The organism is Streptomyces sp. NPDC048018 (assembly GCF_043202995.1).
Taxonomy (GTDB): Bacteria; Actinomycetota; Actinomycetes; order Streptomycetales; family Streptomycetaceae; genus Streptomyces.
The window spans coordinates 656,292-710,005 of sequence record NZ_JBIDBK010000004.1 but is presented as its reverse complement, the minus strand read 5'-3'; the positions used below and the strand labels follow the sequence as shown (position 1 = coordinate 710,005).

The window sequence follows — 53,714 nt, the reverse complement described above, 5'->3', positions numbered from 1 at the left end:
GGCCGGGAGGCCTCCCGGAGGCGAGCCCGTCGAACTCGGCGCCGAGCGGACGGTCGTACATGGCCTTCACGAAGTCGACGTCCGGATCGGTGAGCAGCGGCCCCACGATCCCGGTGACGAAGTCCGCCGAGAAGTCCCGCAGATCCGCGTCCACGAAGCAGATGACGTCCCCGCTCGTCACCATCAGTGACCGCCAGAGGACCTCGCCCTTGCCCGGCACGGCCGGTATGCGGGGCAGGATCTCGTCGCGCGCCACCACCCGCGCGCCGGCCGCCGCGGCCACCTCGGCCGTCCGGTCGGTCGAGCCGGAGTCGATCACCACCAGCTCGTCCACCAGTGGCACCGCCGGGGTCATCAGCTCGCGGCGGATGACCGAGACGATCGCGCCGACCGTCGCCTCCTCGTTCAGCGCGGGCAGGACGACGCTGACCTTCGTGCCCCGCTTGGCGGCGAGGATCCGCTCCAGCGGACGGTCGGCCACGGACCAGGACCGCCGGGCCAGCCAGCGCTCCACTTCTTCCAGCAACGTGATCTCCATCTCGCGGATCGGACGACCGTCTCCCCCTCGGAAGCCTTCGGTTACAGTCTTGAACAACGCGGATGCCCGATGCATGTCGGGGTGCCGACCGCGTCTCACAATCGAATACCGCTCATCCAGAGGGGCAGAGGGAAACGGCCCGTTGAAGCCCCGGCAACCCTCCAGTCGGTTACTCGCCCACCCGTCTCACGGTCACCACCCCAGGTGGAGCCCCTGACGGGCACAGCTTTTCAGCGCGAGGCTCCCGGCTAGGGAAGGTGCCAAATCCGTCTCATGGCGAAATGCGTCATGAGGAAGATGAGGAGAAAGGGCCTCGCCTCCATGGCTGTACAGACCGTCGCACCCGGAACCACCGTTGATCTCGGTCCCGCTTCCGGACTCTCCTGTCGTGAATGCGGTGAATCCTTCCCGCTCGGCCCGATCTTCGCCTGTGAGCTCTGCTTCGGCCCCCTCGAGGTCGCGTACGACCTGCCCACCGGCGACCCCGAGGCCCTGCGCAAGCAGATCGAGGCCGGCCCCGCCAACATCTGGCGCTACGCCCCGCTGCTGCCCGTTCCGGCCGACGTCGCCGAGAAGCCCAACCTGAACCCCGGCTGGACCAAGCTCGTCCAGGCCGACAACCTCGCCCGGGAGATCGGCGTCGAGCCCGGCCGGCTCTTCGTCAAGGACGACTCCGGTAACCCGACCCACTCCTTCAAGGACCGGGTCGTCGCCCAGGCCATCGAGGCCGCCCGGGCCTTCGGCTTCACCACCCTGTCGTGCTCCTCCACCGGCAACCTGGCCGGCGCCGTCGGCGCCGCCGCCGCCCGGGCCGGCTTCCGCTCCTGCGTGTTCATCCCGCACGACCTGGAGCAGGGCAAGGTCGTCATGGCCGCCGTCTACGGCGGCGACCTGGTCGCCATCGAGGGCAACTACGACGACGTCAACCGCTTCTGCTCGGAGCTCATCGGCGACCCGCTCGGCGAGGGCTGGGGCTTCGTGAACGTCAACCTCCGCCCGTACTACGGCGAGGGCTCGAAGACGCTCGCGTACGAGATCTGCGAGCAGCTCGGCTGGGTCATCCCGGACCAGCTCGTCATCCCGATCGCCTCCGGCTCGCAGCTCACGAAGATCGACAAGGGTCTGCAGGAGCTCATCAAGCTGGGCCTGGTCGAGGACAAGCCGTACAAGATCTTCGGCGCCCAGGCCGAGGGCTGCTCGCCGGTGTCCGCCGCCTTCAAGGCCGGTCACGACGTGGTCCGCCCGCAGAAGCCGGACACCATCGCCAAGTCGCTGGCGATCGGCAACCCGGCCGACGGCCCGTACGTGCTCGACATCGCCCGCCGCACCGGCGGAGCCGTGGAGGACGTCGACGACGAGCAGGTCGTGGACGCCATCAGGATCCTGGCCCGCACCGAGGGCATCTTCGCCGAGACCGCGGGCGGCGTGACCGTCGGGGTGACGAGGAAGCTCGTCGAGAACGGTCTGATCGACCCCACGCTGACGACGGTGGTCCTCAACACCGGCGACGGCCTCAAGACCCTGGACGCCGTGGCCGAGGGCTCGCAGGCGACCGCAACGATCCGCCCGAGCCTGGACGCGTTCCGCGACGCGGGCCTGGCCCACTGAAGCCGAGAGGTACGAAGACAGCCATGGCCGTGAACGTCCGCATCCCCACCATCCTCCGCACCTACACCGGTGGACGGTCCGAGGTGTCCGCCGAGGGCGGGACCCTCGCCGAGGTCATCGCCGACCTGGAGAAGAACCACACGGGCATCGCGGCCCGCGTCCTGGACGACCAGGGCAAGCTGCGCCGCTTCGTCAACGTGTACGTGAACGACGACGACGTGCGCTTCGAGCAGGGTCTGGAGACCGCGACGCCGGACGGCGCCGGCGTCTCCATCATTCCCGCCGTCGCCGGCGGCTGACCGCCCGGCACCGTGCGGGCGGCCGACCGGCCGTACTCACGGGTACCCGCAATATCTGAATTGCCCCTTCCGCCAGAAGAAGCGGAAGGGGCAATTCTGCATGGTTGAGCGCGGTAGAGTTGGGGAAGCCCCCTCCGCTGCTCATGCCAGGCGCATATGAGAATGCGTCTGCGCGCGACCAGAAGCAGCCAAAGTGCCCGTGCCTTGTGTACCTTCTGCGCGGTTTGCCGGGCCCGACTTGCCCCGGAACTCCGGGGATTCTCCCCAATTCCCCTTTCCGCCGTGCCCAGAATTCTCGTCCGATTGACCTGTTGCAGAGGGCAGTTGGGCAGATACATTCAGCCGCGGTCGACGCGTTCCGGCGCAGGGTCTGACCCGGGTCCGCGAAGTGCGGCCCCGCGCAAGGGCCAGTAATAGGGGAGTTAGGCATGGCTCAGGGCACCGTCAAGTGGTTCAACGCGGAGAAGGGCTACGGCTTCATCGCGGTCGACGGTGGTGCGGATGTTTTCGTCCACTACAGCGCGATTCAGATGGACGGGTACCGCACCCTCGAAGAGGGTCAGCGGGTCGAGTTCGAGATCTCGCAGGGCCAGAAGGGTCCGCAGGCGGACATGGTCAAGCTCGCCGTCTGAGCGCGGCGCGATCGGCCACCGACGCACTTCCGTCGAGGGGTCCACATCCCACTGGGATGTGGACCCCTCGCACGTGTGCGGACGCGCGCCCGCGTGCGCGCCCCGCGTGCGCCGGTCGACGGCCGTGAGGGCTCTCCCCGGGCGCCCGCGCCCGCCCGGTTTCCGGCCGCCACCCCCGTGCGAGCCTCCCCGAGGCGCTTGCACTCTCCTGGGTCGAGTGCTAATCATTGGCGTTAGCACTCTGAAGGTGAGAGTGCTACGAGGATCGGGCAGACGAGGTCGCCGGCCGAGTGGGGCAAGGAACCACGAGGAGGGCGGGCCGTCCGTCGCGGGCGTCGGCCAGGTCCAGGAGCGTTATCCACCCCATGTCCGGGAGGACCACTTCACATGGCCAAGATCATCGCGTTCGACGAGGAGGCCCGGCGCGGTCTCGAGCGCGGCATGAACCAGCTCGCTGACGCCGTCAAGGTCACCCTCGGCCCCAAGGGTCGCAACGTCGTCCTCGAGAAGAAGTGGGGCGCCCCCACGATCACCAACGATGGTGTCTCCATCGCCAAGGAGATCGAGCTCGAGGACCCGTACGAGAAGATCGGCGCCGAGCTGGTCAAGGAAGTCGCCAAGAAGACGGACGACGTCGCCGGCGACGGTACGACCACCGCCACCGTTCTCGCCCAGGCGCTGGTCCGTGAGGGCCTGCGCAACGTCGCCGCCGGCGCCAACCCGATGGCCCTCAAGCGCGGCATCGAGAAGGCCGTCGAGGCCGTCTCCGGTGCGCTGCTCGACCAGGCGAAGGAGGTCGAGACGAAGGAGCAGATCGCCTCCACCGCCTCCATCTCCGCCGCCGACACCCAGATCGGCGAGCTCATCGCCGAGGCCATGGACAAGGTCGGCAAGGAAGGCGTCATCACCGTCGAGGAGTCCCAGACCTTCGGTCTGGAGCTGGAGCTCACCGAGGGTATGCGCTTCGACAAGGGCTACATCTCGGCGTACTTCGCGACCGACATGGAGCGCATGGAGGCCGCGCTCGAGGACCCGTACATCCTCATCGTCAACTCCAAGGTCTCCTCGGTGAAGGACCTGCTCCCGCTCCTCGAGAAGGTCATGCAGTCGGGCAAGCCGCTGCTGATCATCGCCGAGGACGTCGAGGGCGAGGCCCTGTCGACCCTGGTCGTCAACAAGATCCGTGGCACCTTCAAGTCCGTCGCCGTCAAGGCCCCGGGCTTCGGCGACCGCCGCAAGGCGATGCTGAACGACATCGCCATCCTCACCGGCGGCACGGTCATCTCCGAGGAGGTCGGTCTCAAGCTCGAGAACGCCGGCCTGGACCTGCTGGGCCGCGCCCGCAAGGTCGTCATCACCAAGGACGAGACCACCATCGTCGACGGTGCCGGTGACAGCGAGCAGGTCGCCGGTCGCGTGAACCAGATCCGTGCCGAGATCGAGAACTCCGACTCGGACTACGACCGCGAGAAGCTCCAGGAGCGCCTGGCGAAGCTCGCCGGTGGCGTCGCCGTCATCAAGGCCGGTGCCGCGACCGAGGTCGAGCTCAAGGAGCGCAAGCACCGCATCGAGGACGCCGTCCGCAACGCGAAGGCGGCCGTCGAGGAGGGCATCGTCGCCGGTGGTGGCGTGGCCCTGCTGCAGGCCTCCGCGGTCTTCGAGAAGCTGGAGCTGGAGGGCGACGAGGCCACCGGTGCCAACGCCGTCAAGCTGGCCCTGGAGGCCCCGCTCAAGCAGATCGCCGTCAACGGTGGTCTCGAGGGTGGCGTCGTCGTGGAGAAGGTGCGCAACCTTCCCGTCGGCCACGGCCTGAACGCCGCGACCGGCGAGTACGTCGACATGATCGCCGAGGGCATCCTCGACCCGGCCAAGGTGACGCGCTCCGCGCTGCAGAACGCCGCCTCCATCGCGGCGCTGTTCCTCACCACCGAGGCCGTCATCGCCGACAAGCCGGAGAAGGCCGCCGCGCCGGCCGGCGGCGGCATGCCGGGCGGTGACATGGACTTCTGATCCTCGGAGAGGATCGGCGGTTCATCGCTGAACGCCGAAGGGCGGCACCCCGTGGGGGTGCCGCCCTTCAGTCATGTGTGCCGGACGCGTGCCGGAGGTCAGCGCACGTCGACGTAGTCGCCCCGGCCGGTGGAGTCGAAGTGCGAGGCGTCACCGACGTACACGACCGTGTACGTCCCGTCCACCGAGGTGCGCGCCTTCAGGCTCGCCCTGCCCGTGGCCGAGGTACGGCCCCACGCGACGGTCTTCCACGTCTGGGAGCCCCACGCGGCGAAGCGCAGCTGCACCTGCTGGTTGGCCAGCGGCTTCCAGCCCGCCTGGTCGTGCTGCACCGTGGCCGTCACCGTGATCTCGGCGCCCTTGCGGACGGGCTCCGGGGTGGCGTCCACCGACAGCACCCGGGTGGAGGTCCGGGCGACGTGGAAGGACCTGCTCGCGGACTCCGCGTACAGCGACGAGCCGAGGGTGTGCAGCCGGAACCAGCCGCCCCTGGTGGCCACGCCGACGGCGAACGAGCGCCGCACATCGGTGGTGACCGGGGTCGAGGCGACCTTCTTCCAGCCGGTCAGCCCGTCCGGGGACTGCTCCAGGAGCACCGTCTGGTCGGTCATGTAGCCCGCCCAGGTCTCGTACGGGGAGCGGAACTGGCCGTAGGCCGTGAGCCGCCCGTTGCTGTCGAGCCGGTAGGCGACCAGCTGGGTGCGGGTGTCCTTCGGCATGGCGAGCGCACCGCTCGCGTACAGCCCGTCCTGGAAGATGCCGGTGCCCCGGACGCTCCACCCGGTGTGGTCCGGGCCGGGAGCGGCGACGAGCCGCGCGGTGAACCGGCCGTCGGCGTCGGTGCGTACGGCCTGCGGGATCCCGCCGCCCAGCAGCGCCTCCAGCGGCTCGTCGGCGACCGGGGAGCCGTCCGCCGGGTCGGTGACCCGGCCGGTGACGGTGACGGTCTCGCCGTTCACCGCACGCGTCTTGTCGGCGGTGGCGGTGAGGGACATCCTCCTGGTCCGCACGTCGGCGTAGTCGTTGCTCCTGCCGACGCCGTGCACCTCGTCGCCGTTCTCGGCGAACTCGGCCCGGTACCAGGCGTAGCGCGTCGTCAGCGGCATCGGGGCGGCGGTGAAGGCGCCGGTGGCGTCGGTCACGGCGGACCCGATCGCGGTGTCGTCCCAGCCGAGCCGGAAGGACACCGAACGGCCGGGCAGCGGGACCCGGTCGAGGGAGCCGGGCTGGATGCCGACCAGGGTGCCCTGCGGGTGGATGTTCCGGTCGGCCCAGGTGGAGACGCCGACGTCGAAGCCGGTCAGCACCGGCTGCAGGGTGAAGTCGAGCGTGCCCGCGTTCGCGCGCGTGACGGTGTTGCCGAGCGAGTCGGTGGCCGTCACGTCGATCGCGTAGCGGCCGAGCGCCGGGATGGAGCCGCCGTCCTCGGTGAGCTTGAGCGCCTGCTCCTCCGGCAGGGCGAACGTGCCCGGGCTCGAAGGGTTCTCGACGAGCGAGGGCAGCTCGGCGAGGACGGTCTCGCCCTGCCTGACCCTGGCGGACACCGCGGTGACGGCGGCCTGCGGTGCGTCGGTCCACGCGGTCACCCGGAAGGTGCCGCGCTGGGTGTCGACGGTCACGGCCCGGCCGACGCCGACGACGGCCGGAGCCGGCTCGTCGGCGAGGGCGGGGGCGGCACCGGCGCCCAGGACGAGCGCCGTGACGAGGGAGACGGCGGAGAGCCGGAGGTCAGCGCGCATCGACATAGAAGTTCCTCGACTCGCTGGAGAAGTAGCCGGTCCTGGACTGCAGGCCGAGGCCCCAGGTGCCGTCTCCGTAGGTGGTGGTGGTGACGCTGAAGGCGCCGTTGGAGCCGGTGGCGATGTTCTTCGCGGCCCAGTACCAGCTCGGGTCGCCCTTGGGCTTGACGTACAGCGTCAGCCGCGCGCCCGGCAGGGCCTTCCAGACCCCGTTGACCTGCTGCTGCACGACGCCCTTGACGGTCATCCTGCCGTTGACGCTCGGCCGCGAGGGGCTGTAGGTCACGTTGACGATCCGGGTGGGGATGCGCGACAGGCGGATGTTCGCGGTGTTCTTGGCGACGAAGCGGTCGCTCTCCGGGTGGTAGATCCGGTAGAGGGCGTTGACGTAGCCCCAGGCACCGAGGTCGTACCAGCAACCGGTGTCGAGGTAGCCGGACTTCATGGTGCGCCAGGTGCGCCCGTTGTCCAGGGAGACCTGCAGGGCGATCCAGTCGGGCTTGGTGTCGCAGTACGTGGTGCCGGTGCCCAGACGCCCCCGCGCCTTCACCCAGCCGTACTCGTTCAGGGTGGTGGTGGCGCCGCTGTACGCGAACTGCTGCGGCACCGCGATGTCGGCGACGTCGTAGAGGTGGGTCGTCTCGCGGGCGAAGTAGACCGACGGCTTCGGCAGTGTGTAGAGGCGGGCCGTCGTGTACTGGACCCGGGCCGGGTAGGCGAAGGAGCCGTCCGCCGCCGTGTCGCCGCCCCCGAGCGGGGCGAGCGCCTTGGTGTACGGGTACGGCTCGGCGCCGGTGGTGACGACCGGGATGCCGGCGAAGCCCTGCCAGCCGGCCTCGGTCAGGCGCTCCACGCGGCCCTGGACGTTGACGTCCGTGCCGGCGGAGACACGGAACCTGCCCGGGTCCGAGGTGATCCGGTACTTCAGCTTCTCCACACCCACGGCGGGGATGCCGCGCGGTGCCACCGGGTCGGTGTCGGCGCCGGCGGGCACGACCTCGGCCTTGCCGCCGGTGATCTCGTCGTCCGCGGTGAAGGGCAGCGAGAAGGTGCCGTCCCCCGCGGTGGCGACCGTGGCGGTTTGGGTCCGGGTCCGGGAGAAGGCGTCGCTCAGGTTCAGCGTGATGCTGACCGGGGTGCCCTCGGCGGCCGGGGTGGTCGTGCCCGTGGCCGGGTTCCAGGTGGTGGCCCTGCCGGACAGGACGACGTCGCGGCTGTCGTAGCTGGTGGTCGTGCGGTCGAAGGAGGCGGCGGAGACCCCGGTGTGCAGCCGGTAGCCGAAGGTGCCGCCGGTCCAGCGCTGCACGGTGCCGCCGGGCAGCCGGTACTCGACGGCGAGCGGGTAGTCGCCGAAGGCGGTGCCCTCGGGGAGCCGGATCGGCGCTTCGGTGGTCCATGCGGCGTAGGCCGACAGGCCGAGCTCGTCCGTCGAGGCGAGGACGGCGGCGTCGGGGGCGGTGGAGGCGAGGACGCTCACCTTCACCCACAGGGCGTCGCCGGGCAGGCCGACGGTCAGCCGGCCGTCGTCCAGGGTGGTGGTCTGGCCGACGGTCGCCGCGTAGGCGGCCGGGGCCGTGACGACGGCGGGCAGGGCCACGCCTGCCGCCAGCGCGAAGACGGTGACCGCACGCACGAGGGCGTGCGGACGTGTGCGCGTACTGCGCATGAAAGGGACCCCCCACAGGTCAGAAAGGCGGTGCAGCAGAGGCGTGCGGGCCGCGTGGTACGCACGATAGCGCCTGTGGATTGAACGCGTTCACTGGATTGCGGCTTCGGCGGGCGCCCTGCGGGCGGCAGGCGGAGGGGTGATGCTGGGGAGAGAGCCCGGAACGCAATCCCCCGGACCGGAGTCCCGGAACGGAAGCGGGAGGCGGAGTACGTCATGATCACGCTGCTCACCACACCGGCGGACCGCGAGCTGGTCGTCACCCGCACCTTCGACGCCCCCGTGCGGCGCGTCTGGGAGGCCTGGACGCGCCCCGAGCACGTCCGCGCCTGGTACGGCCTCGCCTCCCTGACCATGTCCGTCTGCGACATCGATCTGCGCCCGGGCGGCGCGTGGCGCTGGGGCCAGCGCACCCCGGAGGGCCAGGAGATCGTCTTCTCCGGCACGTACGAGGAGATCGTCCCGGCCGAGCGCCTCGTCTACACCGAGGTCTTCGAGCAGATGCCGGGCGCCGACCCGGTCCGCGTGATCCTCTCCTTCGACGCCACCCCCGACGGCGGCACCGCCCTGACCAGCACGTCCTTCTGGCCGACGACGGAGATCCGCGACCAGGCGCTGGCGGCGGGGATGGAGACGGGGATACGCGAGCAGTACGACCGTCTGGCGTCCCACCTGCGCCTCATGGCCTGACGCGGGACCCGGTTCTCAGAGCGGTCCGTAGCGCAGGAGGGCCCGGGCGACGGGCTCGCCGGTACGGCGGGCGTACGCCGTGCGGGCCTTCACCTCGGCGAGGGTGCGCGGCCGGTAACCCGGCCCGCCGCAGCAGGACTTGTGGAAACCGGCAGGGCCGTCCCGAACCCGGAGACACGGCCTACGCTGGCGCCATGGAGCTCTCCGCGATCACCCTCGACTGCGCCGACCCCCTGGCGCTCGCCGACTTCTACCACCGCGCGACCGGTCTGCCGCTCCACCCCGAGAACCACGCGGAGTTCGCCGGCGTGCAACGCGGAGGCGGCCTCCTCATCGGCTTCCAGCGCGTGACCGGCTACGTCCCGCCGCGCTGGCCCGGCCAGGAGCGACCCCAGCAGCTCCACCTGGACTTCGACGTCGACGACCTGACGGAGGCGGAGGCCCGCCTCCTGGCCCTGGGCGCGGTCCGCCCGGCCCACCAGCCGGACCCGGAGCGCTTCGTCGTGCTCACGGACCCGGCCGGCCACCCGTTCTGCCTGGTACCGCGCCGGCCGCGGGCACGGACCGACTGAGCGGGGTCGGCCCCGGCCCGGGGTGCCCGGCGGCTCTCCGCCGGGCGCCGGGGGAGGGGGCCGGTGGACAGGTCAGCGGGTGAGGCCCCCGGGGCGGCGGAACAGGCCCGTCCAGAGGAAGGGTTCGCCGAAACGGGGGGAGTCGGCGGGCTCGTCGTGCATGCGGCGGAGGGAGCGTTCCTCGAAGGCGCCGAAGACGGTGCGCAGGGAGTCGGCCGTGTACGCGAGGCCGCCGTGGAGGGAGCCGTCGCGGTAGAAGGCCGCGTCGGGGAGTTCGGAGCCCATGCCGCCGGGGCCCGCGGCGAAGCAGGTGAGGGCGAAGTGGCCGCCGGGGGCCAGGTGGCGGTCGAGGAACGCGAGATACGTGACGCGGCGGTGCGGCGGCAGGTGGTGGAAGCAGCCGGAGTCGTAGACCAGGTCGTACGGGCGGCCGCCGGACTCCGCGTCGTCCCTGCCCAGGTCCATGGCGAAGGCGTCGCCCCGCAGGAAGCGGATGTTCGTCAGGCCCGCCTCCCGGGCCCGCTCCCGCGCCCACTCCAGGGCGCCGGGCGAGAGGTCCACCGCGTCCACGTCGAAGCCGCGCGCGGCCAGGTGCAGGGCGTTGCGGCCGGGGCCGCAGCCGAGGTCGAGGGCGCGTCCGCCGGTGGGGACCAGGCCCCGGTCGAGGTGGTCGACGAGGTTCTCGTCGGGCTTCGGGACGAAGAACGGGACGGGCCGTTCGCGGTCGTCGTAGAAGCCCTGCCACTTGGCGGCGTCCTCGGCGAACAGGCCGTCCAGGAGACGGAGTACGTCCTCGGCGGTGCGGGTCGTGCGGTCCACTACAGGTCCCCTCCCGGGTGGCTTCCGTGTGAGGTGAACGCTACGGCAGGAGAGGAAGAAAGCCCAGGTCAGAGCCGGTGTGTGCGGGTGCTGGACGGGGATGTGGCGGGCGTTCACGGGCGGGGTGGGCGCCCCCGCCCCGGGGGTACCGGGCGGGGGCCTGGAGGGGGCGTGGAGCGGCGTCTCAGGGGGTTTCCGGGCGGAGGGCGAGCAGGTTTTCGCGCGTGTTCCGGCGTGCCCACGGGGCGAGTTGGACCACGCCCCACGCCGCCTCGACGCCCAGGAACAGCCACACCACCGGGGCGGCGCCGTGCGCCAGCGCGTACGCCTGCCAGCCGGTGAACAGCACGCGCGCGAGGCCGTCGAGCAGGCCGTACGGGGGAAGCGGTCGCAGGACGCGCAGCAGCGACCAGACCAGCACCACGGAGCCCATCAGGTTGGCGTAGAGGACCGTCATCCGGTCCGCGGGGCCGCCCAGTGCCAGGGCGTCGTGCAGCAGCCGGTAGGTCCACGGGGTCGCGAAGGGGGCCGTGACGACGAGGTCGTACCAGGCGCTCGCGCGGACGACCCGCGCGTAGGAGGAGGAAGAAAGGAGCATGCCCGCGACGCTAGACAGGGGACCACGCTCCAAGGTCAAGTCCCTTGAGGAGACTCATGCTCATCGGCGAACTCGCCGCCGCCACCGGTCTGGCCCGCGACACCATCCGCTTCTACGAGAAGCGCGGTCTCGTCACCGGGGAGCGCCGCGCCAACGGCTACCGCGACTTCCCGCCCGAGTCCGTGCCCTGGCTCCAGTACGTCCGCACCGCGCAGGCCCTCGGCTTCTCCCTGGCCGAGATCGCCCGCCTCGGGGAGGAGCTGCGCGCGGCGCCCGACAGCGCGGCGCGGCTCTCCGCGCTGTTCGAGGACAAGATCCGGATCATCGACGCGCGCATGAGCGAACTGTCCGCGCTGCGCGCCGACCTGGTGGCCCGGGCGGACACCGGCTGCCCGCTGCGGGCGGCCCCGTGACGCCGGCGGCACGGAGGCGAGGTCGACCCTGAGGCAGGCCGGGGCCGCCGCGGTGCCCCGGGGCGAGCACCGGGTCGCCGAGGTTGACGGACGCGCGCGGGGTCCCGGCCGGGGCCAGGTCCGCCACGATCGCGGCGCTGACGGCACCGGCGGCCGGTGGCCGCCGTGGTGCCCGGTGGGCGCGTCGGGGGTGGCGGCGTGTGCGGCGTCGGGCGGGCGGAGTCTAGACAGCCGCCGCCCGGTGCACCCCGTCGAGGAGGGCCAGCTCCTCCTCGGTCAGTTTGAGCGCGCCCGCGGCGACGTTGTCCGCGAGGTGGCCGAGGTCGCCCGTTCCGGGGATGGCGAGCAGGTGGGGACCCTGGTGCAGGGTCCAGGCGATCCGGATCTGCGCCGGGGAGGCGTCGTGCGCGCGGGCCACGGCCAGCAGCTCCTCCGCCTCGGCCCCCGTCTTCGCGCCCCCCTCACGGCCGGCCGCGGCGATCGCGTAGAACGGGACGAAGGCGATGCCCAGCTCGCCGCAGCGGCGGACGAAGGCGTCGTACTCGGGGCGCACCCCGATCCCGTACATGTTCTGCACGCACACCACGGGGGCGATCTCCCGGGCCTCGTCGAGCTGTTCGGGCGTGACGTTGGAGACGCCGAGGTGGCGGATCAGCCCGGCCTCGCGCAGCTCGGCGAGGGCGCCGAAGCGTTCGGCGACCGAGTCGGTGCCGAGGATGCGGAGGTTGACGAGGTCGAGGTGGTCGCGGCCGAGCTGGCGCAGGTTCTCCTCGACCTGGGCGCGCAGATCCCGCGGGGTACGGGCGTGCGGGACCCACGCGCCGGAGGCGTCGCGGGCGGGGCCGACCTTGGTGGCGAGCACGAGGTCGTCGGGGTAGCGGCCGGACGGCGCGAGGGCGCTGTTGATGAGCTCGTTGGCGGAGCGCAGCGGCGAGAAGTAGAAGGCGGCGGTGTCGATGTGGTTCACGCCGAGCTCGACGGCCCTGCGCAGGACGGCGATCGCCTGCCCGCGGTCCCTCGGCACGGCGTCCTCGACGAGGGCGCCGCCGGTCTGCGGCAGCCGCATGGCGCCGAACCCGATGCGGTGCACGGGAAGGTCGCCGAGCGTCCAGGTCCCCCCGGCGGAGGCGGGAGAGGGCACCTGGGAGGCGGGGGCGGCGGTACGGGAGGGGAGGGCGGGGGAGCCGGGGGCGCGTGGGGTGCGCGGAGCGGGGGAGGCGGACGAGCCGGGTGCGTCGGAGGAGACGGTGGGGGTGATCGGTTCTGCGGTCATGGCGTGGATGATCTCCCGCCGGTCGCACCCGTGCCACCTGCTTTCACCGGCCGTACGCGGCGAGGGACCGCGATCCGCCGGCCTCGCACCTCTCACTCCCCACCCACCCTGCGCACCCCGCGCACCCCGCGCACCCCACCCACCCCCGGGGGCTACCCCCACCGCACGCGCGCGTGCCTGCCGGATGGGGGCCTGACGTACAGTCAACGAAGCTTCCCGTATGACGACTTCCGCAGGAATCGCGCTCGTTCTCGCCCTCGGCTCCGCCGCCCTCGCCCCCGCCGCGACCGGCGCGCGGGCCGTCCCGGCGGCCTCCGCCGCCCCCGCCCTGAGCTGGTCCGCGTGCGGCGACGCGACCCTCGGCCAGGAGTGCGCCACGCTCACCGTCCCGCTCGACCACGCCCACCCCGCCGGGCCTCAGGTCGGGCTGGCGGTGTCCCGGATCCGCAGCGCCGAGCCCGCGGCCCGGCGCGGTGTGCTGTTCGTGGTGCCCGGCGGGCCCGGCGGGTCCGGGGTCCAGCGGCTGACCTCGAAGGGGCCGGCGCTGGTGAAGGAGCTGGGCGGGGCGTACGACCTCGTCGCCCTCGACCCGCGCGGCGTGGGCGGCAGCATGAAGGCGGACTGCGGGCTCGCGCCGGAGGACCGGCACCTGGTGACCCTGCGCAGCTGGCCCGACGCCGACGGCTCGATCGACGCCGACGTCGTCCGGTCGCGCCGGATCGCCGAGGCCTGCGCCCGGCACGGCGGGGCCGAGCTGCGCAGCCTCACCACCGCGAACCAGGTCCGGGACATGGACCGGCTGCGCGCGGCGCTCGGCGAGGAGAAGCTGTCGGCGTGGGGTGTCTCGTACGGCACGTACGTCACCGCCCAGTACGCGCAGAAGTTCCCGCGACGCACGGACCGGGTCGTCCTCGACAGCAGCGCCGACCCGGACCCGAGGACGGTCGCCCAGGGCTGGCTGCGGGGCATGGCACGCGGCGCCGAGGACCGCTTCCCCGACTTCGCGGCCTGGGCGGCCCACCCGGACCGTGCGGCGCAGGGGCTGCGGCTCGCGGAAACGCCCGGGGAGGTCCGTCCGCTGGTCCTGGACCTGGCCGCCCGCCTGGACCGGGAGCCGAGGCCGACCACCACGCCGGGTGTGCCGCTGACCGGCACCCTGCTGCGCCAGGCCCTGCAGAGCGCGCTGTACTCCGACTCCGCCTTCGAGGGCTTCGCCCGGCTGGTCCGGCAGGCCCGCACCCCCGGTGAGACGCCCGTCCTCCCGCCGGCGCTGGCCGGTCCGATGCCCGGTTCCGACGCGGCCGTCATGGTCGGCGTGATCTGCAACGACGTGCGGTGGCGCGGCTCCGTGCGCTCCTACGAGCGGGCCGTCGCCGCCGACCGGGTCGCGCACCCGCTCACCGCCGGCATGCCGTTCAACATCACGCCCTGCACCTTCTGGAAGGGCGGCCCGGTCGAGAAGCCCGTCCGCCTCACGGCCGACGGCCCCTCCGACATCCTGATGATCCAGAGCCTGCGCGACCCCGCCACCCCGCACTCCGAGGGGCTGAAGATGCGGGCGGCCCTCGGCGCCCGGGCCCGGCTCGTCTCCGTCGACCACGGCGGCCACGGCATGTACCTGGGCAACGGCAACGCGTGCGGCGACCGGACGGTCACCCGCTTCCTGCTGACGGGGGAGCGTCCGGCCGCCGATGTGACCTGCTGAGGCCGCCGGGGGCGCGGTGAACGGCGCGGCCGAGGAGGCAGGGGCCGGGGCCGCCGCGGCCCGCGGCGCTAGACCTTCGCGGGCGTCGGCTCCGGGCCTGCCGGGTCCGGCGTCGGTGCGCCCGGGGCCGCCGGGGCCTGCGCCGCCTCCGCGTCCGTGTCCACGTCGAACTCCTCGATCAGCTCCTTGCCGAAGCCGAAGAGGTACGTGGCCCCGAAGCCCACCGCGTAGCCGACGAGCAGCCCGCCCGCGTAGATCGCGATCGTCGTGCCCAGGCCCTTGTCGCCGTCGAGGAGCGGGAAGAGGGCCCAGCCCGAGGGGCCGATGGCGGTGGAGCCGACCTTGTCGCCCAGCATGTTGAAGAGGCCGACGAAGCCGCCGCCGAAGGCGCCGCCGACACAGGCGGTGACGAAGGGGCGGCCGAGCGGGAGCGAGACGCCGTAGATCAGGGGCTCGCCGACGCCGAGGAGACCGGCCGGGAGGGCGGACCTGATGGTGCGCCGGAGGGAGCCGTTGCGGGGGAGCTTCAGGTAGACGGCCATGGCCGCGCCGACCTGGCCCGCGCCCGCCATCGCGAGGATCGGCAGCAGGACCGTGTAGCCCTGCTGCTCGATGAGGGTGGTGTGGATGGGGATCAGGGCCTGGTGGAGGCCGAGCATCACCAGCGGCAGGAAGAGGCCGCCGAGGACGAAGCCGGCGCCGGCGCCCGCGTGGGCGAGCAGCCAGTCGGCGAAGTCGCCGATGGCCTGCGAGATCTCGCCGGCCACGAACATCAGGCCGAAGACGGTGACCAGGCCGGAGACCAGCACCGTCAGGGTGGGGGTGACCAGGACGTCGAGGGCCTCCGGCACCCGGCGGCGGCACCACTTCTCCACGTACACCGCGAGGACTGCCGCGCCGAGCGCGCCGAGGACACCGCCCTGGCCGGGGGAGAGGGTCTGGCCGAAGACCTCGATCCTGGCGACGCCCGCGTAGACGATGACGGACGCGACGGCGCCCCCGAGGACGGGTGTTCCGCCGAACTCCTTCGCGGTGTTGTAGCCGACGAAGACCGCGATGAGGGCCATGAAGCCGCTCGCGACGGCGGTGAGGGCCGGGGTGACGCCGGGCAGCCAGCCGAGGTTGACGAGCAGGCCGTTGAGGCCGGCGATGATGCCGCAGCCGATGAGGGCGGGGATCAGCGGGACGAAGATGTTCGCGATCTTCCGCAGGAAGAGCTTGAACGGCGTCGCGTTCTTCGTCTTCCGCGCGGCCCTGAGGGCCGCGCCCCGGTCGGCGAGCTCCTCCGCCGTACGGCCCGGGGAGGGCGCGGGGGAAGGGGCCGGTGAGGGTCCGGGGGCGGGGGTCGGGGCGGGTGCCTCGGCCAGCAGGGCCTCGAACTCGGGGGCCACCCGGGCGACCGTGCCCGGACCGAGGACGATCTGGTAGGTGTCGTCCTCCACCACGCCCAGCACGGACGGCAGGGCCTTCAGGGCCTCGTCCCGGACGAGTGAGCGGTCCCGCAGACCCAGCCGGAGCCGGGTCATGCAGTGGGCCACGGAGCTGATGTTCCCGGCGCCGCCGACGAGGGGGAGGATCGCGGCGGCGACGGCGCGGTTCTTGTCGTCTGTGCTCATGGTGCGGTGGTGCCTTGCTGTGAGGGGGCCTCGGGGAGGTCCTACGCGGTGGGCCCGGTCGCGTGCAGCGCCGCACGCAGGTGGCCCCGGGAGTCGCTCAGGCGCTCTTCGGCGGTCTTGGCGTCGATGTCGGCGAGGAGCATCAGGATCGCGGTCTTCACCTCGCCGTCGGCGGCGGCGAGCGCGCTCTCGATCTGCTCGTCCGGGGCGCCGGTGGCGAGCGCCACGATGCGGCGCGAGCGGGCCTGGAGCTTCTCGTTGGAGGCGCGGACGTCGACCATGAGGTTTCCGTAGGTCTTGCCGAGCCGGATCATGGTGATCGTCGAGATCATGTTGAGGACGAGCTTCTGGGCGGTGCCCGCCTTCAACCGGGTGGATCCGGTGAGGAGTTCGGGACCGGGGACGACCTCGATGCCGTGCTCGGCGGCGGCGGCGAGGGCGCTGTCCGCGTTGCAGGACAGGCCGATGGTGAGCGCCCCGTGCGCGCGGGCGTGTTCGACGGCGCCGACGGCGTACGGGGTGCGGCCGGAGGCGGAGATGCCGACCACGGTGTCGTCGGCGGTGAGCCCGAGCGCGGTCAGGTCCGCGACGGCGAGCTCCTTGGAGTCCTCGGCGCCCTCGACGGCCTGGACCAGGGCGGAGGGGCCGCCCGCGATGAGGCCCACGACCTCGGAGGGGTCGGTGTTGAAGGTGGGCGGGCACTCGCTGGCGTCGAGGACGCCGAGCCGTCCGGCGGTGCCGGCGCCCAGGTAGACGAGGCGGCCGCCGCGGGCCATCCGCTCGGCCGTGGCGTCGATCGCCGCGGCGATGGCCGGGAGCTGCCTGGCCACGGCGGCGGGGACGGTCTGGTCCTCCTGGTTCATGAGAGCGGCGATCTCGGCGGTGGGCAGCCGGTCGATGTCGGCGAGCTCGGGGCGGAACGCCTCGGTGGTGAGCGTGGCGAGCTGGGCGCGCAGTGCGGAGTACGTGGTGGACACGGGGCGGCTCTCTCGTGGTTCAGCGGCTGCGGGGGGCGTGGCGGTGCGCCAGGGCTTCGTACGAGGCCGCGAGGGCAGGGGCCGCCGTCTCGTACGTACGCTGGGTGACGCAGGTGAACAGGCAGTCCACGACCAGGAGTTGGCTGGTGCGGGACGACATGGCCGCGGGGCGGAGTTCGCTCTCGCGGGCGGTGGACGTGGTCAGCACGTGGTCGGCGTACTGCGTCACCGGACCGTCCGGGCGGCCCGTGACGGCGACGGTGGTGGCGCCGTGGTCGAAGGCGACCCGCAGCGGTTCTATGACGTCGCCGGTCGAGCCGGAGTGGGTGATGGCGATGGCGACGTCGCCGGCGCGGAGCTGCACGGCGTTGGTGACGGCCAGGTGCGGGTCGCTGTGGGCGTGCGCGAGGAGCCCGATGCGGAGCAGCTTCTGGCCGAGGTCCTGGGCGACCAGGCCGGAGGCGCCGACGCCGTAGATGTCGATGCGGCGCGCGCCGGCGAGGGCGGCGACGGCGGCGCCGAGCTGGACGGTGTCGAGTCCGGCGGCGGTGTCGGCGAGGGTCTGCTGCTCGTCGTAGGCGAGCTTGGCGACGACGTCGGCGACGGGGTCGTCGACGGCGATGTCGGCGGTGACGGAGGGGGCGCGGCCCGACTGCTGCTGGGCGGCGAGGCCGGCGAGGGCGAGGCGCAGGTCGCGGTAGCCGGGGTAGCCGAGGAGGCGGGCGGTGCGCACGACGGTCGCCTCGCTGGTGCCGGTGAGCTCGGCGAGACCGGTGACCGTGAGGGCGGCGCAGCCGGCCGGGTCCCCGGCGACGGCCTCGGCGACCCGCTGCATGGAGCGGGTCATGGAGGGGGCGAGGGTGCGCACCTTGGCCGCGAGGGCGGCGGGCGCGGGCGGGGCGGCGGGCCCCGGGGCGCCGGTGAAACTTTCCTTCACTTCATTGGTCACACCTGAAAGATATTTTCGGCTCGGGGGTGCGTCAAGACCCCGGTAGGTCCCGGGGAGGTCCCGGATCCGGGCAGGACATTGGTCCTGCGGGAGCCCCGGGAGCAGAATGTGAACATGGACGACATCGACCCCCTGGAACAGGCTCTCCATGCCGCCCGCGCCCTGGTTCTCGCCGACCTGGTGGCCCGCGAGGTCGCCATGGCCGAAGTCGTCTCGATGGTGGAGGACGCCGTCACCCACCGCCGCTGGTGGGTCGAGCAGTGGCCCGAGGGAACGGCCTTCGTGGCCGGACTGATAGCGCAGGACGTCCAGGACGCCCTGCTCGAACGGTACGGCCGCTGGCCGCTCTGCCCGGTCTGCTCCTCCGGTGACCCGCACGCCCTCGACGTCGAGCCGGAGCTGGGTCCCGACCCGCACTGGGTCTGTGGCAAACAAGGAGTGGTGGTCGCCCCGGTGGGCGGCCTCACGTGACCCTCTACATCGACCCGCCCACCTGGCCCGGACACGGCCGCATGTGGTCGCACCTGGTCAGCGACGTCTCCTTCGAGGAGCTGCACACCTTCGCCGCCGCCATCGGCTGCCCGCCCCGGGCCTTCGAACGGGACCACTACGACATACCGTCCGACCACTACGCCTCGGCCGTGGCGGCCGGCGCGGTGGAGGTCGGCTCGAAGGAACTCCTGCGCCACCTCACGACGGCGGGCTTGCGCCGGCCGAAGGGACGGCCGCCCTCCTGAACGGGGCCGGACGGCGGGAGGGCGCCCGCCCCCGAGGGTCAGACGGTGTAGCTGATCGCCGATCCGTGGGTGGCCGCGATCGTGCCCGAGGCGTATCCGTCGTGGATCTTGACGGGGTTGCCGTCGACGTTGCGCACCTTCAGCGCCGTACGGACCTGGGTGCAGCCGCCGAGCTGGGCGGTGGTCAGCGTGAGCGTGTTCGCCGCGGTCTGGTGGTGCTTGGCGTTCGTGACGTTCCAGCGCGACACCGGACCCGCGATCGGCCCGCCGCACAGCGAGCCGTCGGCGTTGCGGGGCTGGGCCTCGACCCAGGTCTCCACGACGGTGCCGTCGTACGCGCTGGTGCCGCCCGAGCAGATCGGGGAGCCGGCCGCGCAGGTCGACAGGGCCGCGTCCTGGTAGACGGAGAGGCGGTTGCCCGTGGCCGGGGTGACCGTGTAGCCGAGGGTGGTGGCGGTGGCGCCGCGGGCGACGGTGGTGCCGCTGCCGGCGAGGAGTGTCCAGCGGGGCAGGCCGTTGTAGACCGGGGCGGTCCGGCGGGCGAGCTCGGCGCCGGCCGGGACGCGCATGGTGACGGTGTGCCCGTTCACGATGACCGAGGAGTACGAGACGATCGACAGCCGGCAGGTGTAGCCGCCGTCGGCGGGCGCGACGAACACCCAGCGCAGGGCGGCCGTCAGCGAGCTCTCGGTGGCGGGCACCAGGTTCGCCGCCCAGTAGACCCCGGCCTCGGTGCCGGCGGGCAGCGCGGTCCCGTCGGCCTCGCGGCAGCGGATCGCGAAGGTGTTGCCGATGTTGTCGCCGTCGGCAAGCGCGGAGACCGGGGTGGTGGAGAGGTTCCGCGACCACAGGTACGAGCGCTCGCCCGCGACCGCGTCGAAGGCGATCTCGGTCCCGGGAACGTCGAGGTACGTGTCGGCGTTGCGGGTCACCTCGTAGGTGAAGTCGGCCGAGGCGGCCTGCGCGGACGCGGTGCCGAGGAACGCGCCCGCGAGGATCGCCGCGAGCGTTCCGGCCGTCGCGACGGCGGCGCGGAGGCTTCTGAGTCGCACTGGGGTCCTGCTCTCTCGTTGACGTGTCCCCCCCCCAAGGGGCGATCAGCGAGACGATACGCGCGACGGGAGCCCGGCCGGCCGGGGCGGCCCGCCGGGCGGCGGGCCGCTGCCGGAGTTACGAGGTGTAGTAGCCGGCGACGTCGGCGATGAGGTCGACGTTTCCGGAGCGGTTGTAGAAGTTGACCTTGCCGTTGACGACGGGGACGACGACGAGGTTGGGGATGGTCTGTCCGGCGGTGAAGTTGAGGTTGGAGGCGGAGGTGCGTTCGGTTCCGTCGGGGTAGACGGAGATGAAGCTGCCGGTGGTGGGGCCGGTGGCGGTGACGTTCATGACGACGGCGGTGACGCCGGGCTTCACCGGGAGGGTCACCGTTTCGCCGGGTCCGATCTTGCCCTTGCGGACGCCGAGGCCCGTGCGGGTGTCCATGAGACGCGACGGGGTCACCGGCTCGTACGTCGAACCATCGATGTCGGTCGTGAAGTAGCCGGCGACGTCGGCGATGAGGTCGACGTTTCCGGAGCGGTTGTAGAAGTTGACCTTGCCGTTGACGACGGGGACGACGACGAGGTTGGGGATGGTCTGTCCGGCGGTGAAGTTGAGGTTGGAGGCGGAGGTGCGTTCGGTTCCGTCGGGGTAGACGGAGATGAAGCTGCCGGTGGTGGGGCCGGTGGCGGTGACGTTCATGACGACGGCGGTGACGCCGGGCTTCACCGGGAGGGTGACCGTTTCGCCGGGTCCGATCTTGCCCTTGCGGACGCCGAGGCCCGTGCGGGTGTCCATGAGACGCGTCGGGGTCACCGGCTTGAAGCGGCCCAGGCCCTTGGTGTCGGCACTGCTGCACGGTGCGGTGGCGCACGAGAGCGTGGTCGCGTACGCGGCGTGCCCGGTTCCGTCGGGCAGCGACATCAGCAGCAGGCTCTCGCCGCCGGGCGTGCAGCGCCGCGAGGCGGAGAGCGCGCACCACGTGCCGTTCCGCCTGCTGTAGAGCGCTCCTTCCGCGACGGGCCCGCCGTCCGTGGCCTCCACCGTGCCGTACAGCTCGGCGCCGGTGGATGTGCCGAGCACGGCGCACGCGGCGGTCCGCTGCTCGGTCAGCTCGCCCGTCACCCGGCCGAACCCGGCCGTGACGGCACCGGCGCGCCGGCATTCGGGGGCGAGCCCGGAGGCGGTGGCGATCCGCCACGCGTCCAGGCGGTAGGCGTCGGGCACGGTCCAGTCCGCGGGGACCTGCGTGACGACCTGGTAGCCGGTCGACCCGGCGACCGCACACGAGCGGGTGTCCAGTCGGCACTGCACGTCACCGGCGTCGTTCATGACCAGTTGGTGCGTGCTGTCCGCGGAGTCCCGGACGTTGATCAGCAGCCGGTCCGTCGTCGCGGCGGTCGTGACCCGGTGACAGCGCAGGGTGCCGTTCGCACCGGAGGCGCCCGGCACGGCCGGGGCGCCGACCGCGGTGGCGGCGACGGGGGAGCAGCCCTTCGCGCCGGCGGTGACGTCGCGGCGGTTCAGGATGTGGGTGCGCGTCTCGTCCTGGCCCTCCACGAGCACGGTGTACCCGGTGCCGGAGGAGAAGGAGCAGCTGACGAGGACGTCGGTCTTGAGCTGCTGCTGGTTCGGCTGGGCGGAGCACTCGGGGCCGTTGCCGTCGGTGCCGATGAGGTAGAGGCCGTAGTCCGGGAACTCGTCGAATTCGTCCGGGAGTTCGTAACGGACGTGGAGGAGCTCGGCGCGGGAGTGGGCGCCGGCCGGGATCGTCAGGCAGTGCGAGAAGACGCCGGCACCGGTCTCGAGCCGTACGGCCGCTCCGTCGTCCGCGAAGGAACCGGCGGGCAGTTCCCGGCAGCCGGCCGTCTGGAGTTCGTCCGTCCGGACGAAGTGCACGCCGTACGCGCCGGTCTCGTCCGGGTCGCCGGCGCGCACCTTGGCCCGGAACGGCGCGGTGCCGGTGAGGGCGCAGCCGCCGTTCACGAGGTCGTAGGGCCCGCACATGGGCGTTCCGGAGGCGTCGACGACCTCGATCTCGACCTCGGCGCCGGCGCCGCCGCGCGATGTCAGGGCCGCCATCCGGGCCCCCTGCGGGAGCGGCAGTTCGAGGCAGGCGGTCTGCCCGGCGGTGGTGAACTCGCCCGTGTGGCGGCCCATCGCGACCGGTGTGCAGTCCTCGGCGGCCCGGGCGGTTCCGGTCGTGCCGGGCAGGAGCGAGAAGGCGACGGTGAGCAGACAGAGCAGCGCGGTGGAGACCGCGGTGGACGGGCGTCTCGGAGACGCGGGCGCGGACGCGTGCGCGGGTGACGACGGCATGTACCCCCCTCGGGTGTGCTGACGAGCGATCGTCGCACACGCCACTCACACCCGAGAGGCGGGGAAGCTCCAGATCAGCGGGACGCCGCGCGGGCCCGCTCCGGCTCGGATGCCGCCGACCCGGTCACGATCCGGGAGGGCGACTTCGTCAGACGGAGCGACACCGTGACCGCGCCGAGGCCCAGGAGGGTCATCGCGGCGCCCGCCCAGGCCGGGGAGGCGAAGCCGAGGCCCGCGTCGATGACGCCGCCGCCGAGCCAGGGGCCGCCGGTGTTGCCGAGGTTGAAGGCGGCGGTGGTGGTGGCGCCCGCGAGGGTGGGGGCGGCGCCGGCCACGTTGAACATGCGGGCGTTCAGGGCGGGCGCGGTGTAGAAGGCGGAGACGCCGAGCAGGAAGGCCAGGGCGATCGTGACGGCCGGGATCGACGCGAAGAGGGCCAGGGCGACCAGGAAGACCGTCGAGGCGGTGATGCCGCTGAGCAGGACGCCGAAGAGGTGGGCGTCGGCGACCCGGCCGCCGATGTACGTGCCGATGAGGGCGCCGATCCCGAAGAGCGCCAGCACGGCGGAGACCCAGCCCTTGTCGAGGCCGGCCACGTCGGTGAGCAGCGGGGCGAGGTACGAGAAGGCGCAGAAGACGCCGCCCGCGGCGAGCGCGGTGATCAGGACGGACAGCAGCACCTGGCGGTCGCGGTAGATGACCAGCTCGCCCTTGAGCCGGGGCCGGGTCTCCGGCAGGGGGATGTGCGGGATGCGGGTGACCACGCCGACGAGCGCGACCGCGGAGGCCGCGCCGACGGCCCAGAAGGCGGAGCGCCAGCCGAGGTGCTCGCCGAGGAACGCGCCGGCCGGGACGCCCAGGACGTTGGCGATCGACAGTCCGCCGATCATGACGGCCATGGCCCGGGCGCGCGCCCCGACCGGCACCATCGCGATGGCGACGGCCGCCCCGACCGCCCAGAACCCGGCGCACGCGAGCGCGCTCACCACCCGGGACGCGAAGAGCACCGCGTAGTTCGGCGCCAGCGCCCCGGCGACCTGGCCCAGGCCGAAGACGCTGATCAGGGCGACGAGGGTGGTCTTGCGGGGCAGTCGGAGGGTGGCGACGGCGAGCAGCGGGGCGCCGACGACCATGCCGATGGCGAAGGCCGAGATGAGCAGTCCGGCCCGGGGGATGGAGACGTGCATGTCCTCCGCGATGGGCGGAAGCAGCCCGGAGAGCATGAACTCGCTCGTGCCGAGCGCGAACACGGACAGGCCGAGGATGTAGACGGCCAGGGGCATGCGCCTGGTGGCGGAGGAGGCGGGAGCGGGGGAGGGGGTGGCAGCGGTCTCGGCGGACTCGGCGGGCTCGGCGGAGGAAGGCGGCATGACATGGGCAACCTGGGTGTTGTGCCTGTCATTCCTCCCGGCGTGAACGTCTTGCGATACGGGACACCCCGGCGCGGCCGCGCGGCTCCGCCCCCGCCCTCTTCGGCCGATCGGCAACGGCCGCCCGGAAACGCGCGGGTCCCGGATCCCCGGCCGCTCGTCTTCCGGGTCCCGCTGCCGAGCCGGGGCCCGCCCCCTTCAACTGCCCGGCGCCTCCGTCAGCCCCTGGTGGACGCGGAGCAGCAGGTCCCGCAGGAGGTGGCGTTCCTCCGGGGTGAGCGGACCGAGCACCTCGTCCTGTACGGAGCGGGCCTCGGCGTCCAGTTCGGCGAGGACCGTCCGGCCACCGGCGGTGAGCGCCACGGAGACCGGGCGGCGGTCCGCCGTGTCACGGGTCCGCTCCACGTGACCTACTGACGCGCGCACCGTCCGGCGGCGCGGTCCGCGCTCAGGCGCGCGTGCAGGTGAAGACGTTCATGGTGTCCCCGTCGATGTGCCGGACGCGCAGCACGTTGCCCGCGTAGTCCACGCTGAGCGTCTCGCCGCCGCTGCCGGAGTTGCCGGGTGGCTGCCAGGGGAGGGACAGGGAGAGGGAGTCGCCGAAGGCGGCCGGCAGGTTCGTGGCCGCGGCCTCCTTCAGCTCGCCCTGGTCGTCGCCGCCCAGCCGCTCCGGCACCTGCAGGGCCAGGCGTCTGCCGGACAGGGCCCAGGTGCCCTTCGCGGTCTGTCCCTCCCCGAAGTCCAGGCTCCAGACGCCGTCGTCGATGACCGCGGTGCACGTGGCGGGGTCCTCGTTGCCTATCTCCGCCGTGACCGACCACCTGCCGCGCATGAAGGCGGCGAGGGCCCGCCCGGTCACCGTCGGCGCCGGGTTCGGCTGCCCGCCGGTGATCCCGTTCGGTCCGTCGGTCGTGCTCTCGCTCTTGCAGGCGGCGACCAGGGAGGCTCCGACGCCGAGGGCGAGATAGCGCAGGGCGGTTCGGCGGCCCACGACCCGGGTCACCGCTCGGACGTCACGCATCTTCATGTTTCCCCGTTCATGCCAATCGCGATCAACGGGCAGGGTACAGCGCTCCTTTCGGCCGACGGCGCCGGGCGCTACCGGTCCGGTGAGGTGTCCGGTGTCGTGTCCACCGGTGCCGTGAGCTGCGCCAGCTCCCGCGTCAGGTTCTCCCGCGCCCGCTCCTCCCAGGCCGCCGCCCCGTAGGGGGTGCGGAAGAGGCGGGGGAGGGTGAGCAGGTGGCGCAGGATCGCGGCGCGGCCTTCGCGGAAGGCGTCCTCCGGGACGAAGGCGTACTCCTCGCGCACCGCCGCCGTATACCCCCTATAGGTGTCCGGGTCGCTCGCCAGGACGGCCAGGTCCGCGTCGCACAGGGTCTCACCGTTGAGGTCGCCGGGGGCGGGGTCGTGGCTGACGGTGAGGCGGACCAGGCGGGCGACCTCGGCGACCTCGTGCGCGGTCAGGCCGGCTTCGGTGAGGGCTCTTTCGGCAAGCGCCGCCGACCGCTCCTCGTTCTCCGAGCGGTCCGGGAGGTAGACCGCGTCATGGAACCAGGCGGCGAGCCGGACCAACTCCAACTCGCCGCCCTCGCCACCCTTTCCGGCGAGTTCGTCGATGCGGTCGAGGACCGCTCGCAGATGGGCGACGGTGTGGTACCTGCGCTGCGGCTCGGCCCAGCGGGCCAGCAGATTCCGGCCGTACGGGAGCGGATCGGGGCCCTCGCGGCCGGCGCGCGCGGCACGCAGCGTCGAGGTCCAGCGCGCCAGTAGGTCCTGTTCCTGGGATGCGGTCAGCTCGGCGGTCATGGGCGCATTCTGCCGCCCGCCGGGCGTCCCCGGCCCGCGGAGGCGCGCCCTCCTGTCGGCCCGGTTCCGCCCTCCGCCCCTCCTCGTCCCGCTCTTACACACCCCACGGGCATGCTGCGGGCCCACCGCAGGAGCTCGCGAGGAGGCTCCGCCACCCGCCGGGGCGGCAGGCCCGCCCGGACGTCGTTCGTTCGGCCGCCGTGGCGGTGCGGGCGGGGATCCCCGCTGGTGTGCTGGTCGGGACCCCGCCCCACGTCGTACGGGAGCAGCAGCATGGCCGTCATCGTCACCATCGCGATCCCCGGCGGCACCCAGGAGATCTACGAGCGCACCAACGCCCGGGTCACCGCGGCGCCCTGGTTCCCGCCCGAGGGGTTCATCGCGCACCTGGCGGGTCCCGACGGCATGGGCGGCTGGCGGGTCGTCGACGTCTGGGAGTCGGAGGAGGCCTTCGGGGCCTTCGTCGAACGGGCGGCCCCGATCTTCCGGCAGACCGGGATGCCGCCGGTCATCCCGAAGATCGACCCGCTCACGAACGTCATCGTGAGGTAGCCCCGGCGTTGCCGCGTCCCGGCTCTTCCCGCGACCCGGCCTCCCCGAGCCGCGCTCACGGCCCTGGTGCCGCGTGGCGCCCGCGTGGCCCTGGTGAGCCGGCGTGCCGAGGCCCGGTGCCCCCTCCCGCTCCCTCCCGAGTGCGCGCCGGGAAATCCCGTTGCGGGCGGCCGGGCCTCGGCGGGACGCTGCACGGCATGACTGCCGACCTGTTCACCGCCGAGGGGCGCCTCAAGGCGATCCCGCGCCGGCCGGCCCGCCGCGCCGCCCTTCTGGACCACCTCGCCGCCACCCTCTTCGAGCCGACCCGCGTCTACAGCGAGCGCGAGGTCGACGCGGCGCTGAAGACCGTCCACGACGACTTCCCGGCCCTGCGCCGCTACCTCGTCGTCGGCGGCCACATGGCCCGGACGAAGGACGGCTCGGCCTACCGCCGACAGCCCGGCGCCCTCGTAGGAGCGACCCCCGCCGTCGCGTGATCACCGCGGTGGTGGCCGGCCTCCTGGCCGGCTACGGCATCGCGATCCCGGTGGGCGCGGTCGGCGCCTACCTGGTGGCCGTCACGGCCCGCGCCGGCTGGCGCACGGGCGCGGGGGCCGCCCTCGGCGTCGCCACCGCGGACGGCGTCTACGCCCTCCTCGCGGTCGCGGGCGGCTCGGCCCTCGTCCCGCTCCTCGCTCCGGTGATGACCCCGCTGCGCTGGGTCTCCGCCGTGGTCCTGGTGATCCTGGCCGTCCGGGCCGGCGTCACGGCCGTCCGCACCTACCGTGCCGGTTCCCTCGCCTCCCGCGACGACGGCGTCACGACCCTGGGCCCGGCCCGCGCCTACCTCACCTTCCTGGGCATCACGATCCTCAACCCCATGACGGTGATCTACTTCGCCGCCCTGATCCTCGCCACCGGCCCCGACGCCCCGTCCTCGATCCCCGAACGCACCGCCTTCGTGCTGGCCGCCCTCGCCGCCTCCGCCAGCTGGCAACTCCTCCTCACCACCGGCGGCTCCCTGCTCGGCCGCACCCTGACGGGCCCGCGCGGGCGCCTGGCCACGGCCCTGGCGTCGAGCACCCTGATCGTGGTCCTCGCGGTGCGACTGGTGGGATAGGCCCCTGACTCCCGGGCGGCGCGAGACGCCGGAGTCGTCGCCGTGGTCCCGCGGCCGGGTGCCCCGGCCGCGGGGTCGTCCTGCTAGCTCCCCGCCGGCACGACGTTCTGGTTGTGGTGGAACACGTTGTCCGGGTCGTACGTCCGCTTCACCTCGGCCAGCCGGTCGTAGTGCCCGCGGTACGTGGCGCGGACCCGGTCGCCGCCCTCGTCCGCCCCGATGAAGTTGACGTACGCGCCGCCCATCGAGTGCGGGTGCAGGGCCTCCCAGTAGTCCACGGCCCAGGTGCGGATCCGGTCCTGATCGGCCGCCTCCGGGCTGATGCCGCCGATCACGCCGGACCAGACCGCGTCGCGGTAGGCCCAGGCCGTGTCCATGGAGCCGGGCCGGTGGGCCGCCCCGTCGACCGGGTAGAGGTGCATCGTGGACAGGGCGCTCGGCAGGTTCTCCAGGAAGGCGCGGTGCACGTCGATCGAGCCGTCCGTGATCCGGTCGAAGAAGTCGCCCCGCCAGTACCACTGCAGCCCCTTCGGGAGCAGGTCGTCGAAGAGCGCCTGGAGCGCCGGGTAGGGGATCGGCGTCGCGAAGTGGAAGGCGGGCGGGGCGGGTTCGGCGACCGGGGCGAAGGTCTTCGCGAGGCTCTCCTCGTCCGTCGCGCCCGTGGAGCACCACACCACGCCGCACATCTTCCTTCCGTGGATCTCCTCGGGGAACGGGGGCCCGGGCGCGACCGTCAGGAGGGCGAAGAAGCCGTTGAGGTCTTCCGCCGCGGCCGGCAGGAAGTCGCGGTACCAGCGCAGGACGGCCCCGATGTGCTCCGGCTCCCACAGGGTGACGCCGAGCCCCACGTTCTCCACCGGGTGCAGGGCGAAGCGGAAGGCGGTCACCACGCCGAAGTTGCCGCCGCCGCCGCGCAGGGCCCAGAACAGCTCCGGGTGCTCGTCCGCCGACGCGGTGACCACCGAGCCGTCCGCGAGGACGACGTCCGCGGCGAGCAGGCTGTCGACGGTCAGTCCGTACGCGCGGGTCAGATGTCCGTGCCCGCCGCCGAGGGTCAGCCCGCCGACCCCGGTCGTCGACATGATGCCGGCGGGGATCGCGAGCCCGTGGCCGTGCGCCTCGTGGTCCAGGTCGCCGAGCTGACTGCCGCCGCCCACCAGGGCGGTCCGCGCCCCGGGATCGACCCGCACCCAGCGCATCGCGGACAGGTCGATCATCAGCGACCCGTCGACCAGGCACAGGCCGCCGCCGCTGTGCCCGCCGCCGCGCACCGCGAGATCCATCCCGGTCTCGCGGCCGAACCGCACGGCCGCCCGTACGTCCGTGGGATCCGCGCACCGGGCGATGACCGCGGGGCGCCGGTCGATCATCCCGTTGTAGATCTTCCGGGACTCGTCGTAACCCGCGTCCGCGGGGCCGATGACCTCGCCGCGCATCAGCTCGCGCAGCGTCTCCACAGCCGTGCCGCCCATGACCAGCCTCCAGGGCACCCCCTGTCGACGACGGCCGCGCTAGGGCCCGACGGGCCCGACTCCAGTCTCCCCCTCGGTACGGCAGCTCGCCTCCCGGGCCGGGACGCCGCGGCCCCCGCGCTCGCGCCCGGAGCGTTCAGGGCCGTATGCCCGGCGTCCCGGTCACGGTCGGGCTGTCGGTGACTCCGGTCGCCGGCCGCGGGCGCTCATGACGGCCCCGGCGGACCGCCACGACATGACGGCCAGCACCGACCGCGCGGACAGCAGCGATGCGACGCTGAGGAAGGACCCCGCGGACCCGATCGAGAACGCCGACCCGACGGACCCGATGGACAGGAAGGACCCGACGGACCCGATCGACAGGAACGAGTCCTTCGACCAGAGGGACAGGAAGGAGCCGGAGCCCCGGCGGCAGGAGCCGTTGCTGATGTCCATCTGCCGATCGTAGGCGGGTCGTGCCGTCCGGGCGCGGGAAACGGACGGGGAACGCCGGAGGCCCGCCCGGGCGGATGCGCCGGACGGGCCTCGGGGTGCGTGGGGCGCTTACTTCAGCGCGCCGAGGGCGGCCTCGTAGTTCGGCTCCTCGGAGATCTCGTTGACGAGCTCCGTGTGCAGGACCTTGTCGTTCTCGTCGAGGACGACGACGGCGCGGGCGGTGAGGCCGGCCAGCGGGCCGTCGGCGATCGCGACGCCGTAGGCGGTGTGGAAGTCACGGCCGCGCAGGGTGGAGAGGTTCTGCACGTTCTCCAGGCCTTCGGCGCCGCAGAAGCGGGCCTGGGCGAAGGGCAGGTCCGCCGAGATGCACAGCACGACGGTGTTCTCCAGGTCGCCGGCCTTCGCGTTGAAGGCGCGGACGGAGGAGGCGCACGTGGGGGTGTCGACGCTCGGGAAGATGTTGAGGACCTTGCGCTTGCCCGCGAAGTCCTTCAGCGACTTGTCCGCGAGACCCTCGCCGACGAGGGTGAACTCGGGGGCCTGGCTGCCCTGCGCGGGGAGGGTGCCGTCGACCGTTACGGGGTTGCCCTTGAGCGCGACCTGCGCCATGAGGAATCTCCTTCGAGTGGTGATCGTGCTGCCGTCGGCTGAGTCAGCCACCGACGCCACCGATCGTATTCCGCGCGCAGGTCCCCCGGCTCCGCCCGGCTGCCAGGTGTCACCCCGGTGCGCCCCCTGGGCCCGGGCTCCCTTCCCGCGCCGGTGCGGGCTGTCTACCCTCGCGTCATGAAGATCGACTGGACGGCGGAGTACGAGCGGCTGATGCGCGGCCGCCGTCATGACCTCCTGGACCCGGCGGCGGTGCGGCGGGACGGTCCGCCGGCACGGCGCCTGACCGAGGCGGACGTGCGGGAGGCGGAGGGCGATCTCGGGATCACGTTCCCGGCCGAGTACCGCGAGCATCTGCTGCGGTACGGCGACGACGGCAAGGGGTTCAGGCAGCTGTGGCGCGGCCCGCGCGGCTGGGGCTGGTACGGGGACGTCCACACCAACTACGGCCTGCTGACCGAGCCGTTCCCGCACCCCGACTCGTACGACGCCTACGACGAGGAGCTCGACGAGCGCGAGCCGCCCCGGGAGGACTCGGCGGCGTGGGAGCTGTGGGACTCCGAGTGCGGGGTGCTCCAGGAGCGGAAGACGGCGGGCGCCGTGTACGTCCGGGAGGGCGGCTGCGGCTTCTTCACCCTCCTCATCGTCACGGGCCCGCACCGCGGCGAGATGTGGTTCGACGGCCGGGCCACCTGCGACCGGATCCTGCCCCTGGAACTGGCCGGCCGACCCGTCTCCTTCGCGGACTGGGCCGGCCTGGGGATGAACATGACCCCCTGGTGAGCCGCCGTCGCCGGGCACCGCGCCGCGGTGCCCGGGCGTCCGGTCAGCCGGCGGCCACCGCCACGCTGTAGATCAGGTACCGGTGGTCGGACAGGTTGGTCTGGCCCTCGGGCGCCTTGGGCTCGACGATGCACCACCGGCCCGGCAGGCTGCCGAAGATGTAGTCGATCTTGGTGCCGCTGTCGTGGGTGGCGGTGCCGTTGCGGGTGCCCGGGTGGTTCTGCTGGTCGCACTCCGCGTATCCGGGCGTGTTCGGTCCCGCGTACAGCTCGGCCGGCTTCCACACCTTGGCGTTCGCCGGGCCGAGGTCCGGCGGGGTGGCGTTGAAGTCACCGCCGAAGACGACCTGGGGGGAGTCCTCGACGATGTCCTTGAGGGCCAGCTGGTAGTCGTCGCGGTAGTCCAGTTGCGGGAAGTCCCGGTCGGAGGCCTGGCGCGGGGAGTGCACGGCGCAGAGCCGGACCTCGAAGTAGGTGGCCGTGGCGCACTGCAGCGGCGGGACCAGCTCGGTGCTCGCCCGCACCGTGGGATAGGCGACCGGGTCCGACAGACCCGCCTTGACCACGATGGCGGTGCCCACGTCGTCGTTGGGGTCCAGCGGCTCGCTGGTGCCCGGCTTGGTCTCGCAGGGGCTGACCGTCAGCGCGCCCTTCTGCGACCAGTGGTACGGCGTGAAGTTGGCGCTCCACGCGGGGCCGAGCTGGGTCAGCAGGGCGCTCAGGGTGCTCTGGCAGACCTCCTGGAGGAGCATGGCCTGGACGTAGTTCTCCTGGACCTTCTGCTTCAGCAGCGCGACCTTCTCCGCGGTCCTGCGCTCCGCGCAGCCGCCCCAGCGGACGACGTCGCACATGTTCCAGCTGAGCACCTGCAGGTTGGTGCCCGGCGGCGGGGCCGCCGCGACCGTCGTGCTCGGGCCCATCCCGACGAGGGTCAGTGCGACGGCGGCCGCCGTCGCCCACAACTTCCAGAATCTGCGCACGTCTTCCCCGTTCCCCGTTCTTCTGCCGTGTCCGGTGCCGGCGATCTTGCCGGTGACCGGTAGCACCTTACGAGGCGGGGCGGTGGCAGGACGTGGTGGTTCACCGACTCTCGCCGCCCTGGGCGCGCCGCGCGGTGCGCAGCGCCGCGTCGAGCGCGGCCATGTCCTCGTCGGAGATGGTCTCCACGAAGCGCAGCAGCGCCGCGGGTCGGTCGTGGCTGTCGCCGAGCGCGTCCTGCATGAGGCCGGCGGTGTACTCCTCGCGGCTGCGGACGGGTTCGTACAGCCAGGCCCGGCCCGATTTCTCGCGGCGCAGCCAGCCCTTGCGGTGGAGTATGTCGGCGACGGTCATCACCGTCGTGTAGGCGACACGGCGTCCCCGATTGATGTCGTCGACGATCTCCCGGACCGTGGCGGGCCGCTGCCAGGCCCACAGCCGGTCCATGATCTCGGCCTCCAGCTCTCCCAGCCGGCGCACGCGCATCCCCTCCCCGCTCGCGGGCGGCTCATCGTACGGGCCGCTCCGCCCGCCGAGATATACCCCCTCAGGGTAGGGCGGGGGTGGTGCGATCCTGTCGCGGAACCGCCCCCGCGCGAAGGTCCGCGCCCCCGGACCGCCCGGTCCGGCCGAGCCGGTGCTGCTCCGTCAGGTGCTCGGCACGTGTCCTCGGTCGAGCGTCGGGCCGATCGTGGACCGCCCTTCGCGCCGGGGTGGTGGGGTCCCGCTCTGTCGCAGTTCGTCAGGTCCGGAGGAGGCCGGCGATCGCCTTCGGCGTCTCGCCGACCTCACCTCGGCCTCGTCCCACCCCGCCGTGCGGCGGGCGGTGGCGCCGGTCACGCGGCCCGGTCGCCGGCGGACTGGAAGCCTCGGAGGCGCAGGCTGTTGCCGACCACGAATACCGAGGAGAAGGCCATCGCGGCACCGGCGATCATCGGGTTGAGCAGTCCGGCCGCGGCGAGCGGCAGGGCGGCCACGTTGTAGGCGAAGGCCCAGAAGAGGTTCGAGCGGATGGTGCCGAGGGTCCTGCGGGAGAGCCGGATGGCGTCCGCGGCGGCCCGCAGGTCGCCCCGGACCAGGGTCAGGTCGCCGGCCTCGATGGCGGCGTCCGTGCCGGTGCCCATCGCGAGCCCCAGATCGGCCTGGGCGAGCGCGGCGGCGTCGTTGACGCCGTCGCCGACCATGGCGACCGAACGCCCCTCGCCCTGCAGGCGCTTGACGACGTCGACCTTGTCCTGCGGCATGACCTCGGCGATCACCTCGTCGATGCCGACCTCGGCGGCGACGGCCTCGGCGACCGCCTTGTTGTCGCCGGTGAGCAGGATGGGGGTGAGGCCGAGGGCGCGCAGCCGCCTGATGGCCTCGGCGCTGGTCTCCTTGACGGCGTCGGCGACCTCCAGGACCGCGCGGGCCTCCCCGTCCCAGGCGACCGCGATGGCGGTCCGGCCGGACTGCTCGGCCGCGTTCTTGGCGCTCCTGAGCTCGGCGGGCAGGGCCATCGCCCACTCGTCGAGCAGCTTCTCGCGGCCGACGAGGACGGCATGGCCGTCGACGACGCCCTGGACGCCGAGACCGGGCAGGTTGGCGAAGTCCTCGGGGGTGGGCAGGGTGCCGACCCGGGCGGCGGCGCCGGTGGCGACGGCCTGGGCGATCGGGTGCTCGGAGGAGTGCTCCAGTGCGCCGGCCAGGCGCAGCACGTCGTTCTCGTCCGTACCGGCGGCGGTGTGGACCTTCAGCAGGGTCATCCGGCCGGTGGTGACGGTGCCGGTCTTGTCGAGGACGATCGTGTCGACCTTGCGGGTGGTCTCCAGGACCTCGGGGCCTTTGATGAGGATGCCGAGCTGGGCGCCGCGGCCGGTGCCGACCATGAGGGCGGTCGGGGTGGCCAGGCCGAGGGCGCACGGGCAGGCGATGATCAGCACGGCGACCGCGGCGGTGAAGGCCGAGGTCAGCCCCTGCCCGGTACCGAGCCAGAAGCCGAGGGTGCCGAGCGAGAGCGCGATGACGATCGGTACGAAGACGGCGGAGATCTTGTCGGCGAGGCGCTGGGCGGCGGCCTTGCCGTTCTGGGCGTCCTCGACGAGCCTGGCCATGCGGGCGAGCTGGGTGTCGGCGCCGACGCGGGTGGCCTCGACCACCAGGCGGCCGCCGGCGTTCAGGGTGGCGCCGGTGACGGAGTCGCCCACGCCGACCTCGACGGGCACGGACTCGCCGGTGAGCATGGAGGCGTCGACGGCGGAGGAGCCCTCGACGACGGTGCCGTCGGTGGCGATCTTCTCGCCGGGCCGGACCAGGAAGCGGTCACCGACCTGGAGTTCGGCGGTCGGGACGGTGATCTCGCGGCCGTTCCTGAGGACGGTCACCTCCTTCGCGCCCAGCTGCATCAGCGCCTTGAGCGCGGCGCCCGCCTTGCGCTTCGAGCGGGCCTCGAAGTAGCGGCCGGCCAGGATGAAGGCGGTGACGCCGGCCGCGGCCTCCAGGTAGATGTTCCCGGCGCCGTCGGTGCGGGCGATGGTGAACTCGAAGGGGTGCGTCATGCCGGGGGTGCCCGCGGTGCCGAGGAACAGCGCCCACAGCGACCACAGGAACGCGGCGGCCGTGCCGACCGAGATCAGCGTGTCCATGGTGGCCGCGCCGTGCCGGGCGTTGGTCCAGGCGGCCCGGTGGAAGGGCCAGGCGGCGTAGGTGACGACCGGCGCGGCGAGCGTGAGGCTCAGCCACTGCCAGTAGTCGATCTGGAGGGCCGGCACCATCGCCATGGCGATGACGGGCACGGCGAGCGCGACGGCGGTGATCAGGCGCTGCCTGAGCGGCCGCAGCTCCTCCTCCGCCTGCTCCTCCTCGGTGGGGCCCGCGGCGCCCGGGGTCTCGCTCCTCGGCGGCGCGGGCTCCTCGGCGGTGTAGCCGGTGGCCTCGACGGTGGCGATGAGCTCGGCGACGGGGATGTCGGAGGAGAAGGTGACCTTCGCCTTCTCGGTGGCGTAGTTGACGGTGGCCTCGACCCCGTCCATCCGGTTGAGCTTCTTCTCGATACGGGCCGCGCACGAGGCGCAGGTCATGCCGCCGATGGCGAGCTCGACCCGGGCGGTGCCGGGGGTCGTTGTGGTCATGAGGTCTGCTCCTCGTTCGTACGGGGTCGGGGGCCGGGGCCCGGGCATGGCGGGCGGGCCCCGGCGGCCGTTCGGCATGGGTGCGCCGGTCAGGCGCGGCCGGTCAGCTCGTAGCCCGCCTCGTCGACCGCCGCGGCGATCGCGGCGTCGTCCGGCTCGCCGCCGGTGGTGACGGTCACCCGGCCGCCGGCCACGTCGACGTCCACGGAGAGGACGCCGTCGAGCGCGCCGACGGAGGTGGTGACGGCGGTCTTGCAGTGGCCGCAGGTCATGCCGGCGACGGCGTAGACGGTGCTGGTGCTCTCGGCGACCGCGGTGGCCGTCGAGATCTCGACGGTGTTGGTCGAGCAGCTGTTGTCGGGGGTGCAGCAGGAACCCATGGTTCGTCCTCCTCGATCGGATACCCTCCGGGGGTATCGCTGTGGATCCATGTATACCCCCCGCCGGTATCACGCGCAAGTGTCGACCCGACGTGATTTGATACCCCCCAGGGGTATACTGAAGTGCAGTGAAGGGGTTCTGACCACGCCACCCGTACAGCGGGAGAGCAGGAGAGCAGCCATGAACACCGGAGTGAGGATCACCGCCTTTGCCGCCGCGCTCGCCGCGGCCTTCGGGGCCGCGTACGGGGTCGGCAGGGGCGTCGGCCCCGTCGGGGAGCCGGAGCGGGCGGAGCGCGCGGGTCATGCGGAGGCCACGCCGCGGGAGGGCGCCGGTCACGGCGGCCACGAGGAGGCGGCGAACGCTCCCGCGGCCGGCGGGCTGCAGGTCTCCGAGGGCGGCTACACCCTGGCCCTCGACCCCCCGACCCCCGCCCGCGGCACGAGCACCCTGAAGTTCTCGATCAGGGACGCGACGGGCCGGAAGGTCACCGCGTTCAGCACCGAGCACGGCAAGGAGCTGCACTTCATCGTCGCCTCGCGCGATCTGACCGTCTTCCGCCACCTGCACCCGGTGAAGGGCGCGGACGGCACCTGGTCGGTCGCCGCGGACCTGCCGGCGGCGGGCGCCTACAAGGCCTTCGCGGACTTCAAGCCCGCGGTGAAGGGCGCCCGGGGCGTGACGCTCGGCGCCGACCTGTCCGTGCCCGGCGCGTACGCCCCGAGGCCGATGCCGCCCGTGACGCCGACGGCCGAGGTCGACGGCTACCAGGTGCGCCTCGGCGGCACGCTGGACCCGGGCCGCGCGGGCGAACTGCGGCTCACCGTCACGAAGGCCGGAAAGCCGGTCACGGACCTGCAGGCGTACCTCGGGGCGTACGGCCACCTGGTCGCGCTGCGCGACGGCGACCTCGCCTACCTGCACGTGCACCCGAACGAGGGCGGCCCCGGTCCGGACGTCTCCTTCACGGCGACGGCGCCGAGCGCGGGCACGTACCGCCTGTTCCTGGACTTCCAGCACGAGGGCAAGGTCCGTACGGCCGCCTTCACGGTCCGTGCGGGCGCAGCCGGTCCGGGCGCGGGAGCGACCGCCGGCGGTACGGGTGAGGCGCCGCACGATGCGGCGGGACACGCGCACGGCTAGTCTGGACATTGGACTAGACCTGTAGGTGCGGGATCGTGGAGGAATGGGCTCAATGAGCAACCGTGCAGTGCTGGAGGTGATCGCCCTCGACGAGGAGGACGCGGTCGCTGCCCAGGCCGGGGGGGCGGACCGCCTCGAACTGGTCACCGACATGGCGGCGGACGGGCTCACCCCGTCCACGACCGGCTTCGCGGCGATCCGCGCCGCGGTGGACGTCCCGCTGCGCGTGATGCTCAGACTGACGGACGGCTTCGCGGCCGGGGACGCCGGGCAGGTGGGCACCCTGGTGGCCCGCGCGGGCGAGCTCCGGGACGCCGGCGCCGACGAGTTCGTCCTCGGCTTCCTCACCCCCCACGGCGACCCGGACCTGGTGGCGGTCGAGCGTCTCGTCGCGGTCCTGGAAGGCTGCCGCTGGACCTTCCACCGGGCCCTCGACCGCGCGGCCGACCGCGACGCCCTGCGCAAGCAGCTCGCGGACCTGCCGGGCCTCGACACCTACCTCACGGCGGGCGCGGCCACCGGCGTCGACGACGGCCTCGCCACCCTGGCGGCCGAGGCCTCCCGCGCCGGCGAACCGGGGTACGAGCAGCAGATCCTGGTCGGCGGCGGCCTGCGTCTGGACCACCTCCCGGCCCTGCGCGCCGCCGGCCTCGACGCCTTCCACATCGGCGGCGCCGCGCGCCCCGACGGCTGGACGGCCCCGGTCTCCGCGGCGGCGGTGCGGACCTGGCGCGAGGCGCTGGACGCGTAGGCGCGGCCCGGCGTCCCCCGGGAACGCCGAAGGCGGCGTACCCCGACGTGCTGTCGGAAGGTACGCCGCCCTGGAGCGCGGCCACGGCGCCTACTTGGCGTCGCTGTCGAACTTCGACGTCGACCAGAGGTAGCCGAGGACGGCGAGGCCGAGGCACCAGGCGACGGCGATCCAGCCGTTGTTGCCGATCTCGGTGCCGAGGAGCAGTCCGCGCAGGGTCTCGATGGCGGGGGTGAAGGGCTGGTACTCGGCGATCGGCTGGAACCAGCCCGGCATCGCGTCGACCGGGACGAAGGCGCTGGAGATCAGCGGCAGGAAGATCAGCGGCATCGCGTTGTTGCTGGCGGCCTCCGCGTTCGGGCTGATCAGACCCATGCCGACGGCGATCCAGGTGAGCGCCAGGGCGAAGAGGACGAGCAGTCCGAAGGCGGCGAGCCACTCCAGGGCGGTGGCGTCCGTGGAGCGGAAGCCGATCGCCACGCCGACCGCGCCGACGAGGACCACGCTGGCGACCGACTGCAGGACGCTGCCCACGACGTGTCCGACGAGGACCGAACCGCGGTGGATGGCCATGGTGCGGAAGCGGGCGATGATGCCCTCGGACATGTCGTTGGAGACGGAGACCGCGGTGCCGATGGTGGTGCTGCCGACGGTCATCAGGAGCAGTCCGGGCACGAGGTAGGCGATGTAGTCGGAGCGGTCGGCACCGCCGCCGCCGATGCCCGCGCTCATGGTGTCGCCGAAGACGTAGACGAAGAGCAGCAGCAGCATGATCGGCGTGAGCAGCAGGTTCAGGGTGAGCGACGGGTAGCGCCGGGCGTGCAGCAGGTTGCGGCGCAGCATCGTCTTCGAGTCGCGGACGGCGAGGGCGAGGGAACTCATCGGACGGACTCCTTGGACTGGGCGGGGACGGCGGCGGCGCCGGTGAGGGCGAAGAACACGTCGTCGAGGTCGGGGGTGTGCACGGTCAGCTCGTCGGCCTCGATTCCGGCGGTGTCCAACCGGTCGAGCACCGAGCGCAGTGCGCGCTGGCTGCCGTCGCTGGGCACCTGCAGCGCGAGGGACTCGTCGTCGCGGGCGGCCCCGTCCAGGGCGGCGGCGGCCCGCCGGTAGGCGGCCGGGTCGGTGAAGCGGAGCCGGACGTGCCCGCCGGGCACGATGCGCTTGAGCTCTTCCGCGGTCCCCTCGGCGGCGATCCGCCCGTCGTTCAGGACCGCGATGCGGTCGGCGAGTTCGTCGGCCTCCTCCAGGTACTGGGTGGTGAGGAAGACCGTCACGCCGCCGGAGACCAGCTCGCGGATGATCTGCCACATGTTGTGGCGGGAGCGCGGGTCGAGGCCGGTGGTCGGCTCGTCGAGGAAGATGATCCGCGGGTCGCCGACCAGGGTCATGGCGATGTCGAGGCGGCGCTTCATGCCGCCGGAGTAGGTGGAGGCCGGCTTCCCCGCGGCCTCGGTGAGGTCGAAGCGCTCCAGGAGCTCGGCGGTGACCCGCCGCCCCTCGCTCCTCGACAGATGGTGCAGGTCCGCCATGAGGAGCATGTTCTCCTCGCCGGTGATCAGGCCGTCGACGGCGGAGAACTGCCCGGTGACGCCGATCGAGGCGCGGACGGCCTGCGGGGCGGTGGCGAGGTCGTGGCCGCCGACGCTGAGGGGGCCGCTGCCGGGACCGGCGGAGACGAGGGTGGAGAGGATCTTGACGGCGGTGGTCTTGCCCGCACCGTTGGGGCCCAGGAGGGAGAAGACCGTTCCCTCCTCGACCGCCAGGTCGATGCCGTCGAGCACGGTCCTGTCGCCGTAGGACTTCCGCAGCCCGGTCGCCGAGATGGCCAACTTGCTCATCAGAAAAGCTCCTTGGGGGTGGGGAGGGGTGGGTCGGTCAGAGGCTGCGGGCGGTGATGTCGCCGTAGGCCGTGGTCGCGGAGATGTTCAGGGCGGCGCCGGCGCCCTCGCTGTTCTGCAGGGAGTTGCGGATCCGGCCGTAGGCGGTGCCGGCGTCGAGGGTGGCGGAGACCCCGCGGGCGGCACCCACCTCGATGTCGCCCTTCGTGGTGCGCAGGGTGACGGCGCCGCCGACCGCCTCGCCGATCCGGAGGTCGCCGGCCTGGGTGCTGATCTCGGCGGGGCCGCCGAGGCGTCCGACCGTGATGTCGCCGGCCTGCGCGGTGAGGCGGGCGGCGGCGGTCTCCTCGAGCGTGACGGTGGCCTGCGCGCTCTCGAACTCGACGTCGCCGAGGCGCCCTTCGCCCCGGAGTTCGGCGGCGGCCGTCTTGGCCGCGACCCGGGAACCGGCCGGCAGTCGCACCGTCACCTGGACGAAGCCGGAGTTGCCGAGGATCCGGCGCTCCCAGCCGGGGGTCTCGATCCGCAGCTCGCCGTCGGCGTACCGCACCTCGACCTGCTCCGCCGCCTTCACGTCACGGCTCTTGGCCGCGTCGGCGGGGAGGACCTCGACGGTGGTGTCGCTCCGGTCGGAGGCGACGAGGGTGATGCGCCCGGCGGGGAGGTCGAGGACGGTGGAGATCGGGGCGAGGGTGTCGAACTTCTGCATGGTGCTCTCCTTGTTCCGAGCGGTGTGCTCTGTGTTTCTGACATTGGAAACACTACGTTGCGTTCGAGGGTGCGGCAATGGAGTCGTTGCGCGAAAGGTGAATCAGTGCAGGTCGGATGAGGTAAATCGTTGCAACGCTTATGAAACTAACGCAACGTCATGGCTATAGATGTTGCAATGAATGGGGAATGAACGCTATGCCGCAGGGTGGGCCGCCGCGCCGCCGCGCCGCCGTGATCGTGCGCGCCCGTCCGGGCCTGCCTCCGCCGGGCCTGCCGCCGGCGGGGGATCGCCCGGGACGGGGCCGCTCGGACAAGGGCCGCCGGAGACGGGTCGCGGATCGCTCAAGACCGGCGCGCCGCGGGTCGACAAGAAGACGGACGGGCCGCTGTCGATTCGGGCGCGTCCCGTTCGACGTCCTGGTGTGCGGTGCTCCGCCGCACACCAGGACGCGACCCGATCCGACGAGGAGACCCGTGGAACAGCTGCTGAGAGTCATGAACTTCACCGTGTCGAGCGACGGCGTGGCTGCCGGCGAGAACCAGAGCCTCGAAAGGCCGTTCGGGCACGTCAGCCCCGAGCGGCTGTTCTCGTGGGCCGGCGCCACGGCGAGCTGGCCCATGCGCACGGACCCCGGCGGCAGCCGGGGCCTGGACGACTACTTCACCCGGGACTTCGCCCGCAACATCGGCGCCGAGATCATGGGCCGCAACAAGTTCGGACCCCAGCGCGGACCCTGGCAGGACCACGAGTGGCGCGGCTGGTGGGGCGACGAACCCCCGTTCCACACCCCGGTGTTCGTCATGACCCACCACGAGCGTCCCTCGATCACGCTCTCCGACACCACGTTCCACTTCGTCGCCGGCGACCCGGCCGCCATCCTCGAACGGGCCCGCGAGGCGGCGGACGGCCGGGACGTCCGGCTCGGCGGCGGGGTCACCACCGTCCGGGAGTTCCTCGACGCGGACCTCGTCGACACCCTGCACGTGGTGGTGGCCCCGGTGGAGCTCGGGTCGGGGCTGCGTCTCTGGGAGTCGCCCGACGAGCTGCTCGACCGCTTCCACCTGGAGGTCGTGCCCAGCCCGAGCGGTGTCACCCACCACCTCTTCTGGCGCAGATGACCCGCCGGGCCGGGGCGAATCCCGTGGCGGGAGGCGGCGCCGTGTCGTTAGCCTCCCCCGCATGACACCCTCCCCCCTCGACGAGACGCTCGTACGCCGCCTGGTCGCCGCCCAGTTCCCGCAGTGGGCCGGGCTGCCCGTGCGCGAGGTGGACTCCGCCGGAACCGACAACGCGATCTTCCGGCTCGGGGACGGGCTCGCCGTACGGCTGCCGAAGGCGGACTGGGCGGCGGGACAGGTCGAGAAGGAGCAGTACTGGCTGCCGCGGATCGCGCCCGGACTGCCGCTGCCCGTGCCCGTACCGGTCGGAGCCGGGGTGCCCGGAGAGGGATTCGGGCAGACCTGGTCGGTGTACGAGTGGCTGGACGGCCGGGACGCCTGGCAGGCGCCCGTCGGCGATCTCGCGCACGCCGCCGTGGAGCTGGGCCGGTTCGGGGCCGCCCTGCGCCGGGCCGACGCGGCCGGCGGCCCCCGCTCCTCCCGGGGCGGGCACGTCACCTCCTGGGAGGACGGGGCCATGGCCGGGGCCCTGCGGGCCCTCGCCGAGGACGGGACGCTCGATGGCGAACGCGCCGAGGCCGCCTGGGAGTCGGTGCTCCGGCTGCCGCGGTGGGAGGGCGAGCCGGTGTGGATCCACGGCGACCTGCTGCCCGGCAACCTGCTCACCCGCGACGGGCGCCTCAGCGCCGTCATCGACTTCGGCGCCCTCGGTGTCGGCGACCCCGCCTGCGACATGATGGCCGCCTGGACCCTGTTCACCCCGCAGACCCGGCCCCTGTTCCGCGAGGCGGCCCGGGTCGACGACGCGACCTGGGCCCGCGGCCGGGGCTGGGCCCTGTGCTGGGGCATCGTGACCGAGCACCACTACCGCGGCAGGAACCCCGTGCTCACCGCCGTCGCCCGCCGCGCCTGGAGCGAGGCCCTGCCGGAGTTCGCCACCGGGTGACGCGGGCCGCGCGGCGCCCGGCCGGCGGCGGGCGCCCGCGCACCGCTCAGCCCAGCTGTTCCGGCAGGTCCGACGCGTGCACCACCGTCAGGCCGGAGACCGCACGGGTCAGGGCCACGTACAGGCGGCGCAGGCCCGTGCGCTGGTCCGGTTCGCCGTCCACGACGGCGGCCGGCTCGTCGAGGACCACGTAGTCGTACTCCAGACCCTTCGCCAGCGAGGCCGGTACCAGGGTCAGCCGGGACTCGGCCGTGGTCTCCTCGCCGGGGGAGAGGGGGGAGAGGCCGGCGGCCGCCAGGGCCTCCGCCAGCGGGGCGGTGCGCGCGTCGGCGGCGATCAGGCCGATCGAACCCTCGTGGGCCAGGGCTTCGACGCACGCCGCGACCACGTCCGCGTCCAGCGCCTCCCGCTCCGTCCGCCGGACCTCCAGCGAGCCCGGGTTCTCCCGCACCGACTCCACCGGCGCCAGCCCCGGCGACATGTGCGGGAGCAGCCGGGAGGCGTACGCGATGACCTCGCGCGGTACACGGAAACCGGCCGTCAGCTCCTCCACGACCGCCTCCGGCTTGCCCAGGTGCGCGAGCGCCTGCGCCCAACTGCCGGTCGCCCACGGGGTGGTGCCCTGCGCCAGGTCGCCGAGGACGGTGGCCGAGCCCGTGGTGCACCGCCGGCCGACCGCCCGGTACTGCATGGGGGAGAGGTCCTGCGCCTCGTCGACCACCACGTGGCCGAGCGAGTGCGTGCGCTCCACCAGGTCCCGCGTCTCGTCGACCAGGACCGCGTCCGCCGCCGACCACTTCGCCGTCCGCACGCTGCGGTACGGCTTCTCCCACAGCAGGAGCTTCTGCTCCTCGGCGTCGAGGATCCCCGCCGCGTGCTCCGCCAGGAAGTCGGCGTCGCTCAGCAGGCGCAGCACCAGCTTCGCCGGCTCGACCGCGGGCCAGCACTCCTTCACGACCGCCTTGACCGCCGCGTTGCGTGCGACCGCGTCCTGCACCCGGTCGTCGGGCGCCTCGCCCGCCTGCTCCATGCGGACCAGCACGGCGTGCGCGATGCGCTGCGGCAGGGCCTCGCGGGCAGCGCCGTACCGGATGTCACGGGCCGTCAGTTCGCGGACCATCTCCTCCAGTTCGTATGCGGGAACGCGCCACCGGCGTGAGCCGCGCACCACCATCAGCGGCTCCGCCGGCAGTGTCACGTGGGACCAGACCGCCCGCCGCAGCACCTCCGCCATCCGGGCGTCGCCCTTGACGACGGCGGTCGCCGCCGGGTCCGTACCGCGCACCTCGACGTGCGCGACGAGGTCGTCCACCGTCGCCTGCTGCACCTCCAGCTCGCCGAGGGCGGGGAGGACCTGCTCGATGTAGTGGAGGAAGGAGCGGTTCGGTCCGATGACGAGGGTGCCGGTGCGGGCGAGGCGCTCCCGGTGGGCGTACAGCAGGTACGCGACACGGTGCAGGCCCACGGCCGTCTTGCCGGTGCCCGGGCCTCCCTGGACGCAGATCGACCCCGACAGGTCGGAGCGGACGATCTCGTCCTGCTCCGGCTGGATGGTCGCGACGATGTCCCGCATGGGGCCGACGCGCGGCCGCTCGATCTCCGCCTGGAGCAGCCGGCTGGTCCGTTCGAGCTCCTGCGGGTCGGAGAGGTGCTCGTCCTCGTAGGCCGTGAGGTCGCCGCCCGTGTAGCCGAAGCGGCGGCGCAGCCCGACGTCCTGCGGGTCCTTCTTCGACGCCCGGTAGAACGGCTGGGAGACCGGCGCGCGCCAGTCGATCACCATCGGGTCGCCGGCGGCGTCGTGCACGTGCCGGCGGCCGATGTAGAAGCGCTGCCCCTCCTGCGTGGTGTGCAGGTAGTCGAGGCGGCCGAAGAACAGGGGCGTGTCGGCGAGGTCGGCGAGCGCCTTGATCCGCTCCTCGATCTGGCGGGTGAGGACGACCGAATTGACCCAGTTGGCGGTGACGTCCTTGATGTCGAGCGACTCCACGTCCTCCCGCATCGCGCGCAGGGCGGAGCGGGACGCGGCGAGGTGAGCGCGCTCCCGCGCGAGCGGATCGTCTGCAGGGGACGTTACGGACACGGTGGAGCCTCCGGGTCGGGTACGCGGACACGTCAAGGTGGCCGCCGGTTTCCGACCGGACGGCGGCGCTCCACGAGCGGGAGGCGGGGAAGCAGGCGAGTGTAGCTCCACCGCCGTCCGGGCGCGAACGGATTTCCCCGGCGCGGACCCGTAGGGGTCGGGCTCTGCCTTTCGGGGGATCCGGGCTCCACCCTCAGGGTGATGTGTGTGGAATGTCCGTTTTGGAGGATGGAGGCATGACCACCACCACCCTCACCCCCGCGTCCACCCTCCCGCACCGCCTGGCCTTCGGCCTCCGCGCGATACGGGCCTTCGGCGCCGCCGCCGTCGGCGCCGTCCTGCTCGGCTCGTACGGGGACCACGACGAACGCGCCGGCGTCCGCGACCCCCGCCCCCGGCACCTGGGCGACGTCTGAGCGACGCCGGCGCGGGGCCGGGGCGGGGCCCGGTCAGGACTCCAGCAGCTCGCTCGCGTCGACGATGCGGTACGCGTACCCCTGCTCGGCCAGGAAGCGCTGCCGGTGGGCGGCGAAGTCCTGGTCGATGGTGTCGCGGGCGACGACCGAGTAGAAGTGCGCCTGGTGACCGTCGGCCTTCGGCCGCAGCACGCGGCCCAGGCGCTGGGCCTCCTCCTGGCGGGAGCCGAAGGTGCCCGAGACCTGGATGGCGACCGTCGCCTCGGGCAGGTCGATCGAGAAGTTCGCCACCTTCGAGACCACGAGGACGCTGATCTCGCCGTTGCGGAAGGCGTCGAAGAGCTTCTCGCGCTGCGCGTTCGACGTCTCGCCCTTGATCACCGGGGCGTCCAGGTGCTCGCCGAGCTCGTCGAGCTGGTCGATGTACTGGCCGATGACGAGGGTCTGCTGCCCGGCGAACCTCTTCACCAGGGCCTCGGTGACCCGCCGCTTGGTCGCCGTCGTCGCGCAGAAGCGGTACTTCTCCTCGGGCTCCGCCGTCGCGTACGCGAGCCGCTCCGCGTCGGTGAGGTCGACCCGCACCTCGACGCAGTCGGCGGGCGCGATGTAGCCCTGCGCCTCGATCTCCTTCCACGGGGCGTCGAAGCGCTTGGGGCCGATCAGCGAGAAGACGTCGGACTCGCGCCCGTCCTCCCGCACCAGCGTCGCGGTCAGCCCGAGCCGCCGCCGGGCCTGCAGGTCGGCGGTGAACTTGAAGACGGGGGCCGGCAGCAGGTGCACCTCGTCGTAGACGATGAGGCCCCAGTCGCGGGAGTCGAAGAGCTCCAGGTGGGGATAGATCCCCTTCCGCCGCGTCGTCAGCACCTGGTACGTGGCGATCGTGACGGGCCGGATCTCCTTGCGCGTCCCGCTGTACTCGCCGATCTCGTCCTCGGTGAGCGAGGTGCGCTTGACCAGCTCGGCCTTCCACTGCCGGGCCGAGACGGTGTTGGTCACCAGGATCAGCGTGGTCGCCCTGGCCCTGGCCATCGCCCCCGCGCCGACCAGCGTCTTGCCGGCGCCGCAGGGCAGCACGACGACGCCCGAGCCGCCGTGCCAGAAGCCCTCGACGGCCTGCTGCTGGTACGGCCGCAGGGACCAGCCGTCCTCGGCCAGGTCGATCCGGTGCGCCTCACCGTCCACGTACCCGGCGAGGTCCTCGGCGGGCCAGCCCAGCTTGAGCAGGGTCTGCTTGATCTGGCCGCGCTCCGAGGGGTGCACGGCGACGGTGTCCGCGTCGAGCCGCTCCCCGACCAGCGGCTGCACCTTCTTCGAACGCAGCACCTCTTCGAGCACCGGCCGGTCGGTGGTGGTGAGCACCAGTCCGTGCGTGGGGTGCTTGGACAGGGTCAGGCGCCCGTAGCGCGCCATGGTCTCGGCGACGTCGACCAGCAGCGCGTGGGGGACGGGGTAGCGCGAGAACTCCACCAGCGCGTCCACGACCTGCTCGGCGTCGTGCCCGGCCGCCCGCGCGTTCCACAGCCCCAGCGGGGTCACCCGGTAGGTGTGGATGTGCTCGGGCGCCCGCTCCAGCTCGGCGAAGGGCGCGATGGCCCGCCGGCAGGCCTCGGCCTGCTCGTGGTCGACCTCCAGCAGGAGCGTCTTGTCGCTCTGGACGATGAGTGGACCGTTCACGTGTGTGCGCATCCCTTCCACGCGGGCCGCATGTGGCCAAACATCCAGTCTGCCTGATGCCCGGCCGATGTCGGTGGGGGCTGCCACACTGAACGGGACGGACGGCCGAGAGGGAGGTGGCGAGATGAGCGTCGCGCACGATCCACACTACGGGCCCTGGACCATAGAGGAGGTCCTGGCGCTGGGGGAGGACCGTGGGGTACGTCGTGAATTGATGGGGGAAGCGCTCTTGATGTCTCCGGCTCCGGGAACGAGGCACCAGCGTGCGTCGCTCCGGCTCGCGTCCCTGCTGGACGCTGCCGTTCAAGCGGCGGGTGCCCCGGTGGAGGTGCTCGAAGCGGTGAACGTCATCCTGCCCGACGGTCTGTTCATCCCGGACATCGTCGTGGTGGAGGCATCCGCCGCGGCGGAGGATCCGATCACCTACGACGCGGAGGCCGTCCTTCTCGTCGTCGAGATCGTCTCCCCGTCGTCCTCGGGCAGGCGTACCGACCGCCTGCTGAAGCCGCCGTACTACGCGGAGGCGGGGATCGAGCACCTCTGGCGGCTGGAGCTGGAGCCCGCGCCCGCCCTGGTCGTCTCCGAGCTGGTGGGCGGACGCTACGTCGAGCGGACCGTGGCGGAGGCCGGGCAGCGCACGCTGATCGAGAAGCCGTTCGGGGTCGAGCTCGACCCGGGAGCGCTGGTGAGCCCCCGGCACCGCTGACGCGGGCGCTGCCCGGCGGTCCGGTGGGGCCGCCCCCCTTTCACCCCGCCGTCGTCCGCATCAGTGGGTTGTGGCCGATCGCGTTGTGGACCGTGAAGCTCACCGCGTCCGGGCGGTAGCGGTCGTCGGACCACTCGACGGGGCGGCCGTCGTGGGTGGTGGTGACGCGGCGGACGCGCAGCAGTGGGCTGGTGCGCCGGACGGCGAGGAGGCCGGCGTCCCGCGCGCCGGCGGCGACCGCGTCGATGACGTGCTCGCCGTGGGCGAAGACCAGGCCCGTCGCGTCGTAGAGGTGCTGGGTGACCGAGGCGCAGTCGGGGTCGATGGCCTCGACGGCGGGGGAGATCCAGTCGGCGTAGACGGTCCGCTCGACCAGGACCGGCTCGCCGTCGAGGCCGCGGACGCGCAGCACGTTGAGCAGGGGGACGCCCTCGGTGAGGTGCAGTCGGGCGGCGTCCTCCGGACCGGCCGGGTGGTACTCCTGGGTGACGACGTGGCCGGTGGCGGCGCGTCCCATCGCCTGCGCCCACTGGGCGAAGCTGCGCAGCTCGGCGAAGCTCTGGCTGCGGCGGCCGGCCAGGACCACGCGCCGGGCGCCCTGCCGGGAGCCGATGAGCCCCTCGGCGGTCAGGGCGGCGACGGCCTGGCGGACGGTGCCGCGGGAGACGCCGTAGTGGGCGGCCAGCTCGGTCTCTGCGGGCAGCCGGGCGCCGACGGGGTACTCCTCGCGCCGGATCGCCCGTCGCAGCTCGGCGGCGATCTGCTCGTGGCGCGCGGTCATCGCTGGTCCCTCCTCGTGTGCCGTGTGCACAGGTACACCAGCGTAGTTGAGCGTGTCAGTGGCCGAAAAGCGCCTCCAATGTGCAGGGAGTGGCGGGGATCCGTTCCGTCCTCGTTCATCTTCACGTCATCGGGGCCGGGCGTACTGGGGCCAACTTGTTCAGACAAGTTGAGCCCTCAAACCCTCCCTGGAGAAGCCGTGCCCGTCCCCGCGCACCTCCCGAGAAACGCCGTCCTCGGCGGTTCCCTCGCCCTCGTCGCCGCCCTCGCCCTCACCGCCTGCGGTGCCGCCCCCGAGAACGCCGGCACCACCGCCGACGGCAAGAACGCCGCCACCGCCGCCTCCGCCGCCGACCTCGGCGGCATGGACGCCCTGGTCGCCGCGGCCAGGAAGGAGGGCACGCTCCACGCCATTGCGCTGCCCCGCGACTGGGCCAACTACGGCGCCCTGATCGACGGCTTCCAGAAGAAGTACGGCATCAAGGTCGAGGTCGAGAACCCGGACGCCTCCAGCCAGGACGAGATCAACGCCGTCACCTCCCGCAAGGGGCAGGACCGCGCCCCCGACGTCCTCGACCTGGGCAGCTCCTTCGCCCTCAGCGCCGCCCAGCAGGGCCTCCTCGCCCCGTACAGGGTGACCGCCTGGAACGACATCCCGGCGGAGCAGAAGGATCCGAAGGCCCGCTGGTACAACGACTACGGCGGCTACGTCTCCATCGGCTGCGACGCCAAGCGCGTCAAGAACTGCCCGACCACCTTCAAGGACCTCCTCAAGCCGGAGTACAAGGGCCAGGTCGCCCTCAACGGCAACCCGACCAAGTCCGGCTCCGCGTTCGCCGGCGTCTTCGCGGCGGCCCTCGCCCAGGGCGGTTCCTTCGACGACATCCAGCCCGGCCTCGACCTCTTCGCCCAGCTGAAGAAGAACGGCAACTTCACGCCGGTCGAGTCCACCCCCGCCACGGTCGAGAAGGGCGAGACGCCCATCAGCATCGACTGGGACTACCTGAACGCCGGCTACGCCGAGGAGTTCAAGGCCAAGGGCCTCGACTGGAAGGTCGCCGTCCCCACCGACGGCCGCTACGCCCAGTACTACTCGCAGGCGGTCAACAAGGACGCCCCGCACCCGGCGGCCGCCCGTCTGTGGCAGGAGTACGTCTACAGCGCGGAAGGCCAGAACCTGTGGCTCAAGGGCTTCGCCCGCCCGGTCCTGATGCCCGCCATGGACAAGGCCGGCACCCTGGACCAGGACGCCGCCCTCAAGCTGCCCGCGGTCTCCGGCGTCCCGTCCTTCCCGGCCGAGGCCCAGCAGGCCAAGGCCAAGACGGTCCTCGCCCAGGGCTGGGGCAAGGCCGTCTCCGGATGACGTACCCCGACACCGCGACCGTCGCCGGGCGGCGGGTCCGCGCGGGCGGGCCGGACGCCCCGGCCGGCGGGGAGCAGACCCCCGCCGCCGGGCGCCCGGCCGGCGGCGGGGCCCCCGCCCGGCGACGGCGCCGCGCCCCCGCCTGGCTCGCCGCCGTCCCGCTGCTCGCGTTCACCGCGATCGCCTTCGGTGTCCCCGCGGTCGCCATGCTCGGTGGTGCCCTCACCGTCGACGACCCGGCCACCGGCGTCGGCACCTACGGCACCGGGAACCTGACCGCCTCCCTCCAGGGCGCCTACCTCACCGCCCTCCTCGGCAGCGTCAGGCTCTCCGCGACCGCCGCCGTGCTGGCCGCCCTGCTCGGGCTGCCGCTAGCCCAGGCCGTCGTCACCTCCCGCTCGCGCGCCCTGCGCGAGGCCGTGCTGACCGCCTCCGGCGTGCTCGCCAACTTCGGCGGCGTCCCCCTCGCCTTCGCGTTCGTCGCCACCCTCGGCAACTCCGGGGTGCTCACCCGGCACCTCGGCCTCGCCGACAGTGGCTGGAACCTCTACAGCTTCTGGGGTCTGGTCGTCGTCTACCTGTACTTCCTGATCCCGCTGATGGTGCTCACCATCACCCCCGCGCTGGACGGGCTGCGCTCCCAGTGGCGCGAGGCCGCCCGCAACAACGGGGCCACCGCCCTCCAGTACTGGCGGCACGTCGCCCTGCCGGTGCTGACACCGAGCCTGCTCGGCGGCCTGGTGCTCCTCTTCGGCAGCGCCTTCGCCGCGTACGCGACCGCCGCCGCGATGGTCGGCAGCGCCGTCCCGCTCGTCACGCTGCAGATCTCCGACGCCATCTCCGGCAACGTCCTCGTCGGCCAGGAGAACGTGGCGCTCGCCCTCAGCCTCGACATGGTCGTCGTCGCCGGGCTCGTCATGGCCGTCTATCTGCCCCTGCAACGCCGGAGCTCGCGATGGCTCGCCTGAACCGCTCTTCCTCCACCTGGCGCCGGGTGGTCCTCGGGCTCGCCGGCGTGTACTTCCTGGTGCCGCTCGCCGCCTCGGTGATCTTCACCGTCGACGTGCCCGGACAGGGCCTCACCCTGGACGCGTACACGAAGATCATCGGTACCGAGGGCTTCGTCACCAGCCTGCTGCTCTCCCTCGGGCTCGCCGCCGTCACGATCGCCGTCGTGCTGCTGCTCGTGGTGCCCGCGACGGTCGCCCTGCGGCTCGGCGCGCCCCGGCTGCGGCCGGTCGTCGAGACGGTGTGCTCGCTGCCGCTGGTCGTGCCGCCCATCGCGTTCGTCGCCGGTCTCGGCACCGTCCTGAAGTGGGGACCCGAGCACCTCGCCCGCACCCCCCTCTTCCAGACCTTCGTCGCCCTGCAGAACCCGGACTTCCCCGTCGTCCTGGTGCTCGCGTACGTCGTGATGGCGCTGCCCTTCACCTACCGCGCCCTCGACGCCGGCCTGCGGGCCGTCGACGTCCGCACCCTCGTCGAGGCCGCCCGCAGCTGCGGCGCCGGTCCGGTCCGGGCCCTGGTCACGGCGGTGCTGCCGAACCTGCGCGGCGCGCTGATGAACGCGGCCTTCCTCGCCCTGGCCCTGGTCCTCGGCGAGTACACGGTCGCCCAGCTGCTCGGCTTCCGGCCCTTCGCGGTGTGGATCGTGAACATCTCCGGCTCCCAGGCCCAGATGTCCGTGGCCGTCTCCGTGCTCAGCCTCCTCGTCACCTGGGTGCTGCTCCTGGCCCTCGCCGGGGCCGGCGGCCGCGCCCCCGGCACCCGCCGCACCCGTACCGCCAAGGGAACACCATGACCGTCACCACCACCGACGCCACGCCCGCGCCCGCCACCGGGGCCGCGACCGTCGAATTCCGTGGGCTGCGCCGCCGGTTCGGGGCGACCACGGCCCTCGACGGGCTCGACCTGACCGTCGCTCCCGGAGAGCTGCTCGCCCTGCTGGGCCCCTCCGGCTGCGGCAAGACGACCGCCCTGCGCATGCTCGCGGGGTTCGAGACCCCCGATTCCGGCGCGGTGCTCGTCGACGGCCGGGAGATCACCCACGTGCCCGCGCACCGGCGCGACGCGGGCATGGTCTTCCAGTCGTACAGCCTCTTCCCCCACCTCGACTGCGTCGACAACGTGGCCTTCGGGCCGCGCATGCGGAAGGCCGGCAAGGCTGAGCGCCGCAAGCAGGCCGCCGAGCTGCTGGAGCTCGTGGGCCTCGGCGACAAGGGCGGCCGCCACCCCCACGAGCTGTCCGGCGGCCAGCAGCAGCGCGTCGCGCTCGCCCGCGCGCTCGCCCTGCGCCCGCGCGTCCTGCTCCTCGACGAGCCACTGTCGGCGCTCGACGCCAAGGTGCGGCTGACCCTGCGCGACGAGATCCGCCGGATCCAGCGCGAACTCGGCATCACGACCCTGTTCGTGACGCACGATCAGGAGGAGGCGCTGTCCATGGCCGACCGGGTCGCCGTGATGCGGGACGGCCGCCTCGAACAGTGCGCCCCGCCCGCCGAGCTGTACGGACGGCCGGCGACCGCCTTCGTCGCGGAGTTCGTCGGCACCATGAGCAGGATCCCCGGGCATCTCGACGGCGGCACCGGCGGTTTCGTCGACGTGCTGGGCTGCCGCCTCCCCCTCGACGGCGACGCCCCGGCGGCCCGCGAGGTCGACGTGCTCGTACGGCCCGAGGACCTGCGGGTCACGACGGACGGCGCCTGCTCGGCCCGTATCGTCGCCACGGCCTTCCTCGGCGCGACCACCCGGCTCACCGTGCGGCTCGCCGACGCCACCGAGGTCAAGGCCGACCTGCCCACCCACGAGGCCGCCGCACTCGCGGCGGGCGACGCCGTCACGGTGACCCCGCGCGAACGCCCGGTCCTCGTCGCGGCCCGCGCCGCCTGAGACCGCGGCTCGCACGACAACTGGACCGGTGGTGCGAGCCGCCCTTCAGGCGGTCCGCACCGCCGCACCTGACGCGGTGGTGCGGGCCGCCCGAGCCGTACGACACGACAGAGAAAGCGAACCGCGTGACAACCGAACTCCCCCTGCACGCAGTCCTGTTCGACATGGACGGCACGCTCGTCGACACCGAGGGCCTGTGGTGGGAGGCGGTGGAGCAGGTCGCGGGCCGCCCGCTGACCGACGCCGACCGCCCGGACGTCCTCGGCCGCCCGGTCGAGCACACGGCGGCCTGGCTGGCGGCGGGCGGCACCGGCACCGCCTCCACTGGCTCCGATCCGGGCGGCACCGCGACCGTCCCCGCGTCCGCCGCCTCCGATCCGGGCGGCCCCGGCACCGCGCCCGCCGACGCGCCCGCCGCCGCGCCCGCCCCCGGGTCCACCGAAGCGCTCGCGGCCGCGCTGCACCGGGAGTTCGCCGACCGGGTCCGGGCCGGTGTGGTGCCGCGCCCCGGGGCGCTCGCCCTGCTCTCGGCGCTCGCCGGGGACGGGGTGCCGACCGCCCTCGTCACGGCCTCGCCCCGGTCCGTCGCCGACACCGTGCTCGACGCCCTCGGGGCGCTGGGCGCACCGGCGTTCGCCGTCTCGGTCACCGCGGACGACACCGCGCGCACCAAGCCCGAGCCCGACCCGTACCTCGCGGCCTGCCGCGCCCTCGGCGTCGAGCCCGCGCGCTGCGTGGCCGTCGAGGACACCCCCACCGGCGTCGCCTCTGCCGAGGCGGCGGGCTGCGCGGTGCTCGCGGTCCCCTCGGTCACCCCGATCGACGCGGCGCCCGGCCGGACGGTCCTGACCGGCCTGACCGAGGTCACCCCGGACCGGCTGCGGGCCATGGCCCGCCGGCACCTCACCGTCATGAGCTGGAACCTGTGACGACCTTCGCCCTGTAGTGCGGGGGCCTCCGGGTCAGGCGGGCTCCTCGTCCGCGAGTTCCGCGACGCCCGTGATCCGGTGCAGCGGATAGGTGCGGACCTCGTCGGCCGTGTGGTCGTAGCCCGTGACGAAGCCGCCCTCGACCCGGACCGGGGCGATGACCCGCTGGCTGGCGGCGCCCTCCGCGTTCACGTAGCCGATCCAGACGGCCGAGCCGGTGAGCGCGGCGGCCTGCACGGTGGCGAGGGTCTCGGCGGCCGAGGTACGGGGCAGGGAACCGGCCCCGGCGGAGGTGGCGGCCGGCTCCCTGCGCACGACCGTCGCCGCCCGGTCGCCGGCCCGGATCGCCTTCACCGCCGCCCCGAGCAGCGTCGCGTCGGGGGCGGGCGGGCCGTCCGGGACGGGCGCGGGGGCGGTACGGGGCGGGGTGCGGTACGCGTCGGCGCGGGTGATCAGGACGTCGCCCTCGGCGGACTCCGCGGCCGGGGCGTACCCCATCGCCCGCAAGCCGTCGAGCAGCGACGCCGGGTCCGTCTGGGCGGCCAGGACGGTCGGCGCGAGGCGGCGCAGCCGCAGCGCTGCGGAGCGCCGGTCGGCGACGATCTCGCCGAGCAGGGTCTCGTCGTCGCAGCGCACGTACGAGGACGCGGCGCCGACCCGCAGGTGTCCGTGCCTCCGCGCCACGTCGTCGATGAGGTACGCGAGCGGCTGCGGCACCGGCGTGCGCGCGTGCGCGGCCAGGAACTCGTGCAGGTCCGAGGCGGTGCGCCCGGCGTCGAGGGCACGGCGTACGGATGCGGGCGTGAAGCGGTAGACGGTCGCGCCGCCCTTCGACTCCACGTCGGCGAGCACGGACAGCATGTCGGCCAGCGGGCGGCGCAGCGGCCCCGGGGCGACGGCCGTCAGGTCGGCCTGCAGCAGCACGTGGTCGACGGCCTCGGGCAGCGAGGGCGCGAGCAGGGTCGCGGCGCGGGAGGCGGCGACGGCCGGCTCGCAGTCGTGCCCCTGCAGGGCGTCGTCGGGTGCGGCCTCGGCGAGCGGCAGGTTGAGCAGCGCCCGCGCGGGCGAGGCGAGCGCGCCGCGGCCGGTGATGCCGAGGAGCTCGGCCTCGTCGAGGGTCCAGCGGGCGAGCTGCTCGCGGAGGTCGGCGGGGCCGCCGGAGGGCGCGGGGGCGGTGCCCGGCGCGGGCGGACGGCTGCCGGCGGGTGCGGCCCCGTCGTCGGCCGAGCCCGGGCCCGGGCCCGCGGTGCCCCGCGCCCCTGCGGCGGGGCCGGCGGGGCCGGGCAGCGCCGCGCCGCCCGCGCCGCGCAGCGGACGGTCCCACCGCAGCCGGGCGAGGACCGACTCCCGGTCGGCGGCGGAGCCCGGCGGCAGCGTGGCCAGCAGGGCGAGGACGCGGCGGCGGACCTCCGGGGCGGGGGCGCGGTCGAGGCCGGGGCCGAGCACGGACAGGGCGCGGCCCTTCGCGTCCTGTCCGCCGACCAGGCCCGGGGTACGGGTCGCGGCCAGCCAGACGGCGGCGAGCCGGGCCCAGCGTTCGGCGGGCGGCAGGTCGAGCCAGTCGTCGTAGG

Annotated in this window: 53 protein-coding genes, 2 pseudogenes and 1 riboswitch (2 of these 56 cut by a window edge); of the genes and pseudogenes, 26 read left to right on the top strand and 29 right to left on the bottom strand. The window is 73.2% G+C overall.

The genetic code is table 11. From position 1 onward, the window contains the following. Window positions 1-526 carry the 5' portion of a glucosyl-3-phosphoglycerate synthase gene (locus ACGF1Z_RS19255; protein ID WP_393005674.1) on the bottom strand. 443 nt of this gene lie to the left of the window's left edge, so 526 of the gene's 969 nt are visible here — the first part of the coding sequence; it begins with the start codon at window positions 524-526; its stop codon lies beyond the left edge, outside the window. Window positions 527-647: 121 nt separating this feature from the next. After that, a riboswitch (SAM riboswitch) is annotated at window positions 648-842 on the top strand. Between ACGF1Z_RS19255 and thrC the strand changes: the two genes are divergently transcribed. The 4 genes from thrC (at window position 836) to groL (ending at window position 5,087) form a co-directional block, all read left to right on the top strand. Next, a complete protein-coding gene (gene thrC, locus ACGF1Z_RS19250) occupies window positions 836-2,146 on the top strand; it encodes a threonine synthase (protein WP_393005403.1) in 1,311 nt (436 codons plus the stop codon). Its footprint overlaps the riboswitch before it by 7 nt. Window positions 2,147-2,169: 23 nt before the next feature. Continuing rightward, window positions 2,170-2,445 (top strand): MoaD/ThiS family protein, encoded by a 276-nt coding sequence (locus ACGF1Z_RS19245; RefSeq protein ID WP_393005401.1) that lies wholly within the window; start codon window positions 2,170-2,172, stop codon window positions 2,443-2,445. Window positions 2,446-2,873: 428 nt separating this feature from the next. Further along, complete coding sequence (locus tag ACGF1Z_RS19240) at window positions 2,874-3,077, top strand: cold-shock protein (protein WP_005315736.1); 204 nt, start codon at window positions 2,874-2,876, stop codon at window positions 3,075-3,077. Window positions 3,078-3,464: 387 nt separating this feature from the next. Beyond that, a complete protein-coding gene (gene groL, locus ACGF1Z_RS19235; RefSeq protein WP_393005399.1) occupies window positions 3,465-5,087 on the top strand; it encodes a chaperonin GroEL in 1,623 nt (540 codons plus the stop codon). A 98-nt stretch (window positions 5,088-5,185) separates the two neighbouring features. Here groL and ACGF1Z_RS19230 read toward each other — a convergent pair whose 3' ends face one another. After that, complete coding sequence (locus ACGF1Z_RS19230) at window positions 5,186-6,826, bottom strand: hypothetical protein (RefSeq protein WP_393005397.1); 1,641 nt, start codon at window positions 6,824-6,826, stop codon at window positions 5,186-5,188. Continuing rightward, entirely contained in the window at window positions 6,816-8,492 is a 1,677-nt protein-coding gene (locus ACGF1Z_RS19225) for a hypothetical protein (RefSeq protein ID WP_393005395.1), read from the bottom strand. Before ACGF1Z_RS19225 ends, ACGF1Z_RS19230 begins: the two co-directional genes overlap by 11 nt. A 216-nt stretch (window positions 8,493-8,708) precedes the next feature. On the opposite strand from ACGF1Z_RS19225, the gene ACGF1Z_RS19220 reads away from it, so the two are divergent. After that, a complete protein-coding gene (locus ACGF1Z_RS19220) occupies window positions 8,709-9,182 on the top strand; it encodes an SRPBCC domain-containing protein (RefSeq protein WP_393005393.1) in 474 nt (157 codons plus the stop codon). 15 nt (window positions 9,183-9,197) lie between these two features. On the opposite strand, the pseudogene ACGF1Z_RS19215 reads toward ACGF1Z_RS19220, so the two are convergent. Further along, window positions 9,198-9,329 (bottom strand): annotated as a pseudogene (locus ACGF1Z_RS19215) (deoxyxylulose-5-phosphate synthase); the annotation flags it as partial. A 47-nt stretch (window positions 9,330-9,376) separates the two neighbouring features. On the opposite strand from ACGF1Z_RS19215, the gene ACGF1Z_RS19210 reads away from it, so the two are divergent. Then, window positions 9,377-9,754, top strand: a complete 378-nt coding sequence (locus tag ACGF1Z_RS19210) for a VOC family protein (protein WP_393005391.1) — start codon at window positions 9,377-9,379, stop codon at window positions 9,752-9,754. A gap of 72 nt (window positions 9,755-9,826) precedes the next feature. Here ACGF1Z_RS19210 and ACGF1Z_RS19205 read toward each other — a convergent pair whose 3' ends face one another. Further along, window positions 9,827-10,573, bottom strand: a complete 747-nt coding sequence (locus ACGF1Z_RS19205; protein ID WP_393005389.1) for a class I SAM-dependent methyltransferase — start codon at window positions 10,571-10,573, stop codon at window positions 9,827-9,829. A 184-nt stretch (window positions 10,574-10,757) separates the two neighbouring features. After that, window positions 10,758-11,171 (bottom strand): hypothetical protein, encoded by a 414-nt coding sequence (locus ACGF1Z_RS19200; protein ID WP_393005387.1) that lies wholly within the window; start codon window positions 11,169-11,171, stop codon window positions 10,758-10,760. A 56-nt stretch (window positions 11,172-11,227) separates the two neighbouring features. On the opposite strand from ACGF1Z_RS19200, the gene ACGF1Z_RS19195 reads away from it, so the two are divergent. Continuing rightward, a complete protein-coding gene (locus tag ACGF1Z_RS19195) occupies window positions 11,228-11,584 on the top strand; it encodes a MerR family transcriptional regulator (protein WP_393005385.1) in 357 nt (118 codons plus the stop codon). Between the two features lie 223 nt (window positions 11,585-11,807). Here ACGF1Z_RS19195 and ACGF1Z_RS19190 read toward each other — a convergent pair whose 3' ends face one another. Continuing rightward, window positions 11,808-12,857, bottom strand: a complete 1,050-nt coding sequence (locus ACGF1Z_RS19190; protein ID WP_393005383.1) for an aldo/keto reductase — start codon at window positions 12,855-12,857, stop codon at window positions 11,808-11,810. 220 nt (window positions 12,858-13,077) lie between these two features. Between ACGF1Z_RS19190 and ACGF1Z_RS19185 the strand changes: the two genes are divergently transcribed. Continuing rightward, a complete protein-coding gene (locus ACGF1Z_RS19185; RefSeq protein WP_393005381.1) occupies window positions 13,078-14,562 on the top strand; it encodes an alpha/beta hydrolase in 1,485 nt (494 codons plus the stop codon). Between the two features lie 68 nt (window positions 14,563-14,630). On the opposite strand, the gene ACGF1Z_RS19180 is transcribed toward ACGF1Z_RS19185, so the two are convergent. From ACGF1Z_RS19180 to ACGF1Z_RS19170, 3 genes are read right to left on the bottom strand one after another with little or no spacing between them, the layout of a single operon-like run. Next, window positions 14,631-16,178: a PTS transporter subunit EIIC gene (locus tag ACGF1Z_RS19180; RefSeq protein ID WP_393005379.1), complete on the bottom strand. Its 1,548-nt coding sequence runs from the start codon at window positions 16,176-16,178 to the stop codon at window positions 14,631-14,633. 41 nt (window positions 16,179-16,219) lie between these two features. Then, complete coding sequence (murQ, locus tag ACGF1Z_RS19175) at window positions 16,220-17,155, bottom strand: N-acetylmuramic acid 6-phosphate etherase (protein WP_393005377.1); 936 nt, start codon at window positions 17,153-17,155, stop codon at window positions 16,220-16,222. 19 nt (window positions 17,156-17,174) lie between these two features. Further along, window positions 17,175-18,104 carry a MurR/RpiR family transcriptional regulator gene (locus ACGF1Z_RS19170; protein ID WP_393005375.1) on the bottom strand — a complete coding sequence of 310 codons (930 nt, stop codon included), beginning with the start codon at window positions 18,102-18,104 and terminating at the stop codon, window positions 17,175-17,177. Between the two features lie 114 nt (window positions 18,105-18,218). On the opposite strand from ACGF1Z_RS19170, the gene ACGF1Z_RS19165 reads away from it, so the two are divergent. Both ACGF1Z_RS19165 and ACGF1Z_RS19160 read left to right on the top strand, forming a co-directional pair. Beyond that, on the top strand, window positions 18,219-18,575 hold the full coding sequence (locus ACGF1Z_RS19165) for a hypothetical protein (protein WP_393005373.1): 357 nt from the start codon (window positions 18,219-18,221) through the stop codon (window positions 18,573-18,575). After that, entirely contained in the window at window positions 18,572-18,841 is a 270-nt protein-coding gene (locus tag ACGF1Z_RS19160) for a DUF4031 domain-containing protein (RefSeq protein WP_393005371.1), read from the top strand. Before ACGF1Z_RS19165 ends, ACGF1Z_RS19160 begins: the two co-directional genes overlap by 4 nt. A gap of 38 nt (window positions 18,842-18,879) precedes the next feature. Here the strand turns inward: ACGF1Z_RS19160 and ACGF1Z_RS19155 are convergent, their stop codons facing one another. The 6 genes from ACGF1Z_RS19155 to ACGF1Z_RS19130 form a co-directional block, all read right to left on the bottom strand. Beyond that, window positions 18,880-19,893 (bottom strand): hypothetical protein, encoded by a 1,014-nt coding sequence (locus tag ACGF1Z_RS19155; RefSeq protein WP_393005369.1) that lies wholly within the window; start codon window positions 19,891-19,893, stop codon window positions 18,880-18,882. A 118-nt stretch (window positions 19,894-20,011) separates the two neighbouring features. Continuing rightward, window positions 20,012-22,198, bottom strand: coding sequence for a hypothetical protein (locus ACGF1Z_RS19150; RefSeq protein WP_393005367.1), 2,187 nt, complete (start codon window positions 22,196-22,198; stop codon window positions 20,012-20,014). 74 nt (window positions 22,199-22,272) lie between these two features. Continuing rightward, a complete protein-coding gene (locus tag ACGF1Z_RS19145; RefSeq protein ID WP_393005672.1) occupies window positions 22,273-23,481 on the bottom strand; it encodes a Cmx/CmrA family chloramphenicol efflux MFS transporter in 1,209 nt (402 codons plus the stop codon). Between the two features lie 285 nt (window positions 23,482-23,766). Beyond that, window positions 23,767-23,973 carry a hypothetical protein gene (locus ACGF1Z_RS19140; RefSeq protein ID WP_393005365.1) on the bottom strand — a complete coding sequence of 69 codons (207 nt, stop codon included), beginning with the start codon at window positions 23,971-23,973 and terminating at the stop codon, window positions 23,767-23,769. 43 nt (window positions 23,974-24,016) lie between these two features. Then, entirely contained in the window at window positions 24,017-24,589 is a 573-nt protein-coding gene (locus ACGF1Z_RS19135; protein ID WP_393005363.1) for a hypothetical protein, read from the bottom strand. A 77-nt stretch (window positions 24,590-24,666) separates the two neighbouring features. Beyond that, window positions 24,667-25,374: a hypothetical protein gene (locus ACGF1Z_RS19130; RefSeq protein ID WP_393005361.1), complete on the bottom strand. Its 708-nt coding sequence runs from the start codon at window positions 25,372-25,374 to the stop codon at window positions 24,667-24,669. A gap of 273 nt (window positions 25,375-25,647) precedes the next feature. On the opposite strand from ACGF1Z_RS19130, the gene ACGF1Z_RS19125 reads away from it, so the two are divergent. From ACGF1Z_RS19125 to ACGF1Z_RS19115, 3 genes are all read left to right on the top strand, one after another. Then, window positions 25,648-25,926: a hypothetical protein gene (locus tag ACGF1Z_RS19125; protein WP_393005359.1), complete on the top strand. Its 279-nt coding sequence runs from the start codon at window positions 25,648-25,650 to the stop codon at window positions 25,924-25,926. A 197-nt stretch (window positions 25,927-26,123) separates the two neighbouring features. Then, complete coding sequence (locus ACGF1Z_RS19120; protein WP_393005357.1) at window positions 26,124-26,405, top strand: DUF2087 domain-containing protein; 282 nt, start codon at window positions 26,124-26,126, stop codon at window positions 26,403-26,405. Beyond that, window positions 26,402-27,028, top strand: a complete 627-nt coding sequence (locus ACGF1Z_RS19115) for a LysE family transporter (protein WP_393005355.1) — start codon at window positions 26,402-26,404, stop codon at window positions 27,026-27,028. The genes ACGF1Z_RS19120 and ACGF1Z_RS19115 overlap by 4 nt, the downstream gene beginning before the upstream one ends. A gap of 83 nt (window positions 27,029-27,111) precedes the next feature. Here the strand turns inward: ACGF1Z_RS19115 and ACGF1Z_RS19110 are convergent, their stop codons facing one another. Further along, the gene (locus ACGF1Z_RS19110; RefSeq protein ID WP_393005353.1) at window positions 27,112-28,500 is read right to left on the bottom strand and encodes an FAD-binding oxidoreductase; all 1,389 of its coding nucleotides are present in this window, start codon (window positions 28,498-28,500) and stop codon (window positions 27,112-27,114) included. A gap of 235 nt (window positions 28,501-28,735) precedes the next feature. Between ACGF1Z_RS19110 and ACGF1Z_RS19105 the strand changes: the two genes are divergently transcribed. After that, a complete protein-coding gene (locus ACGF1Z_RS19105) occupies window positions 28,736-28,948 on the top strand; it encodes a hypothetical protein (protein WP_393005351.1) in 213 nt (70 codons plus the stop codon). A gap of 95 nt (window positions 28,949-29,043) precedes the next feature. Here the strand turns inward: ACGF1Z_RS19105 and tpx are convergent, their stop codons facing one another. After that, the gene (gene tpx / locus ACGF1Z_RS19100; RefSeq protein WP_393005349.1) at window positions 29,044-29,544 is read right to left on the bottom strand and encodes a thiol peroxidase; all 501 of its coding nucleotides are present in this window, start codon (window positions 29,542-29,544) and stop codon (window positions 29,044-29,046) included. Between the two features lie 177 nt (window positions 29,545-29,721). Here tpx and ACGF1Z_RS19095 point away from each other — a divergent pair, with 177 nt between their 5' ends. Next, window positions 29,722-30,327 carry an SMI1/KNR4 family protein gene (locus tag ACGF1Z_RS19095; RefSeq protein ID WP_393005347.1) on the top strand — a complete coding sequence of 202 codons (606 nt, stop codon included), beginning with the start codon at window positions 29,722-29,724 and terminating at the stop codon, window positions 30,325-30,327. 43 nt (window positions 30,328-30,370) lie between these two features. On the opposite strand, the gene ACGF1Z_RS19090 is transcribed toward ACGF1Z_RS19095, so the two are convergent. The 4 genes from ACGF1Z_RS19090 to ACGF1Z_RS19075 all read right to left on the bottom strand — a co-directional run bounded on the left by ACGF1Z_RS19090 (window position 30,371) and on the right by ACGF1Z_RS19075 (window position 34,794). Next, window positions 30,371-31,306, bottom strand: a complete 936-nt coding sequence (locus ACGF1Z_RS19090) for an endonuclease/exonuclease/phosphatase family protein (RefSeq protein ID WP_393005345.1) — start codon at window positions 31,304-31,306, stop codon at window positions 30,371-30,373. A gap of 100 nt (window positions 31,307-31,406) precedes the next feature. Beyond that, window positions 31,407-31,784, bottom strand: coding sequence for a BlaI/MecI/CopY family transcriptional regulator (locus ACGF1Z_RS19085; RefSeq protein WP_393005343.1), 378 nt, complete (start codon window positions 31,782-31,784; stop codon window positions 31,407-31,409). Window positions 31,785-32,140: 356 nt separating this feature from the next. Beyond that, window positions 32,141-34,414 (bottom strand): heavy metal translocating P-type ATPase, encoded by a 2,274-nt coding sequence (locus tag ACGF1Z_RS19080; protein WP_393005341.1) that lies wholly within the window; start codon window positions 34,412-34,414, stop codon window positions 32,141-32,143. An 89-nt stretch (window positions 34,415-34,503) separates the two neighbouring features. After that, window positions 34,504-34,794, bottom strand: coding sequence for a cation transporter (locus tag ACGF1Z_RS19075; protein WP_393005339.1), 291 nt, complete (start codon window positions 34,792-34,794; stop codon window positions 34,504-34,506). 181 nt (window positions 34,795-34,975) lie between these two features. On the opposite strand from ACGF1Z_RS19075, the gene ACGF1Z_RS19070 reads away from it, so the two are divergent. Together ACGF1Z_RS19070 and ACGF1Z_RS19065 are read left to right on the top strand one after the other, a co-directional pair. Next, on the top strand, window positions 34,976-35,938 hold the full coding sequence (locus ACGF1Z_RS19070; RefSeq protein ID WP_393005337.1) for a hypothetical protein: 963 nt from the start codon (window positions 34,976-34,978) through the stop codon (window positions 35,936-35,938). Window positions 35,939-35,990: 52 nt separating this feature from the next. Beyond that, entirely contained in the window at window positions 35,991-36,689 is a 699-nt protein-coding gene (locus tag ACGF1Z_RS19065; RefSeq protein ID WP_393005335.1) for a copper homeostasis protein CutC, read from the top strand. A 90-nt stretch (window positions 36,690-36,779) separates the two neighbouring features. Here ACGF1Z_RS19065 and ACGF1Z_RS19060 read toward each other — a convergent pair whose 3' ends face one another. From ACGF1Z_RS19060 to ACGF1Z_RS19050, 3 genes are read right to left on the bottom strand one after another with little or no spacing between them, the layout of a single operon-like run. After that, the gene (locus ACGF1Z_RS19060) at window positions 36,780-37,571 is read right to left on the bottom strand and encodes an ABC transporter permease (RefSeq protein WP_393005333.1); all 792 of its coding nucleotides are present in this window, start codon (window positions 37,569-37,571) and stop codon (window positions 36,780-36,782) included. Further along, window positions 37,568-38,530, bottom strand: a complete 963-nt coding sequence (locus ACGF1Z_RS19055; RefSeq protein WP_393005331.1) for an ATP-binding cassette domain-containing protein — start codon at window positions 38,528-38,530, stop codon at window positions 37,568-37,570. Before ACGF1Z_RS19055 ends, ACGF1Z_RS19060 begins: the two co-directional genes overlap by 4 nt. A gap of 37 nt (window positions 38,531-38,567) precedes the next feature. Next, window positions 38,568-39,239, bottom strand: a complete 672-nt coding sequence (locus ACGF1Z_RS19050; protein WP_393005329.1) for a DUF4097 family beta strand repeat-containing protein — start codon at window positions 39,237-39,239, stop codon at window positions 38,568-38,570. A 476-nt stretch (window positions 39,240-39,715) separates the two neighbouring features. On the opposite strand from ACGF1Z_RS19050, the gene ACGF1Z_RS19045 reads away from it, so the two are divergent. Both ACGF1Z_RS19045 and ACGF1Z_RS19040 read left to right on the top strand, forming a co-directional pair. Then, window positions 39,716-40,360, top strand: a complete 645-nt coding sequence (locus tag ACGF1Z_RS19045; protein ID WP_393005327.1) for a dihydrofolate reductase family protein — start codon at window positions 39,716-39,718, stop codon at window positions 40,358-40,360. Window positions 40,361-40,421: 61 nt separating this feature from the next. Beyond that, the gene (locus tag ACGF1Z_RS19040; RefSeq protein WP_393005325.1) at window positions 40,422-41,306 is read left to right on the top strand and encodes an aminoglycoside phosphotransferase family protein; all 885 of its coding nucleotides are present in this window, start codon (window positions 40,422-40,424) and stop codon (window positions 41,304-41,306) included. Window positions 41,307-41,352: 46 nt separating this feature from the next. Here ACGF1Z_RS19040 and ACGF1Z_RS19035 read toward each other — a convergent pair whose 3' ends face one another. Then, a complete protein-coding gene (locus ACGF1Z_RS19035) occupies window positions 41,353-43,305 on the bottom strand; it encodes a HelD family protein (RefSeq protein WP_393005670.1) in 1,953 nt (650 codons plus the stop codon). 317 nt (window positions 43,306-43,622) lie between these two features. Here ACGF1Z_RS19035 and ACGF1Z_RS19030 point away from each other — a divergent pair, with 317 nt between their 5' ends. Beyond that, entirely contained in the window at window positions 43,623-43,802 is a 180-nt protein-coding gene (locus ACGF1Z_RS19030) for a hypothetical protein (RefSeq protein ID WP_393005323.1), read from the top strand. 33 nt (window positions 43,803-43,835) lie between these two features. On the opposite strand, the gene ACGF1Z_RS19025 is transcribed toward ACGF1Z_RS19030, so the two are convergent. Beyond that, entirely contained in the window at window positions 43,836-45,476 is a 1,641-nt protein-coding gene (locus tag ACGF1Z_RS19025; RefSeq protein WP_393005321.1) for a DNA repair helicase XPB, read from the bottom strand. Here ACGF1Z_RS19025 and ACGF1Z_RS19020 point away from each other — a divergent pair. Then, on the top strand, window positions 45,391-46,182 hold the full coding sequence (locus ACGF1Z_RS19020) for a Uma2 family endonuclease (RefSeq protein ID WP_393005319.1): 792 nt from the start codon (window positions 45,391-45,393) through the stop codon (window positions 46,180-46,182). The genes ACGF1Z_RS19025 and ACGF1Z_RS19020 overlap by 86 nt on opposite strands. Window positions 46,183-46,222: 40 nt before the next feature. Here the strand turns inward: ACGF1Z_RS19020 and ACGF1Z_RS19015 are convergent, their stop codons facing one another. Continuing rightward, a complete protein-coding gene (locus tag ACGF1Z_RS19015; protein ID WP_393005317.1) occupies window positions 46,223-46,963 on the bottom strand; it encodes a GntR family transcriptional regulator in 741 nt (246 codons plus the stop codon). A gap of 198 nt (window positions 46,964-47,161) precedes the next feature. Between ACGF1Z_RS19015 and ACGF1Z_RS19010 the strand changes: the two genes are divergently transcribed. The 5 genes and pseudogenes from ACGF1Z_RS19010 to ACGF1Z_RS18990 all read left to right on the top strand — a co-directional run. Beyond that, window positions 47,162-48,325, top strand: coding sequence for an ABC transporter substrate-binding protein (locus tag ACGF1Z_RS19010; RefSeq protein ID WP_393005315.1), 1,164 nt, complete (start codon window positions 47,162-47,164; stop codon window positions 48,323-48,325). Then, entirely contained in the window at window positions 48,322-49,293 is a 972-nt protein-coding gene (locus tag ACGF1Z_RS19005) for an ABC transporter permease (RefSeq protein ID WP_393005313.1), read from the top strand. The genes ACGF1Z_RS19010 and ACGF1Z_RS19005 overlap by 4 nt, the downstream gene beginning before the upstream one ends. Further along, window positions 49,281-50,126, top strand: a complete 846-nt coding sequence (locus tag ACGF1Z_RS19000) for an ABC transporter permease (RefSeq protein WP_393005311.1) — start codon at window positions 49,281-49,283, stop codon at window positions 50,124-50,126. Before ACGF1Z_RS19005 ends, ACGF1Z_RS19000 begins: the two co-directional genes overlap by 13 nt. Further along, window positions 50,123-51,214, top strand: coding sequence for an ABC transporter ATP-binding protein (locus ACGF1Z_RS18995; protein WP_393005309.1), 1,092 nt, complete (start codon window positions 50,123-50,125; stop codon window positions 51,212-51,214). Before ACGF1Z_RS19000 ends, ACGF1Z_RS18995 begins: the two co-directional genes overlap by 4 nt. Window positions 51,215-51,339: 125 nt before the next feature. After that, window positions 51,340-52,140 (top strand): annotated as a pseudogene (locus ACGF1Z_RS18990) (HAD family hydrolase); the annotation flags it as partial. A 36-nt stretch (window positions 52,141-52,176) separates the two neighbouring features. On the opposite strand, the gene ACGF1Z_RS18985 reads toward ACGF1Z_RS18990, so the two are convergent. Then, window positions 52,177-53,714, bottom strand: the 3' portion of a protein-coding gene (locus ACGF1Z_RS18985; protein WP_393005307.1) for a helicase-associated domain-containing protein. Its footprint extends 1,126 nt past the window's final position; the window shows 1,538 of its 2,664 coding nt (coding positions 1,127-2,664); its start codon lies beyond the right edge, outside the window — the gene reads right to left on this strand; its stop codon occupies window positions 52,177-52,179.

What these genes read in the sequence shown, in the direction of transcription:
- ACGF1Z_RS19060 (WP_393005333.1), bottom strand. Translation starts at nt 37,571, where the DNA reads ATGAGTTCCCTCGCCCTCGCCGTCCGCGACTCGAAGACGATGCTGCGC.
- ACGF1Z_RS19005 (WP_393005313.1), top strand. Translation starts at nt 48,322, where the DNA reads ATGACGTACCCCGACACCGCGACCGTCGCCGGGCGGCGGGTCCGCGCG.
- ACGF1Z_RS19070 (WP_393005337.1), top strand. Translation starts at nt 34,976, where the DNA reads ATGAACACCGGAGTGAGGATCACCGCCTTTGCCGCCGCGCTCGCCGCG.
- ACGF1Z_RS19055 (WP_393005331.1), bottom strand. Translation starts at nt 38,530, where the DNA reads ATGAGCAAGTTGGCCATCTCGGCGACCGGGCTGCGGAAGTCCTACGGC.
- ACGF1Z_RS19050 (WP_393005329.1), bottom strand. Translation starts at nt 39,239, where the DNA reads ATGCAGAAGTTCGACACCCTCGCCCCGATCTCCACCGTCCTCGACCTC.
- ACGF1Z_RS19125 (WP_393005359.1), top strand. Translation starts at nt 25,648, where the DNA reads ATGGCCGTCATCGTCACCATCGCGATCCCCGGCGGCACCCAGGAGATC.
- ACGF1Z_RS19095 (WP_393005347.1), top strand. Translation starts at nt 29,722, where the DNA reads ATGAAGATCGACTGGACGGCGGAGTACGAGCGGCTGATGCGCGGCCGC.
- ACGF1Z_RS19075 (WP_393005339.1), bottom strand. Translation starts at nt 34,794, where the DNA reads ATGGGTTCCTGCTGCACCCCCGACAACAGCTGCTCGACCAACACCGTC.
- ACGF1Z_RS19220 (WP_393005393.1), top strand. Translation starts at nt 8,709, where the DNA reads ATGATCACGCTGCTCACCACACCGGCGGACCGCGAGCTGGTCGTCACC.
- ACGF1Z_RS19245 (WP_393005401.1), top strand. Translation starts at nt 2,170, where the DNA reads ATGGCCGTGAACGTCCGCATCCCCACCATCCTCCGCACCTACACCGGT.
- ACGF1Z_RS19145 (WP_393005672.1), bottom strand. Translation starts at nt 23,481, where the DNA reads ATGCCCCTGGCCGTCTACATCCTCGGCCTGTCCGTGTTCGCGCTCGGC.
- ACGF1Z_RS19015 (WP_393005317.1), bottom strand. Translation starts at nt 46,963, where the DNA reads ATGACCGCGCGCCACGAGCAGATCGCCGCCGAGCTGCGACGGGCGATC.
- ACGF1Z_RS19240 (WP_005315736.1), top strand. Translation starts at nt 2,874, where the DNA reads ATGGCTCAGGGCACCGTCAAGTGGTTCAACGCGGAGAAGGGCTACGGC.
- ACGF1Z_RS19190 (WP_393005383.1), bottom strand. Translation starts at nt 12,857, where the DNA reads ATGACCGCAGAACCGATCACCCCCACCGTCTCCTCCGACGCACCCGGC.
- ACGF1Z_RS19035 (WP_393005670.1), bottom strand. Translation starts at nt 43,305, where the DNA reads ATGCGGGAGGACGTGGAGTCGCTCGACATCAAGGACGTCACCGCCAAC.
- ACGF1Z_RS19165 (WP_393005373.1), top strand. Translation starts at nt 18,219, where the DNA reads ATGGACGACATCGACCCCCTGGAACAGGCTCTCCATGCCGCCCGCGCC.
- ACGF1Z_RS19030 (WP_393005323.1), top strand. Translation starts at nt 43,623, where the DNA reads ATGACCACCACCACCCTCACCCCCGCGTCCACCCTCCCGCACCGCCTG.
- ACGF1Z_RS19180 (WP_393005379.1), bottom strand. Translation starts at nt 16,178, where the DNA reads ATGAGCACAGACGACAAGAACCGCGCCGTCGCCGCCGCGATCCTCCCC.
- ACGF1Z_RS18995 (WP_393005309.1), top strand. Translation starts at nt 50,123, where the DNA reads ATGACCGTCACCACCACCGACGCCACGCCCGCGCCCGCCACCGGGGCC.
- ACGF1Z_RS19000 (WP_393005311.1), top strand. Translation starts at nt 49,281, where the DNA reads ATGGCTCGCCTGAACCGCTCTTCCTCCACCTGGCGCCGGGTGGTCCTC.
- groL (WP_393005399.1), top strand. Translation starts at nt 3,465, where the DNA reads ATGGCCAAGATCATCGCGTTCGACGAGGAGGCCCGGCGCGGTCTCGAG.
- ACGF1Z_RS19105 (WP_393005351.1), top strand. Translation starts at nt 28,736, where the DNA reads ATGACGGCCAGCACCGACCGCGCGGACAGCAGCGATGCGACGCTGAGG.
- ACGF1Z_RS19185 (WP_393005381.1), top strand. Translation starts at nt 13,078, where the DNA reads ATGACGACTTCCGCAGGAATCGCGCTCGTTCTCGCCCTCGGCTCCGCC.
- ACGF1Z_RS19020 (WP_393005319.1), top strand. Translation starts at nt 45,391, where the DNA reads ATGGCCCGCCGGCAGGCCTCGGCCTGCTCGTGGTCGACCTCCAGCAGG.
- ACGF1Z_RS19200 (WP_393005387.1), bottom strand. Translation starts at nt 11,171, where the DNA reads ATGCTCCTTTCTTCCTCCTCCTACGCGCGGGTCGTCCGCGCGAGCGCC.
- ACGF1Z_RS19065 (WP_393005335.1), top strand. Translation starts at nt 35,991, where the DNA reads ATGAGCAACCGTGCAGTGCTGGAGGTGATCGCCCTCGACGAGGAGGAC.
- thrC (WP_393005403.1), top strand. Translation starts at nt 836, where the DNA reads ATGAGGAGAAAGGGCCTCGCCTCCATGGCTGTACAGACCGTCGCACCC.
- ACGF1Z_RS19195 (WP_393005385.1), top strand. Translation starts at nt 11,228, where the DNA reads ATGCTCATCGGCGAACTCGCCGCCGCCACCGGTCTGGCCCGCGACACC.
- ACGF1Z_RS19110 (WP_393005353.1), bottom strand. Translation starts at nt 28,500, where the DNA reads ATGGGCGGCACGGCTGTGGAGACGCTGCGCGAGCTGATGCGCGGCGAG.
- ACGF1Z_RS19150 (WP_393005367.1), bottom strand. Translation starts at nt 22,198, where the DNA reads ATGCCGTCGTCACCCGCGCACGCGTCCGCGCCCGCGTCTCCGAGACGC.
- tpx (WP_393005349.1), bottom strand. Translation starts at nt 29,544, where the DNA reads ATGGCGCAGGTCGCGCTCAAGGGCAACCCCGTAACGGTCGACGGCACC.
- ACGF1Z_RS19040 (WP_393005325.1), top strand. Translation starts at nt 40,422, where the DNA reads ATGACACCCTCCCCCCTCGACGAGACGCTCGTACGCCGCCTGGTCGCC.
- ACGF1Z_RS19080 (WP_393005341.1), bottom strand. Translation starts at nt 34,414, where the DNA reads ATGACCACAACGACCCCCGGCACCGCCCGGGTCGAGCTCGCCATCGGC.
- ACGF1Z_RS19120 (WP_393005357.1), top strand. Translation starts at nt 26,124, where the DNA reads ATGACTGCCGACCTGTTCACCGCCGAGGGGCGCCTCAAGGCGATCCCG.
- ACGF1Z_RS19130 (WP_393005361.1), bottom strand. Translation starts at nt 25,374, where the DNA reads ATGACCGCCGAGCTGACCGCATCCCAGGAACAGGACCTACTGGCGCGC.
- ACGF1Z_RS19230 (WP_393005397.1), bottom strand. Translation starts at nt 6,826, where the DNA reads ATGCGCGCTGACCTCCGGCTCTCCGCCGTCTCCCTCGTCACGGCGCTC.
- ACGF1Z_RS19225 (WP_393005395.1), bottom strand. Translation starts at nt 8,492, where the DNA reads ATGCGCAGTACGCGCACACGTCCGCACGCCCTCGTGCGTGCGGTCACC.
- ACGF1Z_RS19135 (WP_393005363.1), bottom strand. Translation starts at nt 24,589, where the DNA reads ATGCGTGACGTCCGAGCGGTGACCCGGGTCGTGGGCCGCCGAACCGCC.
- ACGF1Z_RS19210 (WP_393005391.1), top strand. Translation starts at nt 9,377, where the DNA reads ATGGAGCTCTCCGCGATCACCCTCGACTGCGCCGACCCCCTGGCGCTC.